The 43722-nt window shown below is 45.9% G+C and carries 34 protein-coding genes (1 of these 34 only partly in view); 11 read left to right on the forward strand and 23 right to left on the reverse strand.

From position 1 onward, the window contains the following. The 3 genes in view from A5320_RS17595 to A5320_RS17605 are tightly spaced (each overlapping or abutting the next) and all read right to left on the reverse strand, a layout consistent with a single transcriptional unit that may run on beyond the window. Positions 1 to 400 carry the start of a replication endonuclease gene (locus A5320_RS17595; protein WP_068067971.1) on the reverse strand. 1529 nt of this gene lie to the left of the window's left edge, so only the first 400 of its 1929 coding nucleotides appear in the window; its start codon is at positions 398 to 400; its stop codon lies off the left edge, out of view. Next, positions 387 to 683, reverse strand: coding sequence for a hypothetical protein (locus tag A5320_RS17600; protein ID WP_068067974.1), 297 nt, complete (start codon positions 681 to 683; stop codon positions 387 to 389). Before A5320_RS17600 ends, A5320_RS17595 begins: the two co-directional genes overlap by 14 nt. Further along, entirely contained in the window at positions 677 to 913 is a 237-nt protein-coding gene (locus tag A5320_RS17605; RefSeq protein WP_068067978.1) for a helix-turn-helix transcriptional regulator, read from the reverse strand. Before A5320_RS17605 ends, A5320_RS17600 begins: the two co-directional genes overlap by 7 nt. A 349-nt stretch (positions 914 to 1262) precedes the next feature. Between A5320_RS17605 and A5320_RS17610 the strand changes: the two genes are divergently transcribed. Continuing rightward, positions 1263 to 1664, forward strand: a complete 402-nt coding sequence (locus A5320_RS17610; RefSeq protein WP_068067982.1) for a group I intron-associated PD-(D/E)XK endonuclease — start codon at positions 1263 to 1265, stop codon at positions 1662 to 1664. Between the two features lie 213 nt (positions 1665 to 1877). Here A5320_RS17610 and A5320_RS17615 read toward each other — a convergent pair whose 3' ends face one another. The 3 genes from A5320_RS17615 to A5320_RS17625 form a co-directional block, all read right to left on the reverse strand. Continuing rightward, the gene (locus A5320_RS17615; RefSeq protein ID WP_068067985.1) at positions 1878 to 3353 is read right to left on the reverse strand and encodes a DNA/RNA helicase domain-containing protein; all 1476 of its coding nucleotides are present in this window, start codon (positions 3351 to 3353) and stop codon (positions 1878 to 1880) included. Between the two features lie 89 nt (positions 3354 to 3442). After that, positions 3443 to 4396, reverse strand: a complete 954-nt coding sequence (locus A5320_RS17620; RefSeq protein ID WP_157605991.1) for a hypothetical protein — start codon at positions 4394 to 4396, stop codon at positions 3443 to 3445. Positions 4397 to 4403: 7 nt separating this feature from the next. Continuing rightward, a complete protein-coding gene (locus A5320_RS17625) occupies positions 4404 to 5639 on the reverse strand; it encodes a tyrosine-type recombinase/integrase (RefSeq protein ID WP_068067991.1) in 1236 nt (411 codons plus the stop codon). Positions 5640 to 6299: 660 nt separating this feature from the next. Here A5320_RS17625 and A5320_RS17630 point away from each other — a divergent pair. Further along, positions 6300 to 7892 (forward strand): metallophosphoesterase family protein, encoded by a 1593-nt coding sequence (locus tag A5320_RS17630; protein WP_068067994.1) that lies wholly within the window; start codon positions 6300 to 6302, stop codon positions 7890 to 7892. Then, positions 7885 to 8736 (forward strand): HAD family hydrolase, encoded by an 852-nt coding sequence (locus A5320_RS17635; RefSeq protein WP_068067996.1) that lies wholly within the window; start codon positions 7885 to 7887, stop codon positions 8734 to 8736. The genes A5320_RS17630 and A5320_RS17635 overlap by 8 nt, the downstream gene beginning before the upstream one ends. Positions 8737 to 9328: 592 nt before the next feature. Here A5320_RS17635 and A5320_RS17640 read toward each other — a convergent pair. The 7 genes from A5320_RS17640 to A5320_RS17670 form a co-directional block, all read right to left on the reverse strand. Further along, on the reverse strand, positions 9329 to 12550 hold the full coding sequence (locus A5320_RS17640; protein ID WP_068067999.1) for an NACHT domain-containing protein: 3222 nt from the start codon (positions 12548 to 12550) through the stop codon (positions 9329 to 9331). Positions 12551 to 12815: 265 nt separating this feature from the next. Continuing rightward, a complete protein-coding gene (locus A5320_RS17645; RefSeq protein WP_068068001.1) occupies positions 12816 to 13721 on the reverse strand; it encodes a hypothetical protein in 906 nt (301 codons plus the stop codon). 8 nt (positions 13722 to 13729) lie between these two features. Then, entirely contained in the window at positions 13730 to 14077 is a 348-nt protein-coding gene (locus A5320_RS17650) for a tyrosine-type recombinase/integrase (RefSeq protein WP_082971855.1), read from the reverse strand. Positions 14078 to 14302: 225 nt separating this feature from the next. Then, positions 14303 to 15109: a LytR/AlgR family response regulator transcription factor gene (locus A5320_RS17655; RefSeq protein WP_082971856.1), complete on the reverse strand. Its 807-nt coding sequence runs from the start codon at positions 15107 to 15109 to the stop codon at positions 14303 to 14305. Next, positions 15106 to 16188, reverse strand: a complete 1083-nt coding sequence (locus A5320_RS17660; protein WP_231916766.1) for a sensor histidine kinase — start codon at positions 16186 to 16188, stop codon at positions 15106 to 15108. The genes A5320_RS17655 and A5320_RS17660 overlap by 4 nt, the downstream gene beginning before the upstream one ends. A 76-nt stretch (positions 16189 to 16264) precedes the next feature. Beyond that, on the reverse strand, positions 16265 to 18982 hold the full coding sequence (locus tag A5320_RS17665; protein ID WP_231916767.1) for a glycoside hydrolase family 3 protein: 2718 nt from the start codon (positions 18980 to 18982) through the stop codon (positions 16265 to 16267). Positions 18983 to 19088: 106 nt separating this feature from the next. Beyond that, positions 19089 to 21797, reverse strand: a complete 2709-nt coding sequence (locus A5320_RS17670) for a TonB-dependent receptor (RefSeq protein WP_068068007.1) — start codon at positions 21795 to 21797, stop codon at positions 19089 to 19091. 375 nt (positions 21798 to 22172) lie between these two features. Between A5320_RS17670 and A5320_RS17675 the strand changes: the two genes are divergently transcribed. After that, the gene (locus A5320_RS17675) at positions 22173 to 22598 is read left to right on the forward strand and encodes a hypothetical protein (protein WP_157605994.1); all 426 of its coding nucleotides are present in this window, start codon (positions 22173 to 22175) and stop codon (positions 22596 to 22598) included. Between the two features lie 34 nt (positions 22599 to 22632). Here the strand turns inward: A5320_RS17675 and A5320_RS17680 are convergent, their stop codons facing one another. Together A5320_RS17680 and katG are read right to left on the reverse strand one after the other, a co-directional pair. Then, positions 22633 to 24240, reverse strand: coding sequence for an FAD-binding domain-containing protein (locus tag A5320_RS17680; RefSeq protein WP_068068017.1), 1608 nt, complete (start codon positions 24238 to 24240; stop codon positions 22633 to 22635). A gap of 192 nt (positions 24241 to 24432) precedes the next feature. Beyond that, positions 24433 to 26610, reverse strand: a complete 2178-nt coding sequence (gene katG / locus A5320_RS17685) for a catalase/peroxidase HPI (protein ID WP_068068022.1) — start codon at positions 26608 to 26610, stop codon at positions 24433 to 24435. Positions 26611 to 27021: 411 nt separating this feature from the next. On the opposite strand from katG, the gene A5320_RS17690 reads away from it, so the two are divergent. Next, positions 27022 to 28671: a hypothetical protein gene (locus tag A5320_RS17690; protein WP_068068025.1), complete on the forward strand. Its 1650-nt coding sequence runs from the start codon at positions 27022 to 27024 to the stop codon at positions 28669 to 28671. 141 nt (positions 28672 to 28812) lie between these two features. Then, complete coding sequence (locus A5320_RS17695) at positions 28813 to 29661, forward strand: hypothetical protein (RefSeq protein WP_068068027.1); 849 nt, start codon at positions 28813 to 28815, stop codon at positions 29659 to 29661. Positions 29662 to 29721: 60 nt separating this feature from the next. On the opposite strand, the gene bfr (A5320_RS17700) is transcribed toward A5320_RS17695, so the two are convergent. The 4 genes from bfr (A5320_RS17700) to A5320_RS17715 form a co-directional block, all read right to left on the reverse strand. After that, positions 29722 to 30189, reverse strand: coding sequence for a bacterioferritin (gene bfr / locus A5320_RS17700; protein ID WP_068068030.1), 468 nt, complete (start codon positions 30187 to 30189; stop codon positions 29722 to 29724). Positions 30190 to 30192: 3 nt separating this feature from the next. Beyond that, the gene (gene bfr, locus A5320_RS17705; protein ID WP_068068033.1) at positions 30193 to 30663 is read right to left on the reverse strand and encodes a bacterioferritin; all 471 of its coding nucleotides are present in this window, start codon (positions 30661 to 30663) and stop codon (positions 30193 to 30195) included. A gap of 321 nt (positions 30664 to 30984) precedes the next feature. Next, the gene (locus A5320_RS17710; protein ID WP_068068037.1) at positions 30985 to 31938 is read right to left on the reverse strand and encodes a hypothetical protein; all 954 of its coding nucleotides are present in this window, start codon (positions 31936 to 31938) and stop codon (positions 30985 to 30987) included. Beyond that, the gene (locus tag A5320_RS17715) at positions 31938 to 32270 is read right to left on the reverse strand and encodes a PadR family transcriptional regulator (protein ID WP_068068040.1); all 333 of its coding nucleotides are present in this window, start codon (positions 32268 to 32270) and stop codon (positions 31938 to 31940) included. The genes A5320_RS17710 and A5320_RS17715 overlap by 1 nt, the downstream gene beginning before the upstream one ends. 384 nt (positions 32271 to 32654) lie before the next feature. On the opposite strand from A5320_RS17715, the gene A5320_RS17720 reads away from it, so the two are divergent. The 4 genes from A5320_RS17720 to A5320_RS17735 all read left to right on the forward strand — a co-directional run bounded on the left by A5320_RS17720 (position 32655) and on the right by A5320_RS17735 (position 41167). Next, positions 32655 to 33038: a helix-turn-helix domain-containing protein gene (locus tag A5320_RS17720; protein WP_068068042.1), complete on the forward strand. Its 384-nt coding sequence runs from the start codon at positions 32655 to 32657 to the stop codon at positions 33036 to 33038. 160 nt (positions 33039 to 33198) lie between these two features. Further along, the gene (locus A5320_RS17725) at positions 33199 to 33939 is read left to right on the forward strand and encodes a TnsA endonuclease N-terminal domain-containing protein (RefSeq protein WP_068068045.1); all 741 of its coding nucleotides are present in this window, start codon (positions 33199 to 33201) and stop codon (positions 33937 to 33939) included. 286 nt (positions 33940 to 34225) lie between these two features. Continuing rightward, a complete protein-coding gene (locus A5320_RS17730) occupies positions 34226 to 36883 on the forward strand; it encodes an AAA family ATPase (RefSeq protein WP_068068048.1) in 2658 nt (885 codons plus the stop codon). A gap of 315 nt (positions 36884 to 37198) precedes the next feature. Beyond that, positions 37199 to 41167 (forward strand): NACHT domain-containing protein, encoded by a 3969-nt coding sequence (locus A5320_RS17735; RefSeq protein WP_068068050.1) that lies wholly within the window; start codon positions 37199 to 37201, stop codon positions 41165 to 41167. A 135-nt stretch (positions 41168 to 41302) separates the two neighbouring features. On the opposite strand, the gene A5320_RS17740 is transcribed toward A5320_RS17735, so the two are convergent. The 4 genes from A5320_RS17740 to A5320_RS22170 form a co-directional block, all read right to left on the reverse strand. Then, the gene (locus A5320_RS17740; RefSeq protein WP_068068216.1) at positions 41303 to 41959 is read right to left on the reverse strand and encodes a hypothetical protein; all 657 of its coding nucleotides are present in this window, start codon (positions 41957 to 41959) and stop codon (positions 41303 to 41305) included. Positions 41960 to 42003: 44 nt separating this feature from the next. Beyond that, positions 42004 to 42303 carry a hypothetical protein gene (locus tag A5320_RS17745; RefSeq protein WP_068068053.1) on the reverse strand — a complete coding sequence of 100 codons (300 nt, stop codon included), beginning with the start codon at positions 42301 to 42303 and terminating at the stop codon, positions 42004 to 42006. Positions 42304 to 42366: 63 nt separating this feature from the next. Continuing rightward, on the reverse strand, positions 42367 to 42627 hold the full coding sequence (locus A5320_RS17750) for a hypothetical protein (RefSeq protein WP_068068058.1): 261 nt from the start codon (positions 42625 to 42627) through the stop codon (positions 42367 to 42369). A gap of 365 nt (positions 42628 to 42992) precedes the next feature. Continuing rightward, entirely contained in the window at positions 42993 to 43166 is a 174-nt protein-coding gene (locus tag A5320_RS22170; RefSeq protein WP_197490164.1) for a hypothetical protein, read from the reverse strand. A 133-nt stretch (positions 43167 to 43299) separates the two neighbouring features. Between A5320_RS22170 and A5320_RS17755 the strand changes: the two genes are divergently transcribed. Beyond that, positions 43300 to 43638 (forward strand): helix-turn-helix domain-containing protein, encoded by a 339-nt coding sequence (locus A5320_RS17755; protein WP_068068063.1) that lies wholly within the window; start codon positions 43300 to 43302, stop codon positions 43636 to 43638. Positions 43639 to 43722 lie beyond the last annotated feature (84 nt).

Raw genomic sequence — 43722 nt, forward strand, 5'->3', positions numbered from 1 at the left:
GAATTTCAGAAACGAGTGCGGAAATTCTCTGAAATTCCGGCTGCAATTGAAAACGGGCTATATTGAGTTCACGCAAATACATCCGGTTCATTCGGCGGGAATACTCTTCGGACAAATCGAACCGGCGTTTCTCGCACATATTAAAGTCACGCAGGAATATCACCGGCAGTATCCGGTCTATTTCAGCCGTCACTAACCGAAGATCGGTATTTGCCTTGACGATATTTGCTGCTGAACGGTAGTTATTAAACAGTATTATCTGAATGTCATAGGGCAAGCCCTCTAATTTACTACGCAGAAACTTCCGGTCATCTGCATGCAATGACAGGTAAAAAGCAGAATCAACTTCATCAAGTTGTTGTAGCAAACGCTCTAACTCGGACAGCCTAGGAATAGTCATCAGCACACTCCGAGACGGTTAGAAACTTTGTTCCGGCCGCTACTGAAAGGCGCGTCCAGCGGATGCCAAATAAAAGCACTTCGGTTTGCTGCAAAAGACCATATTGCAACAAGGTATTTAGCGAAGGCTTTAGACATTTTGCAGGAGCAGTTCCAATGACGACAATTTCACCAAAGCTTCGGCCAACGCTGGTACACCATTCAATGGCATTGTTAGGATCTGCCACAAACCAATTCAGTAACACTTGCACCATTGGAGATAGTTTTGGATGGCGGATTAGCATAAAGACACTCCGCACTGGCTCAGGTGACTGAACTTCTGCAAGTTGCTTAACCACAGATCTAAATCATCTTTCAGGTAACGCACTGACCGGCCAATTTTAATAAATGGTGGTGCAGGTGTGCGGTTTTCGCGATTACCTTCCATCCGCGACTGGCGCAGGAAAGAACGACTCATTCCGATATACTCGGCAGTTTCAATTTCGGATAGGACTTTTTTGCTTGGTGAGTTCATGGGTTATCTCCTGTACGTTGATGAACGACGAGATAATCAATGATGAAAAATGGCCGATTAGGATTTTGGTGAATTAATGATGATTCTGGTGAATTTTAATTAGAATTGACGAGAGCCTTTTTCTAAATTAGTCTATTTACGAACTGGAAACACGCCCCTTGTGGGCTGATAGTAGTATTTACGAAATTTTCAATCTTATTGGAAATTCGGGATTGGCCTCCGTTACTACTCGATACACGCCGTGGCGGTATAGTGCTTCTTAAATTATTTAGAGATCTACCTTGATGGTGAGCTCTGTCGTTGTGATGTAGCCATAAAACACACAACGGCATTAATTTTTGGATTAACTATGCCACTTAAAACTTCGGCTCTTGCCTCTGAACAACATCGTCACTATCAAAGTCACTCTTTCGAACAATATGCTGCAGGCCTATTTATGGCTGACGGCTGGGAAGTTTTTCAGCCCTACTTAGATCACGGCCGCAAAACAGATTTGTTGATCTCGGACGGTAACGTTTTTTATCGTGTACAGATAAAATCGTTAGAGACAACCGATGAATCGGTCATTGTTAGAAATCAGTGGAAAAACTCCAACACAAAAATTGACTATGTCATCTACTTCTCACAAAAAGGGAATTGGGGTTACATTGTTAAACCATTCTCTCGCAATCAAACCCGTTTAAATTCCGCCGGAGGAATCAGGTTTCACAAGCATCAAAAGCACTTTTCTCAGGCTTTTGCCAAAATATGATTTACCGGAATTCGTAATACATATATGTTGCGACGCGAATTGCATTTGGGCATACCGTCGCAACCATTAACCATCTAAACGATGCATATTGTTGAGCCGAAGACTAGCGGGTATGCTCTATCGCAAACATCATAGAATGTGGAAATTTCATTTATAAGAAAAAATAATTCGTGGGAAATCTCAATTAAAGTATATTCAACTTAATTACTTAAACTATAATTTCAGAATATATAAACACCTTTCCAAAATTTTAACATTCGATATTATGATGATGTTTAACCTCTTTCTTGCACGAGTCATATTTTGAAAGAGCATTTTCACTGGCTTATAATGCGCACGCCCAATATATGTTAATTCACCGTTTTTATCATAAGAAAAAAACTGATCAATGGTTACTGCCACGCCATCAAATTCCTGTCCAATTACTCTGTGCGAGGTCTGCTTTGTACCTTCTGAATATTTTTCATGAAATTCATTATTATACTGAGACGGGGTAAATCTCAAAACCTCCCATTTCGAGCAATCTAAAGATGAAACATATGCTTTCGCATCCTCTATATTTTTAAAGTAATTCAATTCAACATTACCTTTATTTATTAATTTTAAATTTCTTTTTTCATTAAATATCATTTTTACAAATGTTGATATTTCTTTGTTAGTTCTTATTTTTTCGGTCAAGTTATACTTTAAAATTGAATTAATTAAATTTATTTTTGAATCGATATCTCTTGACTCCTCCAAGCTAGAAAGAGTTTGAAGTTTATCATAAGAAAATATACAACCACCTCCACTCTGTCTAACACTCTCTATTATATCCTGAAGTTGCTCAGGGTATATACGTTGAACCTCATCAATAAAAACCGCATCGTAATTAGATAACTTAACGTTTTTATAGTTTTTTATAGGAATAATATCCCAACCTTTTTTTCTTAGAAATTCTTGCCCGTCATTTAAGTATCCGCAGTGAATAATCAATGTTTTCTTTTTTAAACTCCGTAAGCTCTTAACAATATCGTACACAAGCAATGTCTTCCCTGTGCCTGCACCGCCTGTTATCGATACGAAAAATTCCGTTTTAAATGTTTGCAATGAGGATATTACTCGGTTCTTTATCTCTTCTTGTTGATTTGTCAGAAAGTAGCAATTTTCAATGAATTTTTTTGTCGAGTTAAATGGTGAAACTAAATAATCGGAAGGATTAAACAAATCATCAATATCATTAACATCCTCAACAACCTGTTCACGTAATAATTTTTCTAACATTGAAAGTTCCACCTTCTCCAATCTTCCAGAGTCGTTAAGGTAGAAAAGTTCGGCAACACTAGACACGAAAGAAAAGTTATGAACTTTCTTTCCAAGATAGCTCAAATATGATTTATTCCTGACCAGCTGATTAAGCATTTTATCTTCACTACTTGAACTTTTGATTTCGACATTAATCACGCAGTCAAAGCCAAATCTCAATAGATCAAATTCCTTGCTTATTTGTGGTATTTTATAGCCAACATAATATCTATCAAAAATAATTTGATCATCAGTCAAGTCATACAGAGATTCTGTAAAAACACTTAGGTCTTCAGCTTCTTGCTCTCTGATACCTACGCCGTAATATTCTAGAAAAATTGCATAGAGATCATCTTCCAATGAATTGCAAGCCTGAACCAAAGACAATATATTTATGCTTTTCATTTACGTTCCTTGAATGAAATATAAAAATATGAAAGATCTACATTAAACCAGCTGGACTTAGTAGCCAATCCTGCACTTAACGATTCCAGCTATTGATGTAGCTTACCTCTTACTCTGCTTATTACGTTCCTTAGACTGTCCAGCGTGTAAGAACACTCTACATTTCCACGATATTTATCGCGCCACGAGATAATGCCATTTGTTTCACCCATAAGAACATTGTGCCGATCAAAAACTCTTGAGTCTTCCTCTTTTTCTGCCTCCACACACAAAAATCGGTGGATTTCTTTTGCTTTCAACTGTGGTTTCGCCATTAATATTCGTGCTAATAATTCTTCAAATTCATTTTTGAATTGGTTGTCAAAAGCACCAGTCTTTGTGGATTCTTGATTATCCGGTAGTTCATTTGATGGTTGATTGATATCAAACAGCCCAATGCTAATTAAGTCTGTGGTCTGGATACAGATATCTACAAAATTAAAATTTTGACCAGCGGCAGAAAGTATCCTTTTCGGGTGATTTTCAAAGATTTTTGATTCTAATTTGGTAGCATCATCAACCGCAGTTCTCGAACCAGAATTTATGGTGTTAAGCATATCAACAAAACTTGCCATCAAACTGTCGCATTCTCTTGGATAAGCTTTGGCTGGTATTACAGACCAGCTTATTTGCGCTAGATCAGCTTTCAACCATGAACCGATATAGCTATTTGGCCACGGAACATCAAACGGATATTCAGACGATACTACTGTGATTTTTTCACGTTGAAGCAGATTCATCTCAGTTGACGTTACCTTTCCCTTGCTCAAAAGTTGGACAACTTTTGAGCAAGGGATTGAAACAAGCCCCTTGTACCAAGCTATGGCAAACCCCTTAAACTTATTCGCATGGTAACCACCTAACACATAGTGAGATGGTGGTAAAAAAAACACTGGCTGCAACTTATCCTGTTCAATCAAGTAACGCACAGTTCCTTCAGTCACCCCAAAATTAGCAAGCTCATCAAGTCGGTAGTATTTCCTATCTGTTGTCACTAAATTCATGTCGTTTTTATCCAATCAAATTCACAGCAGCCGCTTTATGCTCGGGCGCTAAGTGGGCGTAGCGTAAGGTCATGGCAAGATCGCCATGTCCTAACAGTTCACGAACGGTATTTAAATCGACACTGGCCATTACCAGTTTGCTGGCGAAGTGGTGGCGCAGGTCGTGAAAGCGAAAGTTGGTGATACCGGCGTCTTCCAGCAGTTTGTCCCAACCTTTGCCAATGTCAGTCATGGCTTTGCTGTTTTGACCTTTAAACACAATACCGGTGCTGTCTGTATCAGCTTGCCAGCTTTGCAAAGTGCGGAACGCTTCACCGTTGAGAGGTATATGGCGGGTTTTGCCTGATTTGGCATGTTCAAACTGCACTGTCAGCGTTTTGGTATCAAAACTGACGTTTTCCCAGCACAGGCTTAGAATTTCGCCGCGCCGCATGCCGGTATTCATTGCCAGCAGCACAATGGGTTCCAGATGATCGGCAAAGGCTTTGCAGTTCAGGCAAGGCAATAATTCATAGCTACGGTCTTCCCGATGTTTGTTGCCGTTGCTGCGCTCTTGTTTGATTCTGGCATCCCGCTCGCGCATGGTGGCGCGCAGTGCCTTTTCTTCGACTTTGGACAGGTATCTAATTTTCGAGTTGTCTTCAGGCAATCGTTTCACTTTGTTCAGCTCGTACTTTTCAATCACCTCCCACTCCACCGCTCGGCTTAAGCAGCTTTGCAGATTGGTGATCTGCCGGTTAATGGTGGCATTGCTATTGCCCTTCGCTTTGCGCTCGATACGCCACTGTTCAATTAAATGCGGTTTGATATCGGCTAACTGATAATCCATCAGATGGGCAAAGCTGGTGTTAAAAACGTCGATGCGCGCTTTGGCCGTTTTCGGATTTTGGGAATAGAGCCAAGGGGCGAATTTGGATTCGATAAACTTTCGAAGTGTCGCCAGCTCGACTTGCTTCTGCTCAATACGTTCTTGTTTTTTCACTTCCTGAACGTCAGTGCCTTTAGACACCTCACCAATTTTTTGCTTGGCGAGATCTCGGGCAAGTGCTGGCGTAATTTGCCCTTCGCTGCCTAACTTGTAGTTCACTTGTTTACCGTTGAGCCGGTAATAGAGGTAATAATGGATTTTCCCTTCAGGCGTAATACGGGCATGAAAACCGGTGATTTCAGTGTCATTTAAACGCTGGTCTTCCGGCCTGAAATTCTTGATGGACGTGTTGCTGATTTTCGCCCTGATTGCCACTCAGTTTTCTCCCATGTAGCACCTATGTAGCAGTTCTATCGTGCAGTCGTGAAAATGAATGAACGATGAAGAACAAACCGCCTAAAAAAACCAGATATGTTTCAGACAGTTATAGCGCAACTTTGTTTATAGTGGTACATGGAAGTTTATGATTTAATTAGCTTTTTCTCGCTCCGGAGGCAGAGGTCTCAGGTTCGAATCCTGATGTGTGCGCCATAAATGTCAAAACCACCCTTGCGGTGGTTTTTGCATTTATGGGGTATACACAGATTTGAACCTCCTTCGACCAAAACGCCGGGAGCGTTTTGGCACAGCGCAAAGCGCTGCCCGAAGGGTGAGGTACAGGATGTACCGAGTCAATCCTGATGTGTGCGCCATATAAATCAACCACTTAGAGGAAACTCAAGTGGCTTTTTTATGCCTGTTAGAAAATTTTATAGCAGATTTATAGCAGATTTGATTGTTCTCCCCACTCCTTTGTGAAGTGAAGCGCATGTTCCTCCTCTCAAATAGGTAATTTTAATACGTAGCGAACTGACTGTAGCCATTGCGCTAAATCAGGTAAGCTCTACATAAACAGGTATTAACTTCATCTTTGGCTTGCAAAAAGCACAATGTTGCCATAATGTTAAATTTCAAGCGTTTTATCAAGGAGTGACTATGCACGCTTTGTTCAGATTTAGAGATCTCTCCTGTCCCGAGAATGAAACAATTAATCGGCACCAGAGAATCATTGCGGAGAAAGGATTTGTCTACTGGGGATGGTGGAACAAAGGGCATGAAAAACTTCCTTTAACCTCCTTAGTAGAATTGGGGCTGACTAAAACTGTAAACGATATTTATCTTTTCGACTCTGCACAAAGAAAATTTTATCTAGCAAGTTGCGAACGGATTTTTCATGATGTACCTAATAGGATACAGAGCCCAGATCTCAGTGCAACTCCTAATTATTATTTAGAAACTAAATGTTTAATGTGGCTGAAGCTACTATCCATAGTAGAAGTAGACGAAAAAAATATCATCGGGGTAAAATCATACTGTGATCTTTCCGAGTTATTCGTTAAGGATAACCATTATGATATGTTTAATAACAAAATAATATTCGACTCCGCTGAACTTTCCGAGCAAAACAGAACTATTTGGATTGTTCGTGAAAGGAAATCTGAAGATAAGCACCATAAAATAATGCTATCTACAATGTCATCCATTGAACCTAGACATTTTGATAGTTCTGTGAACTTTTCCTATAGAGATAGTATCCTTTGGATATCAGACCCGCACTTTAATAGTAACGGAAAACACGCCTTCGAGGTGCATTCTGATAGCTCACAGAAGAATACGCTTGCAACCACTCTCCGGCACGCATATAACCTAACCGATAATAAAGACATAGCAACTTTAATAATATCTGGTGATATGTCATGGTCAGCTGAGAAAAATGAATTTGATCTCGCAGGAGATTTTCTAAGCACCATTTGTACAATAGCTAGCTTGGATAAATCATGGATTGGTTTTTGCCCAGGAAATCACGATTTAGCATTCCACGCCGATGACATGGGAGCAATAGATGAAAGTAATATTCAAGCGAATTTCAATGCTGCCAAGGACAACTACTCTGAACTATACAGGAAGTTTTTTGATTTGAAGCCAAACGAGTTCTTATGCTTAGGACGTCGTTTTGTTCTTGGTTCTACAAAGCCGGTAGAGATTGTTTTTTTGAATAGTGTAATGCTACAGCAGAAGAAAGAATCTTTTCAAGGTTTTGGTTTTATAGGACAAGAGCAATTAGCTCATGTCGAGCAGATGATGAAGTTCAATGGTAGCAAACCTAGAAATCTAACCAGAATCTGTGTAATGCATCATCATTTGATACCAGTCTCTTTGACAGAACATGGCTATGATGATGCTCGCTATAGTACTGTTCTTGATTCAGAGAGATTATCTAGATGGTTGACTAAACATCAATTTGACTTTCTACTTCATGGACATATGCATCAAAATTTCAACTGCAAAATTGAACGTTCCGTTATTACTCACAAAGTAACTTCAATTGATAACAGACTTAATAGATTAAATATTTTATCTTTGGGAAGTTCCGGTGTAGTTACTAGCCATACTGGTGAATCAAAAGGGAATTGGGTTTGCAAGATAAAATTTACTGACGAAGACATACTGTTTCAGTACAAACAAATATCTCCTGAAGCAGCAAATCTGTCAGGAGATTATGAGTTAAGGTTCCCCTACAATGATTAAATTAATTATAACTGACCTTGATAATACCTTATATGACTGGGTTGGTTTTTTTTCACAGTCTTTCGAAGCGATGCTTGCTGAAATATGTTCAATTACGGCAATTGATAGAAATACACTTATTTCAGATTTCAAAAAAATCCATCAAAAATACCATAATTCAGAGCGACCATATGCGGCATTAGAGCTACCGTCGATTATTGAACACTATGGAACAAATGAAAAATACATCATATACAATAATCTTGAACCCGCTTTTTCAAAGTTCAAGATTACAGCTGAATCAACTTTAAAACTATATCCGAATGTTTTCGAGACACTGAAATACTTTCACTCACGCGGCATAACTATAGTTGGACATACAGAATCTTTTGATGTCAACTCCTCAGGACGAATAAAAGATCTTTCTATTCGAGACTACTTTAAACATCTGTATACTCTTAAATCAGATTCATCGTCGCACCCAGACATTAAGAGACCTATTTTGATGCCTGATGATTTAAATTGGGTGGTGCAATTACCTAGAGAAGAAAGAAAACCAAACCCTAAATTGTTGTTAGACATATGCAGCAAGGAAGGAGTAAAACCAAACGAAGCGTTATATGTTGGCGATTCGGTGCCAAAAGATATTTCGATGGCAAATAAGGCTGGATTGGTTTCTGTTTGGGCAAAATATGGTCGCGAGTTTCATAATGCGAACTGGAAACTCCTTGTAGAAATAACTCATTGGACTGATGAAGACGTAAAACAAGAAGAGAACTTGAAATTTGCATTTGGAAATGAAAAGCCAATGCATTCAATATCTGATTACTCACAATTAATCCAGATAGTTTCTTCATATCAATAAGTAGTCAGTACAGTTATTTACAGAACTCCAAGTAAAGGCGAAGAGCGGCCTACGGCCTGTTCCAGCCGCCATTGGTGCAGGCGGGTGATAATTGCCTTGCCAAGTTGTAAAAACAAAAAATCTATTTATAGAATAACATCCTAATTTACCACCGGTGATCATTCTGAATTTACCGATCATTGAAAAACATGCGCACCACAAATTCAATAAACGCCTAAGGACATTAAAAAGCGAGGAGCAGAAGCTAATGTCTTAATCAGGCGACGCTATAGCAGTCGCTTGGATTAAGAGAGTAATTAATCCGAACACCCCGGTAAGCACTACTTGGATAATGATTAGTTGCTGTAAATTCTTGTTCAAGGTTCCGGTATTTGCTTATAAGATCAGTGGCATTAAGACAAATGTAAGGCTACCTTTGTCATTAGCTGGTTGAATGAAGAAACGGTGATTGTGGAGTCACTGTCTGCATTCAAACGACCCGGCTCAACAGGGATTCTTATCAATTTCGTCAAGCAAGCCGCCTTGATATTAGGTAATATCATTACAGATGACTAAGAACACACAACGTACTTAAAGTGTTGATACATACGCATCAGGCGCCTGCCAGTCCGAGCCACCGTTCCTCCATTTGTGCCAGATACGTGCTGCCACGGTCGTTAAGCACATTTGGTAACTCATCACCCGGCCAATCTCCGTTCGGATCCGCTCTACTCATGTCCAAGTAAAGCACGTATTTGTGCCTGAAATAGTCTGTTTTGAACATGAAGAACTCTACTGCGATAATTTCTCTAGTCCAGTTTTTTTCTTTACACAAATCTTTGTATGTTCGCCTATCACTTAACATTACAACAACTTGATGATAGAGATCTTTTATCGTAACAACCACCATTGCGACTATAAGCAGGGACATAAAGCCAAGAAAGACCCAAGAGTGAATGTCTATTTGATAAAAAATGTAGAATAGTATGACCGCGGGAATAAAAAAAATGGCTCCCACTATTAAGGATAACAATACGTCAGGCAATTTGTCAGTTATTGCTAAAGTTATAGTTCTCGTAATGTAAAACCAAGGGAAAATTGTCAGCGCGATGACAAAATAAAAAATTGATGGTACCAACAGCCAATGCTCACCAAATGTATTGTAGGTGATGGATTTATAACCAGAACTAACTGAGAAGATTATGCCTAAGGCGCAACCAAACCTCACTAGGAAATTTCGATTTACTGAAATAGACATGGGATTTGATTTGTTCCCTTTATAGAACCCGCTAGCGATGAGTATTTTTTTACGTTGAGTAAAAGAAAGTTGTGTTTTAAGGTTGCCGGAAAACCAAGCCATACATCTTAAAACCAGACGGAGGATTATTCGATTACTTTTTTTATACGACAGACTATCCGAATCATTGAGACGGCGTTTGTCACGACGGAGCGACGTAGTTATATCAATATAATCGGTCATGAAAACAATACATTTTACCCATAACCAGCAGATAAGAAACAAAGCCGGATCTAAAACTAGGATTGCGCACTGCCCCAAACGACCGATATAGCCATCGACACGTCTAAACTTGCACCACCGGTTGATGGAGCGAAAAGAGTCAGAAAGAGACAAGGAAAATATGATGTCACCAGCACTACTCATAAAGTGGTCATAGTCGAGTTTACAAAAGTAGCTCAGCAGACGTTTCTCCAGTAACTTGCCAAGTTTTCCATAATTTCGGCATGAGTCTGTTGCAGTTTCCGACAACCAGTCGTTATTTAGATTAAATGCCCCCGCAAGAGATTTATTGACGTGTGCATCTTCTAGAATACATGTAGCTTCTATCGCATTTTTCTTGATCAGAATGTCCGAATTCCCTCGCAATATGCTTATAACAAGTTGACCAAGTTCATTGCGAAAATGCTGGAGACTCTCAACTCTGCCTCGAAAAGCTGTCCGCAAGAATCTCAGCGGGTGGATCAAGTCCGAGTAAACGTTCCTGCGGCTTTTGCCCTGCGTAGGTGAAAACTGCATTATTTTCTGCCAACAATACTCGGCCATACCCCTAGCAACATCATCATCTGCCACCTCAGCAACCAGCACCAACGCCTCACGCCATCTCGAGTCTTGAGGTATTGATGCAAGTGGAAGTTTCTGCGGATCTTTTAATAAAGTAATCGCAACGAAGTACTCGGTAAACCGGCGATGGACAAATGAGAATCGCCTTTCAGGCCCCTTGCCAATCCGAGCAATGTTAGCCCCGACTAAAATCTCCAATGACCAACGGACTATTTCTCTATCTTCGCTGCGCGCCAAACTAATTCTGTCTGTAAGTTCCTCAATAGGCCCTTCCAGACCATAATGATAGAAAAGCTCGTTGGCAGCCAATTGCGCATGAAAGAGTACATCTTGTTTCGTTAACGTTTTCCCGTTTTTCTTCTTGAATTCGTTCATCTGGTCTTTGCATTTTTCCAACCTCTCATCAAAATAGTTTTGGTACAACTCAGATTGATTAGCAGGTAACTGATGTGGCTTAGTGCGAGAGTACATTTGCAACAGACCGCAAGTAAAAGGGTTGCGAAGTATTGGTCCCAAATCTGGTCGTGTGCACAACATCTCAGATACTTGGCTGGTGCGAAAAGCTGAGTTTCTCTCAATCGTCGAGTAGATTTGTCTCTCGGTGAATGGCCGTACTATAAGTTCAGCGTCGGCAGAAAACTTTTTCGAAGGCTGACGATACTGCCGGGAGCTCAAGATGCCTCTGCCATGACTGGCAGACAAAAACCGATAGACAACACTTGATAGCTCGTCGATGAGATTGGATGCATCGTCCACATCAAGTACCTGAGGCAGTTCATCAAAAGAATCTAAGATCAGGTAAAATCGTCCAGCATCCAACAAAGCAGAGAACATGGTTTTATCGGATTTGTCGACCTTTTCATTCAAAAAATCACGCTGATACACTTTCAGTCTTTTCATGACATCATTGATAACAAAAGCTTCGAGATCCTCGGTATTTGGCGGATTTTCGGCTGACCATCCGTCTTGTTTTTTCCATTCGCGTAAATTTATATATATCGGGAGTTTTCCAGTTTGTTCGAACTCGTCAAGCAGGTCTTCGGCAAGTTTTCTCAAGGCGACACTCTTCCCAGATCCTGGATCGCCTAAAATCAAAAATATTTTATTGTTAATGTCCTGCTTGATGGCAGAAAGCAGATCCGCAACTTTCCGATTCTTTCTTGCAACCTTCTTTAGTTCTACCTGCGCACGGATCGGCTCATATTGCTCTACGCTCCAGTTTGAATTCTCATTGATTTCATCAAGGTCAGTTGCCAGCCGTTTTTTAAGGCCTAGTAACTTTATGCGAAGCTCCGCCTCAGAATAACTGCCTAATCCATTGTGTTCGGTTTGCTTCATCACCGTACTATCTCTCATCAAGTAATTGACGATGAAAATACCCATAAGTACAAAGAACAGTACTAAGGCAGAGGGGGTGGGGGCAGGAATATCGACGATCACTTTGACCAGCCATGGAGGCCCCTCAAAGTTCGCTAATAGCTTGTGGATCAATTGCGACCAATATGATTGAGAGAGTGCCACCACAGATAGGACACTAATAGAAGCCATCCTGACTTTGTTTTTTCCGTAGTTTTCCGGGTGCCAAAGAAATTTCGTCAGCCAGATTATGGCTACAAACAGCAGCCCGACAATCATTGCAGCAGCGGGGTTGTCAGCAATGAGAAATGGATAGACTGAAACAATAAATGCCACCAAAATAAAAGCCAGTAAACGTTGTTTACCCGACATTGAATAAAAAAAATCCGATGGATTCATGAATCACCTTACACATTAATCATAATGTTTTTTATCTCAGACATTTAGGTTGAGATAATACGGAATTTTAAATTACCTTTAAAGCATTAATATTTCAGCAAACTGTAAACGTCAAGTCATGAAGTACCTGCAGAATAAAAAAATATTTGTTCCATGTAAAATCGTGTTTTTTTCAGCATACTGATTTGAAAGAGCTACAAAAGTACATTATGTTTAAAACTGTCACTCAATCTCCTAATTCTGAACGACCATTTCTGTCAGAGAGTCACGTCTTACCTAAATGGTACTTAGATCTACTCTGGCATTTTTCTACGTCTGTTAAAATCCTATCTACCAGATTGTAAAAACTCTTCTTTTTCAAGGTTCTCGGCTTTCCATGTCTATCACTCCAAATCAACTCGTCTGTGCCAACTTCATCTAAAATTTCTTCAATGTCATAAAGACGCTCTGCTCTGATACTATCGGCTTTTAACATTCGCCATAGTTGACTCGGTTTGTGGTCTGGAAACTGCTCCATCATCCTAACAATCAACTTGTCGAATCCCCTTTTACCGTCATCTGTGTCGATGTCTGACATTCGCAAAATTTCTCTAAGTTCAACCAGACAAGTTTCCGAAACTCTGAGGTCATCAGTCGAATTCTCAATATGTGCAGTTTCAAGTTGCTTTGATGCTAACAGCTGCTTTTCGATAAGTTTTAACCGGCCTTCACTTTCCTTAATAGCTTGTGGCTGGTCAATCATGAATTGAAACGCGGAAAAAAAGTCAGCCCCATTATTAGCTTCCCGAAGCCCTATCCAGAAAAAACCATTTTCACTTTGTAGTACAGAATTGTTGTCGCCAACCCAACCTTTTAGATATTTATTCGGTAAGTCAGCCTTATACGGATTTTCACGGCTATTTATGAAAATCTGGTGGCTTTCCTCAATTGCAATTTGCTCTATCCAGATTGTTTTACGTTGATACAAGCGGTTGAGAGTCCATTTCGGGATGGACGTGTAACCCGATAAAGTACCAATACCAAGACCATACAATTCCTGATTGCAGATGGTGCCAACCTGCTTTGGTACATAGGCTGAAAAAGTTAATTTTCCTTGTTCGGAAAAATCCCATAATTCATCCTCACTCAGATGTAATTTTCTGGCAGCCGAACCTAAACGGTAATATTCCATATCAATCCTTATCCAATCAAATTCACAGCAGCCGCTTTATGCTCGGGCGCTAAGTGGGCGTAGCGTAAGGTCATGGCTAAATCACCATGACCTAACAGTTCACGAACGGTATTTAAATCGACACTGGCCATCACCAGTTTGCTGGCGAAGTGGTGGCGCAAGTCGTGAAAGCGAAAGTTAGTGATACCGGCATCTTCCAATAACTTATCCCAGCCTTTGCCAATATCGGACATCGCGTTGCCGTTTTGGCCTTTAAACACAATGCCAGTGCTGTCTGTGTCCGCTTGCCAGCCTTGTAAAGTACGGAATGCTTCTACGTCTAGCGGTATATGGCGGGTGACGTGTGCGCCATAAATGTCAACCCCCCCCTTTTGGTGGCTTTTTCATTTATGGTCATATTTTTGATGAGAACCTGTTGTTCGACCAAAACGTCGGGAGCGTTTTGGCACAGTGCAAAGCGCTACCCGCAGGGTGAGTTGCAGGATGCGTCGAGTGAGTCCTGTTGTTTGATGGATACATTGATTTGAACCTGTTGCGCCACACCAAAATCCTCACTCACACAACAATTCCCTCCAACATCACTAAACCAACCGCTGCTTCAAAGCCCGCGCATAAGTGCGGCTCACTTTCAGCACCTTGTCATTGACCAATACCGCGTGATATTCCGAGTTATAGAGCGGCAGCAGTTTGACGATGTGCGTCAGGTTGACGACGGTGGATTTGTGAATTCGCACAAATACATCGGGTAGCCGTTCGTTGATCAGGCTTTTTAAGCGGGCGCGCATGACGTAGGTTTCGGCTTTAGTGTGGACGCACATGTAATCGCCAGCGGCGTCAATCCAGATAATATCCTGATAGGGGATCAACTGGATTGGGTTGCGGCCATCCTCGATCACCAGCTTCTGGCGTTCGATACAGTATTGCGGCTCGATGGTTTCAGTACTGTGGCCGTGAACGTTTTTGGTTATTTCTGCAACTGCTCCCAGCATTTGCGCTTTGTCAGCCCGGCTGGTGGTCATCTCTCGTAGCCGGCCGATGGTTTCGGCGAGTCGTTGCTGTTTTACGGGTTTGAGTAAGTAATCCAGCGCCCTGACTTCAAAGGCTTTTACGGCGTGTTGATGAAAGGCGGTCACAAACACAATAGCCGGGCATTGTTCCGGTTGCAGTTGCCGGATCAGGTCGAAGCCTGTTTGTTCCGGCATTTCGATATCGAGAAAAATCAGATCAGGCGATAAGGTGTTGATGAGGGTCAGCGCTTCGGCCACGCTGGTTGCTTCGCCGATCACCCGGACTTCAGGAAATGTCTGCAGCCTGATGCGAAGGCCTTCGATGGCAGCGGGTTCGTCATCGACAATCACCGTGTTTAGTATCAAGGTGTTGAGGATCATGTTGCCGCTCCCTGCGCCGTCGACTGCGCAAGTTCTTTGGGGATACAAATTTTAATCCAGGCGCCTTCGTCAGCCCTGTTGCCAAAACTTAATGCGCTTTGCTCCGGGTAAATCAGCGCTAACCGCTCTTCGCAATTGTGTAAACCGATACCGGTAGAATCAGCCAGCGCTTGCTGTTCAAAACCACTGCCGTTGTCCAGCATACTGATCTGCAGCTGTCCGTCGTGATGGCTGAAATTGACGGTAATAGCGTAACTTTGTTGCGACATCCGCATGCCATGTTTTAAAGCATTTTCTGCCAGCGGTTGCAGCAATAAAGATGGCATCAGGAAATTTTTTACTTCCTCGTCGGCCACAATTGAAACGTTTAGTTTGCTGCGAAACCGGCACTGCTCTACATCAAAATAGGTTTGTAAAATCAGGATTTCTTCCGCCACTGTCACTTTCGCTAACGGATCTGTGTACAAGCTGTAGCGTAGCAAATCACATAGCTTTTCCAGCATCGAAACCGCATGTTGGTTATCTTGCTTCAAAATTAAGGTGCAAATGGCATTAATGCTGTTAAACATAAAATGCGGGTTGAGCTGATAGCGCAGCATTTTAAGTTGCGCTTCTTTCGCCAGATGGATAGCGTCTGCCGCCTTTTGCCGCTGCTCCATGGTTTCGAAAGTTGCTTTGGAGGCGTAATACAAGGCGGTCCAGGTCAGTAAGATCGTTAACGAAGCGGAATTCCAGGTACCAAAATCGAACCAGGTCATCCACTGCCACAACTGGCCATACAGCCACTGTAGCGTCAGCCATTTCCACTGCGTCCACACCAGGCAACTGAGAAAGATCACCGCCAGATGCCAGATCACTTTTAATGGCAACTCTTTTGCGCTGACATGGCGATACCAGGCTCGCAGCAGCAGGGTTAAGATAAAACCGAAACAAGTATCCAGCAGCAGATGCGGCAGACTGATCTGCCAGGGCTCCTGACTGGGAATTTTAATCATCAACTCCGTCAGCAAAGCGTACACGGCCCAGCCGCCTGTTTGACAGAGCCAGAACAGTTGATTTCGGGTTAAAGCTTGTAACACCAGTCAATTCCAATTTAATGAAGCGAGCAGCTGCCTGTTCGAGATCAGCTGCTCGTTTCTAGTTACTTATTGCGTGCTAACGCGCTGAAATTTCGACACAGCCCAACTGCATGATATTTTGCGAGCTCACTTTTTGCGAGCTCGTATTTTGAGCGCTCATTTCCAGTGCACTCTGCTGCGTCACCAACAGGATATCCGCCACGGCCAGACTATGTTGTCCGGTAGCGCTTAACACCATCGCATCCAAAATCCGCGTGTCCATCGCCGGCTGACCAGCACACTGCAGCGCCACTTCCACAGTATGCCATACCCCGGGCTGCATACTAGTGAGTGGTTGTGCCAGCGATAACTGCCGCTGGCAACGACCTTCCAAATCACAAAGCGCACCCAGGCTGAGCTTCGCCGGTACTTGTTGATCAAAACGTAGGCTAAATCGCAGTGCCTTGGCCTGGTTGAGTTTGGCAGCAGCAACCGGCTTGAGGTAACGCAGGCTGGCTGTGGCTGGCGCAGCTGTATTCCAGCGCAATTGCCGGCCATCTTCCTGATAAGACAGATTCACCGATTGCATGGCCAGACTTTGCCCATCCGTGCTGACCCCATAAGGTGTGGTGATAAGCGTGGCAGAGTCTGATGCCTTGGCGGTACTGCTGTCGGCTAACACCCAGGCCAGATCTGCAGCTAAATTGCGTAAAAATAGCGGCTGAATACCATCATCAGAGCTGGCTGCTGTTACTGGCGATACCTGCTCGGACAAGGGGCCCAGCTCTGTCTGGTCGGCATAGGTTAAACCATAACCATAAGCAAACAAGGGGTCATAGTTGGCATCGCCTTTATTCAGCACAAACTGATCATCAAACCGCGGCCAGGAAAAACTGAGTTTGCCCTGAAAATCATATCGAGGCTCGCCCTGACTGTCGGCCAACAGCACATCCGCCACCCCCTGGCCTTCGGAACCTGGCAGCCAGGCCACCACAAAAGCATCCGATGCGTTCAGCTCTTTATTCACCCACAGCGGCCGACCGGTTAAAAACACTGTCACCACCGGAATACCTTGTTGTTTCAGCTGTTGGATCAGCGCTAAATCACGTTTGTCGCCAAGCTGGTATTCCAGCTGCTGAATATCACCAAACCATTCGGCATAAGGGTTTTCGCCAATCACCACCACGGCGACATCGGGTTTTTGGCGGTAGCGGCCATTCACCGCCAGCTCCACTTTGCCACCCGCGCTTTCCACTTGCTGGCGAATGCCCTGATACACCGACGTCGCGTTGGGGAAATCGGCGTTACTGTTGTCAGTGCCCTGCCAGGACACACTCCAGCCACCGGCTTGTTTGGCGATGTTATCTGCGCCATCACCAGCCACCAGCACATGGCTTTTCGGCGATAACGGCAATAATTGCCGGTTGTTTTTTAACAGCACCAGGGATTTACGAACCGCATCGCGCGCTAATTCTTGATGCGCCTGACTGTTAAATACCGCACGTTCTTTAGATTCTGGCCGACTGGACGGTTTACCACGCGCCAGCAAGCCCCAGCGAATTTTCGCCCGCAAAAAGCGCCGCACCGCATCATCAATCCGGGTCATCGGAATGACCCCCTGCTCTACCTGACGAATGGTATTGTGATAAAAGGCTTCAAAATGCTCAGGCACCATCAGCACATCAACGCCAGCATTAATAGCGCCGGCACATTGTTCCAGTGAGCAACCTTCAACAAACTTATGGCCGTTCCAGTCACTGACCACAAAACCATCAAAGCCCATTTGCTGTTTCAGCACATCGGTCAGCAGGTATTGATGGCCATGCAACCGCACGCCATTCCAACTGTTAAAAGACACCATCACCGACTGCACACCGGCCCGAATGGCGGTCATATAACCCGCGGCATGAATATCCCGCAGACCTTGTTCATCAATCAGCGTATCGCCGCGGTCGATACCTTTTTCAGTGCCGCCATCGCCGACAAAGTGTTTGGCCGTAGCGATCCGGCCGAAACCCTGCAGGAAATCCTGGCCTAAAGTGCCCTGCAAGCCTGACACCATCTGCCCGGCATAAGCTTTGACGATGGCCGGATCTTCAGAATAACTTTCATAAGTGCGGCCCCAACGGTCGTCTCTGACCACGGCCACCGTCGGCGCAAAACTCCATTCAATGCCGGTTGCAGCCACTTCTTTGGCGGTCGCCACCCCAATCTGGTGGATAAGCTTTGGATCATGGGCGGCGCCAAGGCCAATATTGTGCGGAAATAAGGTGGCGCCATAGACATTGCTATGGCCATGCATCGCATCCGTGCCCCAAATGGTCGGAATGCGGCTGCCATCTTCTTTGGCATCAACCGAGGCTTCGTACATGTCGTCGGCGTATTTTAACCAAACCGCCGGCGCTGCTCTTTTTTGACCATAAGGTGCAGTATTGCCGCCATTAAGGTAGGAGCCAAAACCGTACTTACGCATTTGCGCCACCGACAAATAACCAATTTCCGGTTGGATCATCTGCGCTACTTTTTGTGCCACTGTCATCCGGGCCAGTATCTGGTCCAGCACCTGTTCCAGTTGCGGATCCTTTGGCAAACCCGTATTGACATAAGGCCACTGTACCGCTGTTTTTTCTGCATTGTTTTGTGCATTGTTTTCTGTCTTTTGTTCTGAATAAGTGGTTTTCATAACGTTAACCGCTGCCGCATTGGCCGAAGTCGCCAGCAACAGGCTAAGCAGTGCGAATTTATGCTTATGATTCATGATTTTATGAATGGCTTTATGAATGGTTTTATACATGGTGATCTTGTTATTGATCATGAAAATTATCCTTAGCAGACCTTACAGCGACCCAGCCGTGGTATTCAGGCCTGATCAAAAAAAACCGCCCAACAAAGCTGAGCGGTTTATACACGGACATTCAAAACTAGAAATTAAAACCTGCGCGCACACCGTAATAACGTGGCATGCCAAAACTTCCTTTCGGGAAGCCTTTGCCAGTGTTGCTCCAATGCTGCACCACTTCATCGGTGGCGTTGCTGATAAACAACTCAGCAAACCATGCTTGATCCATAGGTTCATACTTGAACGAGGCATTGACTGAGGTAAATGCATCACGGCTGTCGTCAATATAGGAAATAGCTGCGTCAGACACCGCAAAGTTCATGTCGTCCAGATGCTTATCCAGGTTCCAAATGGTGTTGTAGGATTTATCTTTCCAGTTCACATTCATCCAGCTGTGAATGTAGCCCCAGTCGCCTAAATAAAAGCTGTGGGTGTAGCTTAAATTGGCACTGAACTTAGGCACCATCGCCAACTGATTGCCTTTTAAATTGGTAGTCAGCAAGGTATTTGTCGGATCAATCGATTCTTCATACGACAAATCGAACAAATACTCCGGGTCATAATCCCATTTGGTGATCCAATCATCGGTGATGCGGGCATCGGTCCAGGTGACATAACCGGAAATCCGGCCACTTGGATAAGGTTTCCAGTCAAACTCCAGTTCTATGCCTTTAATGGTCGAACCCGGCACGTTTTGCGTGTAATAAGCAATCACCGGCATGTTTTGGAAGTCCAGCACCGGTTGACCATTTTGATCCAGTACCGGGCTGCCGTCCGGGTTCTCTATTGCCGCCAGACGCTCAACATTGCCGATCGAGCCGACAGAGGCGTATTGCATATCCTTGTAATCGGTAAAAAAGAACACGCCTTGTAAATTCAGTGAGTTATCAAACAAGCTCGTCTTAGTACCTAACTCGTACGTCAGCACTTGTTCCGGGTCAAACTGGGTTTCAAAACGCTGCACCTGGCCAGTTCTGTCGTTGACCACTTCAAACACATCGCCGATGCCACCGGCTTTAAAACCTGAGGCGACATAACCGTAGACCATGGTATTGCTGCTGACGTCGTAATCAAGACCAAGCCGGAAATCGCTGTTTTGCCAGCTGCCTTTGTTGTCGTTGGCAAAAGCGGATTTATAAATAGCCGGATTTTCAAAGGCATTCACCGGTAAATTCGACAAGATGGTGCGGTTAAACCAACCCGGTGCGCAGCCATCGGCATTGGAGCAGCGTAACGTGCGTCCGCCTTTATCCTCTTTGGTTTCATCACTGAAACGGTAACCTAACGTCAGGTGCAATGCTGGGCTCAGGTTGTAAGTCGCCTGTCCAAAAGCGGCCAAGGCATCGGTAGAACGATCCGGCTGATCCCAAAACGCTTTATCATCCATCGGGTTATCGTAATAGCCGACAGTGGTGGTTTTTTCATGGAATATGTTAACCCCGGCTATCCAGACCAAATCGCCAAGCTCATCCGACTGTAACTGCAGCTCGGTCGAATAAGAGCGGGCACCGGTGCCATCGAGGAAAAACATCGCGCCGTCCCATACATCCAGACCGACTTCAATATCCTGCGCCGACTGCCGCTTCATATCTTCAAAACCGGCAAGCCACACCAGGTTGAGCTCATCTGTCAGTTCATAGTTCAGTGAATTTCGAAGATAGGTAATATCCAGTTCCAGTTTACCGGGCACGTTCACGACCGCCTGATAGGTATTGTCGCTCGGTAAAAATGTCGAACAGTCGCCGCCAAATTCTGTCGGTCGGCCCCGCAGTTTTTCACAGTTCACCATCTCGACCGAACCGGCACTGTCGTTTTTGTAATATTGGAACACGGTATGGTTAGAAAAACGGCCCGCCGCAGGTTCCCATAAGGTACTGACGCGAAACGAATGCTCGTTGGCATTGTTGTAAAAGTCTTTTTTATCCGCTGGGGTTAAAGCCCGGACTTTCTGCGCATCTGGATTGGTGCCTGCAGGATCTATCCACCAGTTTTCGCGCTGGGTTAGCGTCTGACCAATGCCCTGATAAGAGTTTTCTGAAACGACTTCAGCGTCCAGCACCCCTGCTGGCAAATAGCGGGTGTCATATTGGTTTGGATCCCAATAGCCTTCGACATAAGAGTCACGTTTGAGTGTTTTACCGGAAAATCTGATGGCAAATTCATCTGAAACTGCCAGGTTATACATGCCACCGGTGCTGACGGCATGAAAGCGGCCCAGCTCGCCATTAACGTTGCCGTAGCTGCGGTCTAGTTCTGGTTTTGCCGACAGCACATTAATGCTGCCAACGGTGGAGTTCCGGCCAAACAAGGTGCCTTGCGGGCCACGTAAAGCTTCAACCCGTTCGACGTCGTACATTAACGCCAGGGCACCCTGCATCCTTGGTGAGTAAATACCGTCTAAGTGTACGCCGACGGCCGGATCACCTAATTCGGTAATGTTGGTCGAACGAATACCACGCATAGTAATCACCGGCGCGGCCTGTTCAGAAGACACTGAAATGTCGAGGCCTGGCACTAAATCCGCAATATCTTTGACATTGTTGACGCCATGCTGCTGCAGCAGGGATTCACTGAGTGCTGAAATCGCCACCGGCGTTTCCATCAGTTTGGTTTTGCGTTTGGTGGCCGTGACCGAAATCACTTCCAGTTCGGTGTCATTGGTTGTACTGGTTGCTGCGGCTTTTTCTGTGGTCGTTTGGGTGGTCGTTTTGGTGACATCCGCTTGCTGCGCCACGGCAGAAAAAGCGCATGCCATCGCTATCGCAAGCGAAAGTGCGTTACGTTTATGCATTGTCTAACCCCTGTCTTTGGTGTTTTTTTTGCTTTGTGTTTTTTTGCTTTTGTTTTTAATGGCAAACCAAACTGCGGGGTTCACCAACGATTTCACCATAGTGAGATGCGAAACACAGCGATACAGAGATTCGACAAGGCGAGTGGGTCGTACTACAACACGGTTTTAGCCACCGGGGAGGCTAGAAATTGACCCAAGTTAACATAAGGATTTGTAAGTGAAACGACGCGATTTAAGTAGGACTGCGGATTTGTAAGTAGAGACTTAAAGAAAGTCCGCTATTCCACAAAACCAACATTGCCCAACTGCTGCCAATTTAGCTAACATGCAATCCCGACTCCGGAAACGTCAGCTCCCCTTATGAAATGGATTATATTGCTTGTTTTGATACTGACGAATAGCCCGCTATGCGCTGTTGAACAATATACCAAAGCTGAGTGCGACCGCTTAAAGCAGCAAAAAGAGCAGATCCACAAACGCCTGAACGCTGGTTATGGTTTTGCTGAAGGCGAGCAGTTGGTTAAACAAGATCGTGAGTTATTTCAGAAAATTGCATCACACTGCACCTCGCCGGATGCCAATGTCTCGCTGCAAGCGATGCCGTCACAAGCGAAACGCGAACCGATGCAGAATGTTGTGACGGCCTATACTGTGCAACCCACCCCAGCAGCCAGCAATCCGCCACCGCAACCATCGGCCAGCCGTTATGTCGAGAATATCCGGCAACAATTCAATTGGGTCGGCATGGCAATTATTGGCATTTTGGCAGCCTTGAGTTGGCTGATATGGCGCAAGCTGTAGGTTAAATTGGAACCCAGGCTTAGGCGCCAAGTACCTAATCAAACAGACTCATTTGCCCGAAATCGTCGTTGCCCGCTGGTGTTGGGTTTTGCTCTGGATTTACCACAACTGCGCGGGATGAGGTTTTTTGACCAGCGCCCTTCACTACTTTTCCCGCGACACCACTGCGTAACATCGAAATTTCGTCTTTGGCTTCACGGTGACTGCTGCTGAAATCGACCGGCGGTAGCGGGTAACACTGTGATCCGGTGCGAACTCTCATCTCGGCAGGCATCCGCCAGGGTTCAAAAATCCAAACATGAGACACCTGCCCAAGTTCCGGCAGCCAACGACGGACAAATATGCCTTCCGGGTCCAGCTCTTGTGCTTGTTTCACGGGGTTGTAAATGCGCAGCACCTGTTGGCCGGTGGTGCCGCTTTGCATCTGAATTTGTGGGTAATGGATGCCGGGCTCAAAATCGACAAAGAGCTTGGCCAGATAATCCGACACCGGCTGCCATGGCAGCTTCAGGGTGTAACAAGCAATGGACACCAGCATGGCGCGCATCCGAAAATTCAGCCAACCGTGGTAAATCAAATACCGCATACAGGCATCGACCAGCGGCCAACCGGTTTTGCCCTGACTCCAGGCAATAAATCTACTTTCGTCCCACGGCCGCTGTAGCGCATCATATTTACGATTAAGATTCATCAGCCCGGCGTCCGGGTTGCTTTCGAGCTTCTGGATAAAATAGCAATGCCAGACCAGCCGCGAGCGAAAGGCTGACAGATTACGGCACCACAGCCGGTCCGGGTGATGTTGCAGCGTGAAATCCAGTCTTGCCAACACTTCGCGCAGGCTGACGGTGCCGTAAGCCAGGTGCGCACTTAATCGCGAGCAGCCACTTTCGGCGGTCAGTGGTGAACTAATCAAGGATTGATAACGCTGACTGCGCTGCGCCAAAAAACTATCTAATAAAGCCAAACCTATGTGCCGACCGCCGGGCTGCCGGCCCGGGCAGGTATATTCATCGTCACAGATTTGCAGCGGTAACTCAGCTACAGCCAGAGCTTTACTACCAAGCGCGGTCGCGTTGAAATCCCGGGGGTTCAGCAACTGTAGCGCAGTTGGCACCGGCAACGGCGGTTGTTGCGACCACTCTTCCCAATGTAGATGCCAGCGTTGGTGCCAGGCGTCGGTATTTTTGTCTGCTGCTTTGCTTCCTGTTATTTTTTTCTTGCCAGAGCTGTTTTTCCGGGAAGGCCTGCGCACACCATTTTGCGCGTATTCACACCAGGTGACTGCATGCTGTTTACACCAGGCCGCCACCTGGATATCGCGTTGATAAGTCCAGAGATTGCCGGTTTCTTCATGACTGTACAGCACAAAAGTACCCACGCTTTGCTGCAGCAACGTTAAGGCTTCACAGACCGAACTGCGTAAAATCAGCAAGCTGCCACCAATCGCAGCGAGTTGTTGCTCAAGATCTAACAGCGAATCCCGCACAAACAACCACTGCCGGTTGCTGGTTTCGGCCAATTGCCAATAGGCGTCTTCCAGCACATACAGACAGAGCACAGGGCCGCTTTGACTGGCCGCAACTAAGGGCCGGTGATCAGCTAAACGAAGATCACGTTTGTACCAAACCACCTGTACTGTCATGGTTTTTCCTGGAGTTTTACCGAATGGGAGTAAACGAAGTTGCTGATACAACAGCGGTTAAACGTCGTTTTCACAGAGAAAGATCAGCAAATAATCGGCGACAGCAGAAATTTAAGTAAAAAAACGCCAGTCGTTTGGACTGGCGTTTCGGGTTGGTTAGAAGCGTCGCTATTGATGATTAGCTAAATGATTTCAAAACCGGTCAGCGTTCATCACTTTGGTCCAGGCTTTGACAAAGTCACGCACGAACTTCTCTTTGGCGTCGTCCTGCGCATAAACTTCAGCGTAAGAGCGCAGTACCGAGTTCGAACCAAACACTAAGTCGACCCGGGTGGCGGTAAACTTCACGGCGCCACTTGCCCGGTCAACAATCTGATACAGGTTTTTACCGGCCGGTTTCCAGCTATACGCCATATCGGTCAGCGTGGTGAAAAAGTCAGTGCTGAGCACGCCAACTTGATTGGTAAATACACCATGTTTGCTGCTGCCGTGATTGGCGCCGAGCACCCGCAAACCGCCAACCAGCACGGTCATTTCCTGCGCTGTTAAGCCCATGAGTTGCGCACGGTCCAGCATCAACTCTTCCGGCATTGCCGCGTAATCTTGCTTCAGCCAGTTACGGAATGCATCATGAATTGGTTCCAGCACGGCAAAAGACTCAACATCGGTTTGCTCGGCAGTGGCATCACCCCGACCTGGCATAAAGGGCACTGTAATCGCAAAACCAGCTGCCCGCGCCGCTTGTTCGACCGCTGCGGTACCACCCAACACGATTAAATCGGCGATACTTACTTTTTTGCTCAGACCAGCCTGCAGCTGGGCTAACGTCAGCAGCACTTTATGTAAGCGTGCCGGCTCGTTGCCTGCCCAATCTTTTTGCGGGGCTAACCGGATACGGGCGCCATTAGCACCACCGCGGAAATCAGAACCGCGGAAAGTCCGGGCACTGTCCCAGGCGGTCGCTATCAGCTCGGACTCCGGCAAACCAGTGGCCAGAATTTTCGCTTTAAGTTCAGTGACTTCGGCTTCTGATAACTGATAATCCACGGCTGGGATTGGGTCTTGCCAGATTAAATCTTCAGCCGGTACATCCGGGCCGAGATAACGGGCTTTTGGCCCTAAATCGCGGTGGGTTAACTTAAACCAGGCGCGGGCAAAGACTTCGTCGAAATAGGCCGGATTGGCGTAGAACTTCTCGGAAATCTGGCGATAAGCCGGATCCATTTTCAGCGCCATATCGGCGTCGGTCATCATTGGGTTACAACGGATCGACGGGTCTTCCACATCCACCGGCTTGTCTTCTTCGCGAATACTGACCGGTTCCCACTGCCAGGCTCCGGCCGGGCTTTTGGTCAGTTGCCAGTCGTAACTGAATAACAGATAAAAATAACCGTTGTCCCATTTGGTTGGGTGAGTCGTCCAGGCGCCTTCGACACCGCTGGTGACGGTATTGCGACCGATACCACGGCTTTGGTGATTCATCCAGCCAAAACCCTGTTCATGAATGTCCGCACCTTCCGGCGCCGGGCCTAAGTTGGCGGCGCTGCCGTTACCGTGCGCTTTACCCACGGTGTGACCACCGGCAGTTAACGCCACCGTTTCTTCATCATCCATCGCCATCCGGGCAAAAGTCTCACGCATATCGGCGGCGGTTTTTAATGGATCCGGGTTGCCATCAACCCCTTCCGGATTGACGTAAATCAGCCCCATCATCACCGCAGCAAGTGGGTTTTCTAATTCGCGGCCATCACTGTAACGGCTATTTTCGTTGGCAGTTGGCGCTAACCATTCTTTTTCCGAGCCCCAGTAAATATCTTTTTCCGGATGCCAAATATCGGCACGGCCACCGGCAAAACCAAAGGTTTTTAATCCCATCGATTCATAAGCCATATTACCGGCCAGGATCATCAAATCGGCCCAGGATAATTTGTTGCCATATTTGCGTTTAATCGGCCACAACAAGCGGCGGGCTTTATCCAGGTTGCCGTTATCCGGCCAGCTATTCAGCGGCGAAAACCGCTGATTGCCGGTGCCAGCGCCACCACGGCCATCGGCAATGCGGTAAGTACCGGCAGAATGCCAGGCCATCCGGATCATCAGGCCACCATAATGGCCCCAATCGGCCGGCCACCAGGCTTGACTGTCGGTCATCAGTGCTTGTAAGTCGGTTTTAACAGCCGCCAGATCAAGAGATTTAAAGGCTTCGGCGTAGTTAAAGTCAGGGTCCATCGGATTGGTTTTATGGTCATGCTGATGCAGAATGTCGAGATTCAAAGCGTTCGGCCACCAATTCTGGCTTGAAGTCGTGGCTGAGGTGTTTGCCCCGTGCATTACCGGGCATTTACCTTTGCTAGCTTGTGAATTATCCATGGTGTAGATCCTTTAGTTATGATTTGAAGCAATTCATCGATTGCATAGAGCGGTACACGTCATTAAAGGTAGTCGTAAAATAGAATTAGCTAAATCAATTTTTATCAGTGAATTCAATCGTTTTTATCGATGACTTTTTAACAGAAGCATCGCCAGTCAACGGCGGCGACCCAATATTAGATTATGGCGTACTACCGCTATGCGCGGTGAGTACGCCCTACGAAGTTTTGCTTTCTAAAACAATATGTTAAGTGCATCTTGAGCGTAGGGCGTGACTCGCCGCAGGCAGTCCGCCGCACAGCCAGCGATTTATGTTGACAATACCGCGCCAAAAACGGTCTCATATCACAAGATTTTTACAAGGACGGTACTGGGTGCTACTCAGACTTTTATCAAAATATAAGGATTAGCATGAAGTTGGTGCTCAAAGTTGGCGTAGTCTTGGCCATGGTACTGCTCGCCTGGGCCTACTGGCCTGGCTCAGATAGTGTCGCTGTCGAACTCGCCAAAAATGCGCTTGAGCAACAAAATCCACAAAGCTCAGCAGGCTTGCCGCCACGATCGGAGAGTACAGCTCCATACAAGCCTTCGATAACTACGAACCCAACGGACACAACGCAGACCTGCCCGTCCGCTGAGCAGCTCGGAACTTCATTGCAGAAACTACAGCAACAGCGCGTTAGCCTGACCAATCAACTGATTGATCTGCATATTAAACAGGGCATTAAAAAACCGGTGACACTGCAGACTTTACAGGTAGTTGGTGGGGATTTGGAGGTTTTTCAGTTTCGGCAAGCGGCGAGAAAAGAAAACTTTGCCTATTTCAAACAACAGTTTAGGCACATCAACTTCAAAGTCGATAAAGACACTTTCTTCAATGTGCAGGCTGCCATCGGCAAACAGGATTATGATCAGCTGTTGCAACTGATTCAGCAACATGACACCGCTGATCGCCCGTATTTATTCACGCAAATGGAATTAAGTTTGCTGGGTCGTGTCGTTATCGCTAATCCACAGATCCCGTTTTCGACTATTCAACAATTTATCGATGCCGGTATCCAACCATTTATTGGAGATCTGGCAGCTTTTACGGCGCTGGATTTGCCACTGCCGCTGATTGATATGGTACAGCAACACTATAAAGACGATTTGCAACAGCAATGGCAAGACAATTTCCGCGCTTACAATTTAACCTTATTGGCGGCTGAAAACTCAAGTGCCGAGCTATTTGATTATTGGCGTGCTTTGGGTATCCCGGCCAGCATAGATCCACAAGCCCCCAATGCTTTTGATCTCATTCCATTGCCGACTTCAGAGCAACAACTGGATCAACAAATCAGCAAGGTGCGCACTTTATTGACCGCAGGGATCCTGCCGCGGTCTGCTGACGTGCGAAGCCAGTGGCTGTTACTCTTGCCTGAGCAAGAATCGCAGCACCTCAGTGAATTACTGCAGCAACAACCTGCAATGCCAATTGAAAAAGGTGGACCAGACGCGACGCCATTGCTGGCGCTGCAGCAATTGCAGACTGAATTTAACCAATTACTACAACAAGTTGCGGCTTGTCCAACAGCACAACAATGGCCAGTAGGCGCTGTGATAACCAGGGATTTGCCGGAACGGGCTTATCTGACCAACCTGAAAATGCAGCAGCAGTCATCGCAGTATATGAAAGATTTATCTGCTGAGGATCTCGATAATACGAAGAAAATGAGCGCGTTGATTCAGCAGAAAGATTGGCAAGGACTTCAGGATCTGATGCGACAACAGCAAGAAATACCCGCAGAAGATGTGGATGTCACTGTCATGATGTTTATGATGATGTTTAATGCAAGCTCAGAAGATGTGCAGCAGCACTTAGGCAACTTCAAGCAAATAAGCAGTGAACAGGCCAAACAATTGTCAGGAGTCGCGTCACCGGCCCATCGTGAGCTGTTTAAAGCAGCTGGTTTTATACTACCTTACAATGCCGAAGCTGAAAAACTGCATCAAATTTTCCGGGAAAGCGAGCAATACAAGAAAAAAGCCGAGCAGCGGCGATCAAGCTTACAACAGCAATAAAAGCTTGAGTAAATCCAGAAGATCTATGGACGCTCCCATAGATCTCCCGATACTCCCCTCGGCGTTTTCAGAGAAATTAACAGCGAACAGCAGAAGTGTTTACTATGCTGAAATAAAGTCGGCTAGGGAAAAGCTTCTCAGATGAAATTCGCTTCCTTATGGTTGTTTTGCAGTGTTTTCAGCTGTTGCCCGAGCAACGCAGTGGAAGTAACGTTTTACAGTAAAATGCCGCCAAACTGGTTAACGTTGCCAGCGCAACCGAATGAATCTATTGATAAAAAACTTATCCGACAAATACTAACCCACACCAACGACGTGCATTATCAGTTTCATCTGGTGAACCATACCAAAGCGATGCAATTAACGTTGGAAAATCCGCAAGGCTGCATGGCCGGTGTGCTCAGCACACCGCAACGGCGGCAACTTTTCCATTACAGTAAACCATTTACCATGGTACTTGGACTGCGCTTGTATGTTTTAAAAAATAGCCGTATGCAGCGAAAATTGCAGTTCCTACAAGATCAACACGGCAAAGTCAGTTTAGATTCCGCTTGGGCAAAAAATGCCAGGGTGCTGCTTGGACTTGATGCCGATCGTTCTTATGGTGCCGAACTGGATCCACTTATTCGCGCTCCGGAAAAATCGAAATACTTATATCTCAGACAAAGTGGCGTGGGTATTGGGGAATTATGGCCAATGCTGGTGCAGGAGCGGGTGGACTTAATCCTTGAATATCCGTTTATGTTGCCAGAAGCTTTTAAACAACAGGTTCATTCTTTTCCGGTGGCGGAAGCAACTGCCACCACAGCAGCTTACTTTGCTTGTAATAAGGGCAGTGCCGGTGCAGAAATTATCACTCGCTTAAATACATCAATCCAAAGTCTGGTCTTGACTGAAAGCTACCTGCAGTTGCAACTCTCTGAAGTCGAATTATCAGCACAAACCGAATATAAAAAACAATATATGGCGCTGATGTCAGCAGCCAACTGAAATAAAAAAGGTGCGGGTTTTCACCAGCACCTCACACTACTCCCTGCCAAGGATCTAGTGTTAAATTTGCGACTGTAAGTAGTTCTGCAAACCAAACATTTTGATCTGACGCAATTGCTGCTCCAGCCATTTAGCATGGTCGTTTTCGGTATCATCAAGCAGTTGCTGCAACATAGCGCGGGTCACATAATCCTGTTGTGTTTCACATAACGCCATGGTTTTTTTCAGTAAAGCACCAACAGCATATTCAACGTTCAGGTCGTTTTGCAGCATAGCTGGTACATCTTTGCCAATTTGCAGCCCATCGCGGGTCACCATATCCGGCGTGCCTTCGAGGAATAAAATCCGCTCGATAATCAAGGAAGCATGGCCTTTTTCGTCTTCCACTTCGTGGTCGATGCGCTCGAATAACTTGTGCAGGCCCCAGTCTTTATACATCCGTGAATGGATAAAATACTGGTCCATGGCGCTCAGCTCGTTGGCGAGCAATAGATTCAGCGCGTCGATAATCTGTTGTTGACCGTGCATTTGTTATTCTCCTACTTTCGACTGCAGGTAATTCGGCAGACCCATCACGCCAATCTGATACTGCTGCGCGTTGATCCAGTCGATATGTTCTTCTTCGTGCTCCAGAATTTCCACCAGGATTTCCCGGCTGACATAATCCTGATGTTGTTCACAAAGGGCGATGGCTTGTTTCAGTAGCGGCAGTTGCTCTTGTTGGAATTCTAAATCGCACTGCAGCATTTCTTCGGTGTCTTCACCGATGCGTAACCGGCCAAGTGCTTGTAAATTCGGTAATCCTTCTAAAAACAACACCCGCTCAATCAGCTCATCGGCTTGTTTCATATCACGAATGGATTTTTTGTAGCAGATGTTGTTCAGCTCAGCCAAACCCCAGTTTTTGTAGATACGGGCGTGTAAAAAATACTGATTAATGGAAGTGAGTTCTGAGGTCAGCACTTCATTCAGCACGGTGATGATAGCGGGATGGCCTTGCATGGCTTGGCTCCTGATTGGGGCATGTGAAAACGACATTTATATATAAAAAGTGTCGCAGCAATTGTTGACCATTTTAGTCAACTGCTGCCGAATGTCGAGGATTAAAGGCAAAAAACATGAATAAAATCATATGCATGCAATTGAGAACGCTTCGCTTTAACACCAGAATTCTTGTTAGGTTTTGTATCTGAATTTTCAACAAGAAAAACCTTCAACAAATCAACCGGCTAGCGGGAAGAGCATTATTTAGTAAAAATGCGGGCAGCAGGTTGGTAAATTCTGTGCTGCCCGCAGTAAGTTGGTAAAGGCTGGTTCGCGGTGTTATCTGGAAAGTTGCCGTAACCGGTACAAATCCCGACCCACTTCGTAGATGCAAAATAGTCCAGCCAGCAGGAAAATATTCCGCAGCACCCGGTCTAAATCGGCAATTGTCAGCAACGTTGGCAATGGATTGTCTGTCCCCACTAACAAGGCAGGTGATAGCCACAACAGCAGAAAACTCAGGCTAAACCCCAGGTTTAACACGACATTGATGCTCAAGGTAAGTTTGGTCCAATACGGCCGCCACACCCACCATAGATTGGCCAGCACTGACACCACTAACAATGCCGAAAGCCATGGCACCCATTGCTGAATTTCCGGATTAAGCGCCACCCGGATACTGGCCAACGTCTCGGCCGACATCCATAGTGGATACCACAAAACGATTAATAAAAAAGCGGAAGTCGCCAGATCTGTCAGTAAGTCACCGGCACTCATTTGTTGCCAGGGCCGGCTGACCGACGGTAAATCCTGCACCCGCCATTGTTTCGACAGCAACCAGCTATTGTCAGCACCACCAGCGCTATAAGCGTAAAACAGCAGCGTCACCACCATAAAAGCGGTCGCTGCCGAATCAAAAAAACCAAATAACAACTGCATTAAAAACTGCAGCGTTTTGAAATAATCCGTCTGCAAAAAATGAATACTGCTACCAAGACATTGCAGCAAAAATATCAATCCAAACACATAGATCAGGGTTTGTTTATACACCGGCATCAATTCGGAGCTGACCAAAGGCGTCGGTGGCACATAGGTCGCCGCCACTTGCCGCGGATGCCCCCACAGTTGCAGGGTTGCCGCTACTTCGTCGTCGGTGAGTTTGCGCCCCAGTTCATCCTGCTGACTTTCCAGCTGATCCAGCAAATGCGAGCTCAGCTCACGGCCGATATCAGTTCTTTTGTCTTCAGGCAAATAACGTTGTACTGCATTGATGTAACGATCGACCAGTTCCATTATGGTTGCTCCAGTAAGTTGCCAAGCGCGCCGTTCAGCTGTTGCCATTCTTCGGTTAGTTGCTGCAGTAATTCGCCGCCCAGGGTAGAAAGTTGGTAGTAGCGACGTTCACGCCCTTCGGCTTGTTGCCATTCGCTATCCAGTAAGCCTTGTTCCGCCAGTCGCCGCACCAGCGGATATAAAGTGCCTTCATCGATGTCGATGCCGGCATCCTGTAATTGTTTGCGCAGTGAATAACCGTAATGCGGCTGCTTTAGCGACGACAACACCGCCAGCACCAGCACCCCACGGCGTAGCTCACCACGCATTTTGTCTAATCGGTTTTCGGTCATTGTTGATCCTTGCTTATGGCCGCTTTGGTCAGCCCGGACGCTGCGTTGAACCTTTGTTATGGGTACTGTATGTCGCATACTGTATAACACATACTATGCGACACACAGCAAATACTATGCGTCATACAGTAATAATGCAAGTGCGAAGCAAAAAAAAACCAGTGGTGCCACTGTGGGATCTCGTAATCAGTGAAAGAAATTCTCACCATCCCCGAAACAATTCTCACAATCCTTAGGAGTTAGATACCCGTGTATACTTTTATACATAAGTTATTGATTTAAAATAAATTAAACAGGATTTTCGCTTATCAAAAAAACTTGCCTTTAACTTTAATTTGGGTTAAAAACGACCGTATGAAGTTAAGTTAAATGGGCTGACTAATAATGACTCCATTTGGTGAGCGTTTAGAGCAACTGAGAAGAAAGAGAGGCCTAAAACAGGTCGAACTAGCAGAACTGGTTGGTATCAAGGCGAGCTACGTCAGCGTTTTAGAACGAGGCCACAAGGGCGCGCCTTCAAAATATGTCCTCAGAAAGATTATCGAAAAACTCCATTTATCAGAACAAGAGCAAAAAGCACTCTTACATGATGCAGAAATCTCTGACTTTACTTTAAAAATCCTTACTGGTATTTCTCGCTCAGAATTTGAGCTAATACATCAATTGAAAAACGTACTGGGTAGTTTGAATGAGGATCAGATTTTGATTATGAAGACTGTCTTGAACATAAAGTGCGAAAGACGTTTTAGCAGAGGAGGCATGATATGAAAAATTAACAGGGCACGACAGATGCCGGCCCCGTCAAGTTTTTAAGTAGATATCTACCTTCGCAAGTAAAGTATCCACTTCCAGACCTGTCGCGTCAACCGGCCTTTATCAACATTTCTGTGTTTATAAATTTTATTACCTGAATTGGTAAGGGATTCGTATGACCAAAATTTTATCCGTTGGGCCTTCAGGTCCATGGCGGCAGCCCTGTGCTGTACCTAAAAAACCACATCAAAGAATGAGAGAGCCAGTTTCTCCCTCAAAAGGAAGAGTCGTTGGTTATTACTCGTCATGCAAAAATAACCGAGGAACAGCGTGGGAATCACAACTTGAACTCAAAGCCTGCACACTATTTGAGTTTTCCCCCTCAATTCGAAGCTACCAAGAGCAGCCGATCACTCTTTGGCTACCAGCTAGGTACGACAAACTCAGTCGATACACTCCGGATTTTGAAATTACAGATATAAATGGATTGGTTAGCTACGTTGAGGTCAAACCGGAATCAAAGCTAAGAGACCCATTGATTAGAGAGACCTTGCTGGCAGCGTCAACTTTGCTGGAAAAACAAGGCTATCCATATTTTGTGCTCACAGAAAAAGAACTACTCCAACAACATCTGATTCGCAATCTTACAGTACTTAAAGCATATAAGCGTTACGAGTTTGAAGCTAATGAACTATTGCGAGCAATTAACTGGATAACTATTCAGGGACAAAGCACCTATCGGGATTTCTCAAGTTATATGGGGGGACCAAAAGCAGTGCTTGCACTGATAGCACAACAACTTGTCGCGACAGATTTATACCAGCCCTTATCACTTACTACCCCTATTTGGCCAACTGAGGAGAGCAACCATGAAAACAACCTGTTTAAAGGTCGGTTTGCACCTGACTTTGAGTAACATACAGTACCAAATAGCTAAAATTTTACTTCCGAATATGTTCCATCTTGAACGCATAGTTGATGGTAATCATCCCATTTTTAATGGGCGTTAGAAGTAGAAGGTTGTGTTATTAAAGCCTGTTTGTATTTCGGTGGTATACCTCCAATGGCTTTGTTTGATCGTTCATTGTGATAAAACCTGAGCCACTCAACTGAGAGAGGTGTCTGGATAGAATTTATATTGTGCTGTAAACGTCCGTTACGATACTCTAACAATAGATACCGCCATTCAAAAGGGAGAGGGCATGGCATCTGCTAGGCAGGATTTTGAAAGCTTTGTTCGCTGGCTATACCACCCTGAGAGGCAAGTTCCCAGTGACGTTCGCCGCTTGGCTACTTTGGCCCTTGCTAACTTTGACGAATTAGCTGGAACTTCGCGACAACGAAGTCAGCGTTCCACATTTCTCGTCAATGTAATGCGGCGGGAGCTTGCTGGCGTAGCTGAGGTGCCCCCACCCGACATTGCTGAAGCAAACGCCGGTGTTTGGTCTTGGAACAGGTTGCGTCACCTGACACTCGGTCCATTTCGGGGATTCCGTGCACCTGAACCTTTCGACCTAACAAAGCAGATCATTCTATTCTACGGCCCCAATGGTAGTGGGAAAACCAGCCTTTGCGAAGGATTAGAATATGCCCTTCTTGGAGATGTCGAAGAGGCCGGAAGCAAACGCATTGCGGCTAGGACGTATCTAGCAAATATCCACGATAGACGATTCGATCCACCAGTGCTAAAGGCATCAGATCACCAAGGTCGTGAAGTGGACGTTGTTGCCAACCTAGACACCTATCGCTTCTGCTTCATTGAAAAAAACCGAATCGATGCATTCTCGAGAATCGCTGCCCGACCGAGTGCACATCGAGCTGAACTGATTGCCACGCTATTTGGTATGGATCAGTTCAATGAGTTCGTAAGAAACTTCAACGAAAGCATAGATGGACAACTTGTCTTGAGCAGCGAGCAACAGAATGCCTTGACACTTCGCCGTAACGCGTTGGCAGCAGACCGAGCAACCGTTGAAGGTGCCGCTGCCTCCCTTCAAGTATTGGACGAAGAGGAATCTTCTCTGGCGATGGAGTACGCAGTTGACCTTACATACCAAGCTCTCAAGAGCTTGATAGGTACTGCTGATGCTCCGGCTCGTCTCCAAGAACTTGATGATATTTTGGGGGCGATTCCACCGAATGTTCTTGGCATCACGCGTCAAGGCCTCCAGGACGCTTTTGCTGAGGCACATCAATGCTCCGAAGAGCTTGATGCAGTCATCAATGCTCTTCACGCCAAAAGCGACCAGGTTTCCTTCAAGACACTCTACAACTCTGTTCTCGCCTTACAGCAGACCATTGGAGATCGTTGCCCCGCGTGCGACACGCCGCTCACAGGTGTTGTCGTAGATCCGTTTGGGAAAGCAACCGATGGCTTGCAGAAGCTTGGAGAGCTGGGTGCCCTTCAAGATAAACACCAAACCATCGAGGTAAAACTGGGTCAGGCATCGCGCGCGTTACGGCAGATGCTAACCTCACTCTGCGCATTTGTAACCGCTCATCAAGAAGAGGAAACAGCAATCGGTCGCTGGGTATTGCAACTTCCTGCCGAGCCTGTCGGACGATGGTGGACAGATATCTACCCCCAGACGCCCGCAGGTCCGCACGGATTGCCTTCACTTGAAGATATTCTCGCCTTTGTAGACCGCATGGTTGCTCAAGACGATGCGTCACGGAGGGCTCAGAGAGAACGACAACCACACATCGACGAGCGTCGGCGACTCAACGAGTTTCAACTAAAGGTCCAAGCGCAAGATCTCAAGCGGCAACAACTGCAAGCGGATATTGAAGCAGCGCGTAACCGCATCAAAGCTTTCGACGAAACAAATGCTGGTTTGACCGCGCAAGCGGATCAGGAAGCACTAGATATCGCCCGCGACACACCTTACAAGGCTGCCTATGACAGATTTCTTGAAGCCTTGAGGTCTTATAGAGATCAGCTTCCCGGTCAGCTATTGGCTGGCCTAAACGAAGCCGCCAAAGATCTCTATAACGCTTTCAATCGTAATGATCGCGAAGAAGACAAGCTATCAGCGCTGTATCTGCCTTTAACCGGCGATGATAAGATCGAAATCTGCTTTCAGGGCAATCCTGATGTTCGCGTCGATGCACTTCATGTTCTTAGTGAGGGGCATATTCGCTGTCTCGGACTGGCAATCCTGATGACCAAAGCGAAGAGCATCGGCTGTCCAGTTATCGTCTTCGATGATGCCATCAACGCGATCGACCATGACCATAGAGGTGGAATCCGAGAGGCTATTTTTGAAAGCGACCACTTCACTAACACCCAATTGATCGTCACCTGTCATAGCAACGAGTTTATAAAAGATATCCAACAACATCTACCTGCTCAGCGTAGGAATGGGTGCCAGGTCTACCTGCTCAGGCATCACGATGGCAACTATCAACCGAGAGTGACCGGCAACATATCGAGCGCGAACTACATCGCAAAAGCCAGAGCAGCAAGAGAAGCGCTGAACGACCGAGATGCGTTGGCGGCGTCCCGCCAAGCCTTGGAGATGCTGAGCGAGAAAACTTGGCGCTGGCTTGGAAGTCATGATCTTGGTGTGCTAAATCTTATGCTCGCTGGCGTCGGTGCCGAGCCCGGATTGAGAAACTTATGCGAAGCATTGGTCAAGAAATTGCGAGATTCCCAGACCTTTAATCACGCGAACAAGGAACCTCTTCTTATTGCATATAGCCGTGTTTTGGGTATTCCAGCCAACAATCTTGTCTGGACCTATCTCAACAAAGGTACTCATGAGGAGGCAGACCGCGATGACTTTGACGGGGAACTTGTGGAGTCCGTTGTCCAAACTCTTGAAGATCTGGACCGCCTCGATCTGCGAGCTCGGCGCTAGCAGTCGTTGCTACTCGCGTTGTCTCTACTGGGCAAAGCAATTAACTTCGATAAAAGGCTAATGCAGCGAACTGAGCCAGAGCCTAAAGCTTATGAGTACTGCCGGATAGCACGGTTTTGACGCGGACGCCCAGATTGTTATGGCGAGCTTTTCTTACATGGGCCATGTGAGTATTCTCTAGGTTTAGCGACAAGGTGTATGAAGCCAGTGACTTTGCACTTTGGCGGTTCGAGTATTGTTCCGAATAGCCACTCCGTCTTAAGCATCTGGTTCTGAGGCGTCAGTGAACGGGCTAACCTAAATGGAAATTTCTGGATGAAGAAGCAGGCTATGGGAAAGGAATCTCCTTTTATCTCGCGTGTCCTTCGGCACCAAGATGGGTGCCACGGCCACATTAATGATAATGAGCTTGATCCGAGTCAAGCCCCAATCGTGATACTGGGCGAAGCTGGAATGGGGAAAAGCCGCTTGCTCACTCAACTGGCCACGAAGGAAGGTTGGGACATCGTGCGAGCCGACGAGATCGTTCTGACTAACAACTGTGCCTCGACAGTCTGGCTGATCGATGCACTAGACGAAACAGCAGACACTACCGCTGACAAAGCATTGAAGGTGGTGTTGCAGGAACTGAAAAGAAGTAACTGCTCATCCTTCATTATATCCTGCCGCACCTCGGATTGGTCGCACGCAAAACATGCAAGCTGGATCCGAGCCGTCTGCGGCAAAGAACCCGCAGTGCTACACCTGCAACCATTCGATGACGAAGGTATCCATGCATTTTTGCGTGTACACCTTAATTCAGAGCAAATTATCAAGCTCCAGTCACACCTCGAGCGCTTCGGCCTTACCCGCTGGCTTGACAACCCGCACACACTGAAACTAATTGCCGAAAGTGCTGCGCATGGCAAACTCCCCCGCAATCGCTCCGAACTGTTCCAACACGCAGTGAGACAATTGGTGAGCGAACATAATGACCTAAAGGAAAACAACGCGTTCGCTCTTAAGGATGCTTTCGAGTTGGCAGGAGCTGTTTGTGCAGCACTTCTGCTTACCGGCCACACAGCTATTTCTCTTGAGATAGAACCTACCCGAGTTACCGATTTTCCGATCGTCGAACTTAAGCAAATACCAAACGGCAATAGGATCAAAGATTTGCTGGGCACTCGCCTCTTCAGGGCGCTAGACAATAATCGCTTCGAATGCATCCACCGTAGCATCGCCGAATACCTGGCTGCTTACTGGCTGACATGCGAACCCCTGCCAGGCAGAAATCAGCGACGATTGCTTGCAATTTTCCATCAGAATGACATCGTGCCTTCTGGCCTACGTGGTGTGCACGCATGGTTGTGCATGAGTCCGATACTGGCCCAAAGAGTGATATGTATGGATCCAGCAGGCGTCGTTGAGCACGCGGACTTGGCCAGACTTAAGCCAGAATCAGCTACGCTGCTACTAAAGCAATTAGAAGAGTGCTATTCGAGTAATCCAATGGCACTTTCGTGGTGGCGTCCCAGCGCCGCCGTTGAACTGACCAGAAAAGGCCAGATGGGCAAACTTGTAAACATCGGCGCAGATCGAAGTAAGCCAGTGCATCTGCGCCTACTTGTTCTTGAATCCCTAGAGGCAACGGCGGAGCTTGAACAGTTCAAAAAACTCTTGTTGGATCTCATGCTCGATAGCACCGATGTTTATGCCGTCCGTCGAGCAGCAGTACAGGCATTGCTTGACCTCTTATCAGGAGGTGAGTTCCTTGAGTGCATTCGCGCTTTGCACGAATTTGCAGACTTGGACTCCGTCAGGCTAGCCTTCGACCTTGCTTGCTTGGTCAATTTCGACGGTGTCGAAGATAAACTACTTGCCACTCTAATAATTAGCTGTTCACATCAGAACGAACGCTTCGGTGAGCTGGATAAGTTCGCTCCGCTGAAGTCTAACTTCCCGGCGTCGCGATGCCCTTCACTGTTGAGTTATCTGATCGACCAGGCGCCCCAAGAGCCTTTCTGTACCGAGCGCTATACCCAGCAAGATCAAGAATTTCGGGAACTGCTTATTGCCCTGACTTTGGCGGCGATGACAGACAAGACGCTATCTCCGGCTCAAGCTTGGTGTGTGTTCAGCTTCCTCTGTTCAGGTTCTTTGTACCAATATTTGGACCTCGCCATCACTGAACGTCTGTTCATAGATCACACCTTTTACCAAGCAGTTCAACAATATGTGATGTTCGACTGCGCAGATGGCGGGAGCCTTGTCCAACGGTATGAGCGATTGCAAGAGATCGGACTTTATTGCTCGGAAAGCGACGTGATCGCGATGCTGGCGAGACTGGACGCCGACAATCTAAAGGACGAGCGCTGGAAGACTCTGGTAAGCCTCGTGCATCATGATAGCGAGAGTGGTGTGCAATTGCGCTCCGCCGCACTAAGCTTTGCTGGCAGCCATCCACAAAGGCTGGCTTGGGTAAGTAACATCGAACTGGACTTCCATCGGCAAGCACATCGGGAACAACAACGCCGCGAAAACCAGGCTCGCGCGGAACAACAGCGTCAGGATGACACTGCTCTGCTGAATGAGTTCAAAGCTGCAATGGCTGCTATAAGCAAAGGCGATCATCGGTACCTAACGAGACTGGCGCAAACCTACCTACGCAGATCCCGCCGCAGCCTTGATGAAGGGGCAGGAAATGACGCTTTCATGCAGTGGGTAGGGGATGAATTGGCAGCAGCAGTTTTCGACGGTTTCGAAAACTACCTACGAAATATTCAAGGACGCCTATCGTTTGAAGCGATCAGCCAATACTTCGCCCGATTAAGTCAGTGCGAATGCAACGACCAGGATATGGCAGAGCTTTCCGCAGAGATCATCTTGGCTGCAGCAATCGAGCATATGCGTGCCCGAAGTTCTTTGGCATGCTTAGCGGACGAAGCTCTGTTTGCTATCTTTCTTTCAACTAAACATCTCTTCTTCAAGACACCCGATAAGCTGGAAATACTGGTGTACAAGACTCTAAACGAACGCAAACTTCTGATGAAGGCTATAAAGCTCTGGTTCGAACCTCACCTCTTTATCGGCGAGAACATCCCGCAGCTTTACCCAGATGACTTGGAGCTCTATAAGCAAACGGAAAAAATTCTGACGAAACTTGCAAGCAACTGGCTAGAGTGCCAACCTGACCTGCCCGAGCACTCTCAGCACTGGTGCTTGCAGCATCTTGCTTTCAATGAGCCAGACACACTTCCTCGTGCTCTGCGGCATTGGGGGCCCGAAAATTCTCGTCCCATGCCGTTATTCATTGAAGCTGTGCAACTCATAGTGAACTTTGAGGAAATGTCGGTACTTCTCAACAGCACTCCCGTGCCCCCTGAACTATTGCTGGCACTTAGAGAGTTTCAGATGCTCACACCCAGTGTGGCCACCACCATCTGGATTATCGAAAAATTCCGGAATTACTATCCAAAGAGATACTGGGTTAAAGGCAACCTGATCGATGAAGACTGGTCGAGTCAGCAAAGCGAATACTTACAACTCCTGATCTTTCAGCTAAGCGAGCAGCAAACCCTTGAAGCACAATCGGCCATGGACTTTCTGTGCGAAGCCCCCCGTGATAGTTACACCGATTACCTGTGTGAACGCCGCGCCTTGCAACGCCAAAACGGCCAGAGACAGGCATATCAGCCCCTCATGTTAGAAGCGCTGCTGGCAATTAAGTATGACGAACCACCGCGTACAGGGGCAGATTTGCAGGCTTTTATCCTCGAACAACTGGAAGATATACAGAGACGAATCAAGAATGACGAGCTCAACTCTTGGAGTTTTTTTTACAAGGACGACGGAAAAACTCCACAACGAGAAGAACATTGCCGAGATCGCCTGATTATTATGTTTGAACATACAACGGCAGATATCCGATTCTATCCCGAAAGACGCGTAGTTGACCAAAAACGCGTAGACATTATGTGCGAGACCATGGGTATCACACTGCCCATCGAAATCAAGCACGCCTGGAACGGGAGTTTGTGGGACGCGGCCGACCAGCAGCTCGATGACAGCTACGTCAACTTCCATAGTGGTTCGGACCTGGGCATCTACCTTGTGCTGTGGTTTGGCGAACAATCCAAGAAACCTCGCCGTCCAGCAGATGGAAGCCAGCCCCCCAGCTCCCCGGAGCAGCTTAAGACGATGCTGGAAGAGCGTAGCAAAGCTGCCAAGAGCGGACGCGTGACAGTAGTGGTGATGGATATGACGCGCAGCCAGCGCGCGAAGTTACCCGTAAAATTACATCCATAGCGCATAAGTAAGGTATAACTTACTTTTTGTAATGTTTGTGCTCAAAATCCATACCGAGTGCAGAATTCAATAGGTATGAGACGTGAAGCAAATCAAGACGTTTGACTTGCTTGGTTGCTTCACTGAATTTTTTAACTAAATCAAATCTTTAACCTTTTTAGCTTTATCCAATTTTTTTATATCATTAGTCCAAGAAACAGTCCGATTAAGCCGTTTTAGGTTTTCTATCAAGGTAGTGATATCGTCAGCATTACCGTCTGCATATAAGTAAAGCTTCCTGAGAGTCTTTTCTCTTGGCTTATGGCCTTCAGGCAAGGCTTTGTCGCCCAGCAATATAGTTTTCTCCTCTTCTTCAACAATCTCTTTTGGTAACTTACCCGATATTTCTGACCAAGATTCACGAAGTTTTTTTATCTTCGACTGCAAGGGCAAAGCTTGAGGAATAGAGCTATTCAGTCCTTGAAAAAAGCTTTCGAAATCGAATTTGTTGTTTGGATTACCGTTTTCAATTAGCAGCTCCTTCTTAAACCAGTCCTTAACATAGTCTTCAAGGTATAAATAAAACTGCCCTTTATAGTGATTCCCATACAGCTTCAGCTTCACCATTCTTTGAGTGTTTCTCATGAAAATGAATAACTGATCTTTTGTTGATTCATCTTCTGAATCAAAGAACATCATAAAAAGGAACTTTCCACGCCCATTATTTAATTCAAATACAATAGTCGGCTCATTTCGTTGAATAGCTTCGGCGAAAACACCTCTTAACCCTGATAGCTCATATCTGTCATCCATATACACCTCTACTTGAACTGTGCAAAAACATTTGATAAAGGTGATTATTGAAACCACCGCTCATACAGAATTCCATTACATCGGGCGGCTATATTTCCGAAAAACCAGAACTTTAAGCTCAAAGCCAATAGCAACACCCCCAAAAGGAGACCATCCAGAGTGATTCCCACTTTATTAGATATTTTTATTGTCTCCGGGACTACATCGCTAAGCACCAGGCCCAAGAATCCTGCAATAAAAAATGCTGCGGCACCCATGATCGCCACAGCCCAGTCAGCCAAATCGGAAAATTTTTCTTTCTTACCCTTAGTGATTTTTAATACTACACCGTCGAAAATACGCATGAACAAGTCCTTAAAAATATGATACGCAATAAACTTTTAACACAACCTTGGAGTTATCTAACTTCAACCAAATGTGTACTCTCTCCAGGGAATTTGACTGACGTGTATGTTGACTAAAAAATTAGTAATATCTCTCCGGCCTCTATATGAGGCAACACCACGCTGGTCCTGAGCCATAAGAACAATGGGCATGTGCGGGAAAAGCGGCATAAATGAAGATATTGCCTCTTCACTCTGATGTGGAGAATCTAAAACATGCTTTTTCACCACAACAATAGCAAAAGTTACACCTTGTTCTTTGATAACAGCGCCTTGGAATTTCATTATTTTACCTCGACTAAGTCTGCAAACTAATTTGAAAAAAGTGCCAAGACTACCTCAACACTTCTGATACCTAACTGCACTAATGTGGCATTGAGCGCCAGTGCGAACACACGTTTTCCCATCGCCCGAAACGGAAGCGAGGGTAAGTGGTTACATGAACAACTTTTAGTTTATTCATAGCTTTCCTCCAAATAATGGGGAGGTAACTCTTGTTATGTGATGCAACTCAATATATTCTCAAGGCTGTCTAGGCGCTTTCGGAATATCCTGATTGGGATGAGACCTCCGGTAGTGTTCCCATAGAGTTTGCATTCTCGGCGTACTCTATACACATCACAAAAATAGGTATTGGCTAACGCCAATACCTATTTTTCTTTTCGAACCCCTTTAAATGGGGATTTGTCCGATGTCTTAACATCCATAAACTGACCTGTTTCTGTATCTCGTTTAACCCAATGCCCGCTAGGTGTTTGGGTTTGAGATCTTCCTGTTACAGCTCCGTGACGGCGGTCATCGCCCGATTTACCATTAGTTGCCATACATATATCCTCACATTTCGTTAGATTAATCCTAACAATGTAAGCCTATTGCGTAAAATATACCTTGTCAAGATCTTTCCGTATGGTAATGTTAGATATATCATACGGCGCATTTTTATAGGGAGAGAACATCATGTCGCTAGCTGAAAGATTGAGATTACTAAGAGCGGATAAAAAGGCTTCCCTGCAGACGGTAGCGGACGCCGTTGGAATATCTAAGCCTCACGTTTGGGAGTTAGAGAAGGGAAAAACTCAAAACCCATCGTTTGAGTTGCTTAAAAGCTTTGCCGATTATTATGGTGTCACATTAGATCACTTGGCAGGAAATGAAGCAGGAAATTCCCGTTCCCAAAAATTAAATGCTATGTTTAGAAAAATTGATCAAGAAAATGCTTCAGAAGAGGATTTAAAAGTGATAGAACAGGCCATAGAAATGGCGTTATCACTGATAAAAAGTCATAAACAAGGATAGTATGCTCGCACTTGATTTAATGGAACTGGCTGACTGCTTTACACCTGAAGAGCTAACCAAAAGTATATTTAAGCAATGTCCTCA

Source organism: Rheinheimera sp. SA_1, assembly GCF_001669775.1.
Lineage (GTDB): Bacteria > Pseudomonadota > Gammaproteobacteria > Enterobacterales > Alteromonadaceae > Pararheinheimera.

What these genes read in the sequence shown, in the direction of transcription:
- A5320_RS17630 (WP_068067994.1), top strand. Translation starts at nt 6,300, where the DNA reads ATGCACGCTTTGTTCAGATTTAGAGATCTCTCCTGTCCCGAGAATGAA.
- bfr (WP_068068033.1), bottom strand. Translation starts at nt 30,663, where the DNA reads ATGCAAGGCCATCCCGCTATCATCACCGTGCTGAATGAAGTGCTGACC.
- bfr (WP_068068030.1), bottom strand. Translation starts at nt 30,189, where the DNA reads ATGCACGGTCAACAACAGATTATCGACGCGCTGAATCTATTGCTCGCC.
- A5320_RS17680 (WP_068068017.1), bottom strand. Translation starts at nt 24,240, where the DNA reads ATGACAGTACAGGTGGTTTGGTACAAACGTGATCTTCGTTTAGCTGAT.
- A5320_RS17745 (WP_068068053.1), bottom strand. Translation starts at nt 42,303, where the DNA reads ATGCGTATTTTCGACGGTGTAGTATTAAAAATCACTAAGGGTAAGAAA.
- A5320_RS17730 (WP_068068048.1), top strand. Translation starts at nt 34,226, where the DNA reads ATGGCATCTGCTAGGCAGGATTTTGAAAGCTTTGTTCGCTGGCTATAC.
- katG (WP_068068022.1), bottom strand. Translation starts at nt 26,610, where the DNA reads ATGGATAATTCACAAGCTAGCAAAGGTAAATGCCCGGTAATGCACGGG.
- A5320_RS17605 (WP_068067978.1), bottom strand. Translation starts at nt 913, where the DNA reads ATGAACTCACCAAGCAAAAAAGTCCTATCCGAAATTGAAACTGCCGAG.
- A5320_RS17740 (WP_068068216.1), bottom strand. Translation starts at nt 41,959, where the DNA reads ATGGATGACAGATATGAGCTATCAGGGTTAAGAGGTGTTTTCGCCGAA.
- A5320_RS17720 (WP_068068042.1), top strand. Translation starts at nt 32,655, where the DNA reads ATGACTCCATTTGGTGAGCGTTTAGAGCAACTGAGAAGAAAGAGAGGC.
- A5320_RS17645 (WP_068068001.1), bottom strand. Translation starts at nt 13,721, where the DNA reads ATGGAATATTACCGTTTAGGTTCGGCTGCCAGAAAATTACATCTGAGT.
- A5320_RS17695 (WP_068068027.1), top strand. Translation starts at nt 28,813, where the DNA reads ATGAAATTCGCTTCCTTATGGTTGTTTTGCAGTGTTTTCAGCTGTTGC.
- A5320_RS17735 (WP_068068050.1), top strand. Translation starts at nt 37,199, where the DNA reads ATGAAGAAGCAGGCTATGGGAAAGGAATCTCCTTTTATCTCGCGTGTC.
- A5320_RS17640 (WP_068067999.1), bottom strand. Translation starts at nt 12,550, where the DNA reads ATGAATCCATCGGATTTTTTTTATTCAATGTCGGGTAAACAACGTTTA.
- A5320_RS17690 (WP_068068025.1), top strand. Translation starts at nt 27,022, where the DNA reads ATGAAGTTGGTGCTCAAAGTTGGCGTAGTCTTGGCCATGGTACTGCTC.
- A5320_RS17750 (WP_068068058.1), bottom strand. Translation starts at nt 42,627, where the DNA reads ATGAAATTCCAAGGCGCTGTTATCAAAGAACAAGGTGTAACTTTTGCT.
- A5320_RS17715 (WP_068068040.1), bottom strand. Translation starts at nt 32,270, where the DNA reads ATGACCGAAAACCGATTAGACAAAATGCGTGGTGAGCTACGCCGTGGG.
- A5320_RS17620 (WP_157605991.1), bottom strand. Translation starts at nt 4,396, where the DNA reads ATGAATTTAGTGACAACAGATAGGAAATACTACCGACTTGATGAGCTT.
- A5320_RS17615 (WP_068067985.1), bottom strand. Translation starts at nt 3,353, where the DNA reads ATGAAAAGCATAAATATATTGTCTTTGGTTCAGGCTTGCAATTCATTG.
- A5320_RS17655 (WP_082971856.1), bottom strand. Translation starts at nt 15,109, where the DNA reads ATGATCCTCAACACCTTGATACTAAACACGGTGATTGTCGATGACGAA.
- A5320_RS17600 (WP_068067974.1), bottom strand. Translation starts at nt 683, where the DNA reads ATGCTAATCCGCCATCCAAAACTATCTCCAATGGTGCAAGTGTTACTG.
- A5320_RS17665 (WP_231916767.1), bottom strand. Translation starts at nt 18,982, where the DNA reads ATGATCAATAACAAGATCACCATGTATAAAACCATTCATAAAGCCATT.
- A5320_RS17710 (WP_068068037.1), bottom strand. Translation starts at nt 31,938, where the DNA reads ATGGAACTGGTCGATCGTTACATCAATGCAGTACAACGTTATTTGCCT.
- A5320_RS17670 (WP_068068007.1), bottom strand. Translation starts at nt 21,797, where the DNA reads ATGCATAAACGTAACGCACTTTCGCTTGCGATAGCGATGGCATGCGCT.
- A5320_RS17755 (WP_068068063.1), top strand. Translation starts at nt 43,300, where the DNA reads ATGTCGCTAGCTGAAAGATTGAGATTACTAAGAGCGGATAAAAAGGCT.
- A5320_RS17635 (WP_068067996.1), top strand. Translation starts at nt 7,885, where the DNA reads ATGATTAAATTAATTATAACTGACCTTGATAATACCTTATATGACTGG.
- A5320_RS17725 (WP_068068045.1), top strand. Translation starts at nt 33,199, where the DNA reads ATGACCAAAATTTTATCCGTTGGGCCTTCAGGTCCATGGCGGCAGCCC.
- A5320_RS22170 (WP_197490164.1), bottom strand. Translation starts at nt 43,166, where the DNA reads ATGGCAACTAATGGTAAATCGGGCGATGACCGCCGTCACGGAGCTGTA.
- A5320_RS17610 (WP_068067982.1), top strand. Translation starts at nt 1,263, where the DNA reads ATGCCACTTAAAACTTCGGCTCTTGCCTCTGAACAACATCGTCACTAT.